At 69.7% G+C, this 55,920-nt stretch carries 51 protein-coding genes and 1 pseudogene (2 of these 52 only partly in view); 19 read left to right on the top strand and 33 right to left on the bottom strand.

The annotated features are described in order from the left end of the window. On the bottom strand, positions 1-36 hold the start of the coding sequence (locus ACWFR3_RS00800; protein WP_453732333.1) for a hypothetical protein. 417 nt of this gene lie to the left of the window's left edge; 36 of the gene's 453 nt are visible here — the first part of the coding sequence; the start codon lies at positions 34-36; its stop codon lies beyond the left edge, outside the window. A gap of 60 nt (positions 37-96) precedes the next feature. Further along, the gene (locus ACWFR3_RS00795) at positions 97-585 is read right to left on the bottom strand and encodes a MarR family winged helix-turn-helix transcriptional regulator (protein ID WP_453732332.1); all 489 of its coding nucleotides are present in this window, start codon (positions 583-585) and stop codon (positions 97-99) included. 30 nt (positions 586-615) lie between these two features. Here ACWFR3_RS00795 and ACWFR3_RS00790 point away from each other — a divergent pair, with 30 nt between their 5' ends. The 3 genes from ACWFR3_RS00790 (at position 616) to ACWFR3_RS00780 (ending at position 3,601) form a co-directional block, all read left to right on the top strand. After that, positions 616-1,836, top strand: coding sequence for a GNAT family N-acetyltransferase (locus ACWFR3_RS00790; RefSeq protein ID WP_453732331.1), 1,221 nt, complete (start codon positions 616-618; stop codon positions 1,834-1,836). Between the two features lie 344 nt (positions 1,837-2,180). Next, on the top strand, positions 2,181-2,963 hold the full coding sequence (locus ACWFR3_RS00785; protein WP_453732330.1) for an ANTAR domain-containing response regulator: 783 nt from the start codon (positions 2,181-2,183) through the stop codon (positions 2,961-2,963). A gap of 62 nt (positions 2,964-3,025) precedes the next feature. Beyond that, positions 3,026-3,601, top strand: a complete 576-nt coding sequence (locus tag ACWFR3_RS00780) for a hypothetical protein (RefSeq protein WP_453732329.1) — start codon at positions 3,026-3,028, stop codon at positions 3,599-3,601. Between the two features lie 576 nt (positions 3,602-4,177). On the opposite strand, the gene ACWFR3_RS00775 is transcribed toward ACWFR3_RS00780, so the two are convergent. After that, entirely contained in the window at positions 4,178-5,398 is a 1,221-nt protein-coding gene (locus ACWFR3_RS00775; protein WP_453732328.1) for an alpha/beta hydrolase family protein, read from the bottom strand. 419 nt (positions 5,399-5,817) lie between these two features. Between ACWFR3_RS00775 and ACWFR3_RS00770 the strand changes: the two genes are divergently transcribed. After that, positions 5,818-7,824, top strand: a complete 2,007-nt coding sequence (locus tag ACWFR3_RS00770; protein ID WP_453732327.1) for a GxGYxYP domain-containing protein — start codon at positions 5,818-5,820, stop codon at positions 7,822-7,824. A 95-nt stretch (positions 7,825-7,919) separates the two neighbouring features. Here ACWFR3_RS00770 and ACWFR3_RS00765 read toward each other — a convergent pair whose 3' ends face one another. The 3 genes from ACWFR3_RS00765 to ACWFR3_RS00755 form a co-directional block, all read right to left on the bottom strand. Next, complete coding sequence (locus ACWFR3_RS00765; RefSeq protein ID WP_453732326.1) at positions 7,920-8,873, bottom strand: threonine/serine dehydratase; 954 nt, start codon at positions 8,871-8,873, stop codon at positions 7,920-7,922. Positions 8,874-9,117: 244 nt separating this feature from the next. After that, positions 9,118-9,327 carry a DUF6243 family protein gene (locus ACWFR3_RS00760; protein ID WP_453732325.1) on the bottom strand — a complete coding sequence of 70 codons (210 nt, stop codon included), beginning with the start codon at positions 9,325-9,327 and terminating at the stop codon, positions 9,118-9,120. A 306-nt stretch (positions 9,328-9,633) separates the two neighbouring features. Continuing rightward, positions 9,634-10,059, bottom strand: a complete 426-nt coding sequence (locus ACWFR3_RS00755) for a Rid family hydrolase (RefSeq protein WP_453732324.1) — start codon at positions 10,057-10,059, stop codon at positions 9,634-9,636. Between the two features lie 149 nt (positions 10,060-10,208). Here ACWFR3_RS00755 and ACWFR3_RS00750 point away from each other — a divergent pair, with 149 nt between their 5' ends. Further along, positions 10,209-10,697: a MarR family winged helix-turn-helix transcriptional regulator gene (locus ACWFR3_RS00750; RefSeq protein WP_453732323.1), complete on the top strand. Its 489-nt coding sequence runs from the start codon at positions 10,209-10,211 to the stop codon at positions 10,695-10,697. A 63-nt stretch (positions 10,698-10,760) separates the two neighbouring features. Here ACWFR3_RS00750 and ACWFR3_RS00745 read toward each other — a convergent pair whose 3' ends face one another. After that, positions 10,761-11,342, bottom strand: coding sequence for a dihydrofolate reductase family protein (locus ACWFR3_RS00745; RefSeq protein WP_453732322.1), 582 nt, complete (start codon positions 11,340-11,342; stop codon positions 10,761-10,763). A 141-nt stretch (positions 11,343-11,483) separates the two neighbouring features. Here ACWFR3_RS00745 and ACWFR3_RS00740 point away from each other — a divergent pair, with 141 nt between their 5' ends. Beyond that, on the top strand, positions 11,484-12,527 hold the full coding sequence (locus ACWFR3_RS00740; RefSeq protein ID WP_453732321.1) for a hypothetical protein: 1,044 nt from the start codon (positions 11,484-11,486) through the stop codon (positions 12,525-12,527). Here ACWFR3_RS00740 and ACWFR3_RS00735 read toward each other — a convergent pair. Then, the gene (locus ACWFR3_RS00735) at positions 12,502-13,680 is read right to left on the bottom strand and encodes a cytochrome P450 family protein (protein ID WP_453732320.1); all 1,179 of its coding nucleotides are present in this window, start codon (positions 13,678-13,680) and stop codon (positions 12,502-12,504) included. The two genes, ACWFR3_RS00740 and ACWFR3_RS00735, sit on opposite strands and share 26 nt — an antisense overlap. A gap of 319 nt (positions 13,681-13,999) precedes the next feature. On the opposite strand from ACWFR3_RS00735, the pseudogene ACWFR3_RS00730 reads away from it, so the two are divergent. Continuing rightward, positions 14,000-15,112, top strand: a pseudogene (locus ACWFR3_RS00730) (pectate lyase family protein); the annotation flags it as partial. A 156-nt stretch (positions 15,113-15,268) separates the two neighbouring features. Here ACWFR3_RS00730 and snpA read toward each other — a convergent pair. The 10 genes from snpA to ACWFR3_RS00680 all read right to left on the bottom strand — a co-directional run bounded on the left by snpA (position 15,269) and on the right by ACWFR3_RS00680 (position 26,892). Next, positions 15,269-15,949 carry a snapalysin gene (gene snpA / locus ACWFR3_RS00725; RefSeq protein WP_453732319.1) on the bottom strand — a complete coding sequence of 227 codons (681 nt, stop codon included), beginning with the start codon at positions 15,947-15,949 and terminating at the stop codon, positions 15,269-15,271. A gap of 243 nt (positions 15,950-16,192) precedes the next feature. Next, positions 16,193-16,849 (bottom strand): hypothetical protein, encoded by a 657-nt coding sequence (locus ACWFR3_RS00720; protein ID WP_453732318.1) that lies wholly within the window; start codon positions 16,847-16,849, stop codon positions 16,193-16,195. Positions 16,850-17,109: 260 nt separating this feature from the next. After that, positions 17,110-18,159: a hypothetical protein gene (locus ACWFR3_RS00715; RefSeq protein ID WP_453732317.1), complete on the bottom strand. Its 1,050-nt coding sequence runs from the start codon at positions 18,157-18,159 to the stop codon at positions 17,110-17,112. A 318-nt stretch (positions 18,160-18,477) separates the two neighbouring features. Next, complete coding sequence (locus ACWFR3_RS00710; RefSeq protein ID WP_453732316.1) at positions 18,478-20,508, bottom strand: hypothetical protein; 2,031 nt, start codon at positions 20,506-20,508, stop codon at positions 18,478-18,480. 40 nt (positions 20,509-20,548) lie between these two features. Beyond that, positions 20,549-21,790, bottom strand: a complete 1,242-nt coding sequence (locus ACWFR3_RS00705) for an ATP-grasp domain-containing protein (RefSeq protein WP_453732315.1) — start codon at positions 21,788-21,790, stop codon at positions 20,549-20,551. Positions 21,791-21,964: 174 nt separating this feature from the next. Continuing rightward, positions 21,965-23,344 (bottom strand): GH1 family beta-glucosidase, encoded by a 1,380-nt coding sequence (locus ACWFR3_RS00700; protein ID WP_453732314.1) that lies wholly within the window; start codon positions 23,342-23,344, stop codon positions 21,965-21,967. Positions 23,345-23,352: 8 nt separating this feature from the next. Further along, on the bottom strand, positions 23,353-24,210 hold the full coding sequence (locus ACWFR3_RS00695; protein WP_453732313.1) for a carbohydrate ABC transporter permease: 858 nt from the start codon (positions 24,208-24,210) through the stop codon (positions 23,353-23,355). A 5-nt stretch (positions 24,211-24,215) separates the two neighbouring features. Then, a complete protein-coding gene (locus tag ACWFR3_RS00690; RefSeq protein ID WP_453732312.1) occupies positions 24,216-25,175 on the bottom strand; it encodes a carbohydrate ABC transporter permease in 960 nt (319 codons plus the stop codon). A gap of 10 nt (positions 25,176-25,185) precedes the next feature. Next, on the bottom strand, positions 25,186-26,454 hold the full coding sequence (locus tag ACWFR3_RS00685) for an ABC transporter substrate-binding protein (RefSeq protein WP_453732311.1): 1,269 nt from the start codon (positions 26,452-26,454) through the stop codon (positions 25,186-25,188). Between the two features lie 126 nt (positions 26,455-26,580). After that, on the bottom strand, positions 26,581-26,892 hold the full coding sequence (locus tag ACWFR3_RS00680) for a hypothetical protein (protein WP_453732310.1): 312 nt from the start codon (positions 26,890-26,892) through the stop codon (positions 26,581-26,583). A 374-nt stretch (positions 26,893-27,266) separates the two neighbouring features. Here ACWFR3_RS00680 and yicI point away from each other — a divergent pair, with 374 nt between their 5' ends. Then, on the top strand, positions 27,267-29,504 hold the full coding sequence (yicI, locus tag ACWFR3_RS00675) for an alpha-xylosidase (RefSeq protein WP_453732523.1): 2,238 nt from the start codon (positions 27,267-27,269) through the stop codon (positions 29,502-29,504). A 105-nt stretch (positions 29,505-29,609) separates the two neighbouring features. Here the strand turns inward: yicI and ACWFR3_RS00670 are convergent, their stop codons facing one another. Continuing rightward, positions 29,610-30,305, bottom strand: coding sequence for an alpha/beta hydrolase (locus ACWFR3_RS00670; protein WP_453732309.1), 696 nt, complete (start codon positions 30,303-30,305; stop codon positions 29,610-29,612). A 295-nt stretch (positions 30,306-30,600) separates the two neighbouring features. Beyond that, on the bottom strand, positions 30,601-31,179 hold the full coding sequence (locus ACWFR3_RS00665; RefSeq protein WP_453732308.1) for a TetR/AcrR family transcriptional regulator: 579 nt from the start codon (positions 31,177-31,179) through the stop codon (positions 30,601-30,603). A 165-nt stretch (positions 31,180-31,344) separates the two neighbouring features. Here ACWFR3_RS00665 and ACWFR3_RS00660 point away from each other — a divergent pair, with 165 nt between their 5' ends. Continuing rightward, positions 31,345-32,085, top strand: coding sequence for an SDR family oxidoreductase (locus ACWFR3_RS00660; protein WP_453732307.1), 741 nt, complete (start codon positions 31,345-31,347; stop codon positions 32,083-32,085). 190 nt (positions 32,086-32,275) lie between these two features. On the opposite strand, the gene ACWFR3_RS00655 is transcribed toward ACWFR3_RS00660, so the two are convergent. After that, positions 32,276-33,553 (bottom strand): lipase family protein, encoded by a 1,278-nt coding sequence (locus tag ACWFR3_RS00655; protein ID WP_453732306.1) that lies wholly within the window; start codon positions 33,551-33,553, stop codon positions 32,276-32,278. Positions 33,554-33,766: 213 nt separating this feature from the next. After that, positions 33,767-34,213: a nitroreductase family deazaflavin-dependent oxidoreductase gene (locus ACWFR3_RS00650; protein ID WP_453732305.1), complete on the bottom strand. Its 447-nt coding sequence runs from the start codon at positions 34,211-34,213 to the stop codon at positions 33,767-33,769. A 294-nt stretch (positions 34,214-34,507) separates the two neighbouring features. On the opposite strand from ACWFR3_RS00650, the gene abc-f reads away from it, so the two are divergent. Together abc-f and ACWFR3_RS00640 are read left to right on the top strand one after the other, a co-directional pair. After that, positions 34,508-36,160, top strand: coding sequence for a ribosomal protection-like ABC-F family protein (abc-f, locus tag ACWFR3_RS00645; RefSeq protein WP_453732304.1), 1,653 nt, complete (start codon positions 34,508-34,510; stop codon positions 36,158-36,160). A 60-nt stretch (positions 36,161-36,220) separates the two neighbouring features. Next, positions 36,221-37,174 carry an aminoglycoside phosphotransferase family protein gene (locus tag ACWFR3_RS00640; RefSeq protein ID WP_453732303.1) on the top strand — a complete coding sequence of 318 codons (954 nt, stop codon included), beginning with the start codon at positions 36,221-36,223 and terminating at the stop codon, positions 37,172-37,174. Between the two features lie 68 nt (positions 37,175-37,242). Here ACWFR3_RS00640 and ACWFR3_RS00635 read toward each other — a convergent pair whose 3' ends face one another. Next, on the bottom strand, positions 37,243-37,656 hold the full coding sequence (locus ACWFR3_RS00635; protein ID WP_453732302.1) for a VOC family protein: 414 nt from the start codon (positions 37,654-37,656) through the stop codon (positions 37,243-37,245). Positions 37,657-37,782: 126 nt separating this feature from the next. Here ACWFR3_RS00635 and ACWFR3_RS00630 point away from each other — a divergent pair, with 126 nt between their 5' ends. The 3 genes from ACWFR3_RS00630 to ACWFR3_RS00620 all read left to right on the top strand — a co-directional run bounded on the left by ACWFR3_RS00630 (position 37,783) and on the right by ACWFR3_RS00620 (position 39,621). Beyond that, a complete protein-coding gene (locus ACWFR3_RS00630; protein ID WP_453732301.1) occupies positions 37,783-38,667 on the top strand; it encodes a sigma-70 family RNA polymerase sigma factor in 885 nt (294 codons plus the stop codon). Further along, the gene (locus tag ACWFR3_RS00625) at positions 38,664-39,104 is read left to right on the top strand and encodes a VOC family protein (RefSeq protein WP_453732300.1); all 441 of its coding nucleotides are present in this window, start codon (positions 38,664-38,666) and stop codon (positions 39,102-39,104) included. The genes ACWFR3_RS00630 and ACWFR3_RS00625 overlap by 4 nt, the downstream gene beginning before the upstream one ends. A 157-nt stretch (positions 39,105-39,261) precedes the next feature. Then, positions 39,262-39,621 (top strand): DUF6479 family protein, encoded by a 360-nt coding sequence (locus tag ACWFR3_RS00620; protein ID WP_453732299.1) that lies wholly within the window; start codon positions 39,262-39,264, stop codon positions 39,619-39,621. A gap of 106 nt (positions 39,622-39,727) precedes the next feature. On the opposite strand, the gene ACWFR3_RS00615 is transcribed toward ACWFR3_RS00620, so the two are convergent. After that, positions 39,728-40,102 (bottom strand): VOC family protein, encoded by a 375-nt coding sequence (locus ACWFR3_RS00615; protein WP_453732298.1) that lies wholly within the window; start codon positions 40,100-40,102, stop codon positions 39,728-39,730. 263 nt (positions 40,103-40,365) lie between these two features. On the opposite strand from ACWFR3_RS00615, the gene ACWFR3_RS00610 reads away from it, so the two are divergent. The 3 genes from ACWFR3_RS00610 (at position 40,366) to ACWFR3_RS00600 (ending at position 42,587) form a co-directional block, all read left to right on the top strand. Further along, positions 40,366-41,391, top strand: coding sequence for a DNA topoisomerase IB (locus tag ACWFR3_RS00610; RefSeq protein WP_453732297.1), 1,026 nt, complete (start codon positions 40,366-40,368; stop codon positions 41,389-41,391). A 106-nt stretch (positions 41,392-41,497) separates the two neighbouring features. After that, positions 41,498-41,692, top strand: a complete 195-nt coding sequence (locus ACWFR3_RS00605) for a hypothetical protein (RefSeq protein WP_453732296.1) — start codon at positions 41,498-41,500, stop codon at positions 41,690-41,692. Positions 41,693-41,801: 109 nt separating this feature from the next. Further along, positions 41,802-42,587 carry a bestrophin-like domain gene (locus ACWFR3_RS00600; RefSeq protein ID WP_453732295.1) on the top strand — a complete coding sequence of 262 codons (786 nt, stop codon included), beginning with the start codon at positions 41,802-41,804 and terminating at the stop codon, positions 42,585-42,587. A gap of 37 nt (positions 42,588-42,624) precedes the next feature. On the opposite strand, the gene ACWFR3_RS00595 is transcribed toward ACWFR3_RS00600, so the two are convergent. Genes ACWFR3_RS00595 through ACWFR3_RS00580 form a run of 4 tightly spaced genes read right to left on the bottom strand, consistent with a single transcriptional unit; the run spans position 42,625 to position 47,008 of the window. After that, positions 42,625-43,788, bottom strand: coding sequence for an acyl-CoA dehydrogenase family protein (locus ACWFR3_RS00595; protein ID WP_453732294.1), 1,164 nt, complete (start codon positions 43,786-43,788; stop codon positions 42,625-42,627). A 51-nt stretch (positions 43,789-43,839) separates the two neighbouring features. Then, the gene (locus ACWFR3_RS00590; protein WP_453732293.1) at positions 43,840-44,892 is read right to left on the bottom strand and encodes an alcohol dehydrogenase catalytic domain-containing protein; all 1,053 of its coding nucleotides are present in this window, start codon (positions 44,890-44,892) and stop codon (positions 43,840-43,842) included. After that, the gene (locus ACWFR3_RS00585; protein WP_453732292.1) at positions 44,889-45,368 is read right to left on the bottom strand and encodes a DUF4334 domain-containing protein; all 480 of its coding nucleotides are present in this window, start codon (positions 45,366-45,368) and stop codon (positions 44,889-44,891) included. Before ACWFR3_RS00585 ends, ACWFR3_RS00590 begins: the two co-directional genes overlap by 4 nt. After that, positions 45,365-47,008 carry a succinic semialdehyde dehydrogenase gene (locus ACWFR3_RS00580; RefSeq protein WP_453732291.1) on the bottom strand — a complete coding sequence of 548 codons (1,644 nt, stop codon included), beginning with the start codon at positions 47,006-47,008 and terminating at the stop codon, positions 45,365-45,367. Before ACWFR3_RS00580 ends, ACWFR3_RS00585 begins: the two co-directional genes overlap by 4 nt. A 262-nt stretch (positions 47,009-47,270) precedes the next feature. On the opposite strand from ACWFR3_RS00580, the gene ACWFR3_RS00575 reads away from it, so the two are divergent. Continuing rightward, the gene (locus ACWFR3_RS00575; RefSeq protein WP_453732290.1) at positions 47,271-48,479 is read left to right on the top strand and encodes an oxygenase MpaB family protein; all 1,209 of its coding nucleotides are present in this window, start codon (positions 47,271-47,273) and stop codon (positions 48,477-48,479) included. A gap of 131 nt (positions 48,480-48,610) precedes the next feature. Here the strand turns inward: ACWFR3_RS00575 and ACWFR3_RS00570 are convergent, their stop codons facing one another. Further along, a complete protein-coding gene (locus ACWFR3_RS00570) occupies positions 48,611-49,777 on the bottom strand; it encodes a TetR/AcrR family transcriptional regulator (protein ID WP_453732289.1) in 1,167 nt (388 codons plus the stop codon). Between the two features lie 235 nt (positions 49,778-50,012). Here ACWFR3_RS00570 and ACWFR3_RS00565 point away from each other — a divergent pair, with 235 nt between their 5' ends. Continuing rightward, positions 50,013-51,605, top strand: coding sequence for a long-chain-fatty-acid--CoA ligase (locus ACWFR3_RS00565; RefSeq protein ID WP_453732288.1), 1,593 nt, complete (start codon positions 50,013-50,015; stop codon positions 51,603-51,605). A 39-nt stretch (positions 51,606-51,644) separates the two neighbouring features. Here the strand turns inward: ACWFR3_RS00565 and ACWFR3_RS00560 are convergent, their stop codons facing one another. The 4 genes from ACWFR3_RS00560 to ACWFR3_RS00545 form a co-directional block, all read right to left on the bottom strand. Beyond that, the gene (locus ACWFR3_RS00560) at positions 51,645-52,133 is read right to left on the bottom strand and encodes a hypothetical protein (RefSeq protein WP_453732287.1); all 489 of its coding nucleotides are present in this window, start codon (positions 52,131-52,133) and stop codon (positions 51,645-51,647) included. Positions 52,134-52,371: 238 nt separating this feature from the next. Then, complete coding sequence (locus ACWFR3_RS00555) at positions 52,372-52,863, bottom strand: hypothetical protein (RefSeq protein ID WP_453732286.1); 492 nt, start codon at positions 52,861-52,863, stop codon at positions 52,372-52,374. A gap of 280 nt (positions 52,864-53,143) precedes the next feature. Beyond that, positions 53,144-54,862: an adenine deaminase C-terminal domain-containing protein gene (locus tag ACWFR3_RS00550; RefSeq protein ID WP_453732285.1), complete on the bottom strand. Its 1,719-nt coding sequence runs from the start codon at positions 54,860-54,862 to the stop codon at positions 53,144-53,146. A gap of 89 nt (positions 54,863-54,951) precedes the next feature. Further along, positions 54,952-55,920, bottom strand: the 3' portion of a protein-coding gene (locus tag ACWFR3_RS00545; protein WP_453732284.1) for an NCS2 family permease. It continues 396 nt past the right edge of the window; the window shows 969 of its 1,365 coding nt (coding positions 397-1,365); its start codon lies off the right edge, out of view — the gene reads right to left on this strand; it ends in the stop codon at positions 54,952-54,954.

The following is a 55,920-nucleotide window of genomic DNA, read 5'->3' as shown; positions in this document are numbered from 1 at the left end:
CCGCTCCGTGAGTCTGCGCCGCAGTTCGCTAGTCATCATTGGCCTGCTGGTCATAGAGGTGGTGGTCCGGGTCGACTCGACACGGCCCGCGCCGGATCAAGTTGACGGCCTGCCGGTGGGCGGCGGATCGTCGGCCAGCTTCCGGGCGATGTCCTCAAGGGCCGTCAGATCCGCGGGGGTCAGGCGGTCGGCGAAGTGCCGGCGGACCGAGGTGACGTGGGCGGGGGCCGCCTCGGTGAGCGTTTCCAGTCCCTGCTGGGTGAGCAGGAGCAGACAGCCCCGGCCGTCGGTGGGGTCAGGCGCACGCCGGATGAGGCCACGCGCTTCCATCCGGGTGGCGTGGCGTGACAGGCGACTGCGTGACCAGCCCATCTTGGCGGCCTGCTCGTGGAGCGTGCTGGTGCGCGCGGGACGTTCCGACAGCGTGCTGAGCACCTCGTAGTCGGGCTCGGACAGACCGGCCGCGGCCAAGTCGCGTGCCGTGCCGGACTGTACGGCGATCACCATGCGGCGGAAGGCCCGCCAGGCGCGCTCCTGTTGGGGGTCGAGCCAGGCCGGAGTGCTGCCCGACCATTTCGTTGACATGTAACCAAAATAGCAGCTACGTTCGTTTCCATGTCAATGAAATTGTCGTTACCGCTGACCCGGGTCATGGTCCTCGTGTGCAGCACCCGCCCCGGCGCTCTCGGCCCCGCCATCGGGGCATGGCTCACCCGGGCGCTCACGGCCCGGGCGGCGCAGTTGCATGCCGAACTCGTGACCGTCCGCCTGAGTGACCTCGCACTGCCGTTCCTCGACGAGGAGGAACCCCCCTCCACCGGCACCTACCGGCACGAGCACACCCGGCAGTGGAGCGCGATAGCGGGTGCGGCGGACGGCTTCATCGTCGTCACCCCGGAGTACAACCACGCCATGCCGGCGACCCTGAAGAATGCCCTGGACTACCTCGGCGGCGAATGGGCCTGGAAGCCGGTCGGATTCGTCAGCTACGGAAACACATCGGCCGGCACCCGGGCCGTCCAGCACGCCAAACAAGCAGCGACGGCCCTGCGCCTGGTACCGCTGGGCGCCACTGTCGCGATGCGCATCAGCGACACCACGGAGCGCGGCGAGGTGATCCCGGATCCCGCGCGTGACGCGGCAGCGGTCGGCGTACTGGACGAACTCATCCGGGTCACCCACGCGTTGCGGCCACTGCGCGAGGCAGCCCGCACCGGATCGCTGCCCGGCCCTCTGCCCGGCTCCTACGCAAGGCGGCTGCTCCCGCAGGAGGCCGCGCAGGTCACCGTGCTGCAACGCTGCTGCTGGATGGACGAGGCACTCGCCAACAACACCCTGCGGGTTCCGGCCCTGCACGAATCACCCGACCAGGTACGTGCCTGGCTGGCGCAGTGGCACACCACCGGCCTGTGGCGGGACGGCCGGCTCCTGGCACTGATACGCGCGCGCCGCACCGGCACCGACTGGCACATAGGCCGCCTGGGCGTGGCACCTGACCTGCGCGGCCAGGGCCTGGCCCGCTGGCTCCTGCACAGCGCCGAGCACGCCGCCCCGCCGCAGTGCCGTCGCAACGTGCTGTCCACCGGCTCCCGCAGCCACCGCAACATCGCCTTCTACGAAAGCGCGGGGTACCGCCCGATCGAGTCCGCCCCGGGCGACGACGTCATCACCCTGGCCAAGAGCACCACGCAGCGCCGGCGCACCACCACCCCGGACCAAGGCGACGCAGGGACAGACGGCCCCGCGGTCGGGCGTGATGACTTTCAAGCCGTGCACGGCGCGGCGCCTGCCGGGCCGACTGGCTCGGCCAACACCCCGCGAGGGGACCGGCCGTGAGTGCACACGACGACGGGCACACGCCGCGGCCGGCCGATGCTCTGGCCCGCCACGGCCGCTCCGACGGTCGGCTCGACCAGCAAGTCTGCTCGTCAAGGGATCTGCGGACCGGCGAGATCGTTCTTCGCCGCCGCAGGCACTGTGCCGATCGTCCACGCGGGTCTGCGGCGACGCAGGACAGCCCGGGGCTGTGGAAGCCCCGTCGTCCTCCGCGGTGAGAAGAGCAGAAGCGGTACCCGTCGGCCGGCTCAAGAGTAGGCTTTAAGACACGGAACGTGGCTGCCTCCCTGTGTCGGACCGCAGTGCGCGGCACTCGACCCGCTTCGGCACACCGGGGGATGGGGATGAGCAGGGAAGCGAACATCGCCCGCACTTTCGTGGAGCTCGCCGACACCCTGGCGGACGACTTCGACGTCATCAACTACGTGCAGCAACTGCACCGCCGCTGCTGCGAGATCCTCGACGTCACGGACGCAGCCGTCCTGTTGGCCACACCGGAATCACCGGCCTCCCCGGAAGCCCGCCTGTACGACCCGACAGCGGCAGCCCGCGGCACCCGGGACATCGATCGCGCCAGAGGCGCAGCCATCGACATGGCCATGCGCGAAGGCCCCGCCGTCGACGCCTACCGCACCGCCGCCGTCACCTCCGGGCACCTCAGCAGCGCTCCTGCCGCCTGGCACCACGTCACCTTCCGGGCCGGCGCCACCGGCTACACCTACGCCGCCGCCGCGCCCCTGCGGCTCCGTGAGGAGACCCTCGGCAGCCTGCTGCTTCTGTACAAAGGACACGACCCGCCGCCGGTCGCCGACCTCGCTCTGGCGCAGGCGTTCGCCGACGCGGCCGCCATCGGCCTGCTCCACGCCCGCGCCCTGCGGCAGGCCGACGCCCTCAACGAACAGCTCCGCAGCGCCCTGCACAACCGCATCCTCATCGAACAGGCCAAAGGCTTCCTCGCCGCCCACCGCGGCATCTCCCCCGCCGAGGCCTTCGAGACCCTGCGCCGCCTCGCGCGCCACCACCGCGTACGGCTGGTCACGGTCGCCCAAGAAGTCATCGCCATACGAGATCTTCCCCAAACACCGGCCTCCGCCCGCAACATGGGCCGGGACACACCGGCCACGTAAGCCCCTATGCGCTCAAGGGCCGCTCACACGGCCTGCCGTTCGGCACCTGATGAGGAGGCAGCATGCTCAACTCCGCCGACACCTGGGGAGTCGCCGACTCCTTCGAGCAATGCGAGCGGCTTCGCCGCATCACCAGGGAGACGATCGACAGGGCCCGCCGGATACGGTCCGAGGCGACGGAGATGCGACTGCAGGCAGAACAGACCCGCGCCGACCGACAGCAGTGGCTCTCCGCACGCCGACGCGAGGACATCGCGAGCCGCCCCGTCTCGCCCCTCACACTCCCGCACGCCAGGACAGCTCCTGCCGTGCAGCTCACCGCCCTGGCCGCCTTCGTGCACGCCCGCCTCGACGAGGAAGCGGCCTCCGCGGATCTGTACCACAAGGCCGGCTGCCCGGCGGCCAATCCACCCGGCGCCCGCGGCCCGGCACCCTGCGCGTGCGGAATCCCGCACCGCCTGCACCAAAAGATCGCTGACCGCCGGAGCATCGCCCGTTTCGCTGAGACCGCGATCCGCACGGCCGACCACACCGCTCCCAACTGGCCCCGCAACGAGATAGACGCTCTTCAAGACCTGCAGTTACTCGCGATGGCCTACGAACTGCACTGGCTGTGGCAGGAGGAATGGCGCCCATAACGTGCGCAGTGCGTGCGGGTCGCCGGTCGAATGCCGACGCCGCCGTGGTGGGCCAACAGGCCCCGGTGTTCGCGACGTTGAGGGTGAGGGGCAGGGCGAGTAGTAGGAGGCATCAGGGGACAGCAGGGCGGGTTCGTACTCCTCCGAGCGGCGTGGGTCACTTTCCGACAGCGGTACTCAGCCGGCTCGGCGCACGGCCGTCCGTACGATCTTCACGATCCGGTCGGCTCGGCTGGTCCGCCCGGAACCACTTCGCGTAGTGGGGCTCTTCGACCGCCCGGGCCCGCACCGTCATGCCGCCGCGAGACGTGAAGTCCGTCCCCGCGTAGCCCGGCTCCACCTTGACTATCTCCGTCAAAGGGATCTCTGCCACCCGGCCGAGGTTTCTCACGATCACCTTGTCGTCCGTCAATTGGAGCGACGTGGCGAAGCCGTACAACAGCCCGACTGACCGCGGATCCCGTACGCGTCCAACAAGCCGCCTCACGACTCCTCTTGGGATCGCGGCGCGCCCCGGCCGTCCTGCTCTCCCTCACGAGCCTGCCGGAGGGGCCGCGCTGCTGCGGTCCCGGGTCCTCAGGGCAGGAATGTCACGGCCGGGAAGGCCGGGGACGGCCCGTCGAGCAGGTGCCCGCGACGGTGGCGCAGGTGGTGGTCGAAGAACGCCAGCGGGTAGGCCTGCTGGATCTTCACCGCCTGCTGGGGATCGAGAGTGCCGATCACGTCCTCGAGCTGCTGCCGGCTCCATCCGTACAGCTTCGCCACCTGGGGGAACAGCGCCTCGTTGTCGCCGTAGGAGACATGGGCGGCGCCCCGGGCCTGAATGTCCAGCCGCCAGCCCTTCAGGTGCGACCAGAAGGCAGCGGCCGCGGGATCCGTGGCGCGGGTGAACTCGGCGGACATCATCATGAAGGGCCGGTCCAGATCGCCGGCCAGCGGCGGGTTCATCTGCATCGGGCCATCCAGGCTCAGCCCGGCCCGGATACGCTCGTCCGCGAGCATGGCGCAGGCGGTGGCCGTGCCTCCCTTGGACCAGCCGAACGCACCCATGCGCCGCGGGTCGAGGGAGCCCAACAGCCCGGCGGGCAAATCACGTTGATCGACGTCGGGGTTGGACTCGGCGGCGAGCTTCTCGACGCAGTCCAAGACGAAGCGCAGGTCAGCGGCGAAGTCACCGGGCATGGTCGGCGCCGTCGGGTCATCGCTCGGGACGGCGGTCCGGCCGTCGGGGAACTGGGTGTAGGTGTCGTATTGGTGAGCCACCGTCACCACCGCATACCCGTGGCTGGCGAGCTCCTGGACCATGACGGTGTGATCGCCCTGATGGCTGTGGGCGCCGTGCGAGAACACGACGACGGGCAGCTGCCGGCCCGTACGCCACACCGGAGCGCCCACATGGCCGGCCGTCAGCGGCCCCCGGGAGGCCAGATCGCCGAACCCGGCGTCGGCAAGGAAGGCCTGCAGTGCACCGTCCGGCATCCAGGGCGCCACCGGATACCGCCGAACGCCCCGGGCGGGATACCAGAGGGTGGCCATCAGCTCGCGGAAGTGCCCGGGGCCCGCGATGCCGTCCGGACGCGACCGGTCAACGAGATGCAGTTGGACCGTGCCCACCGGGTGTGGCCCTCTCGGCACGGGCAGCACCAGCCGCTTCGCGGACGGCTCGGCTGCCACCGGGCCGGCCCATGCGGGGTCGGCAACTCCGGCCAGTGGCACACTGGCCCCGGCGGCCAGTGCGGCTCCCATCATGCTGCGGCGCGTCATGCCTCTCCGGCTGGTGAACCGTGTGGTGGTCATGGGCCCTCCCCTGGTGACGGATCGTCAAGCGTGCTCCGCGGCCAGCCCGCGGGCACAGAGACGACGCTGCCAGATACCCCTCCCCCGCAGCATCGGCCCACCGATCACCTACACGCCGATCGCATCGGCCCACGGATTTACGCCCCGGGGCTAATACGATCGGGCAGCGTCGGCCGGCTGCGAGACCACCCTGACCGCCCCCGGGCCCGGAGTCGCGGCCGCGGTCCCTTGGCGCACTTCGCTCTCTTTGCGCGCGCTCCTCCCCCGCTCCCCCGGTACGGTCCGCCCGCCCGCCCGCCGCACCCTCAGGCGCAGAATTGTCCGTCCGCCCCATGGACAACTCCCCATCACACCGCCTAACTTCACCGATTGACAACGATGTCAGACGTTCCGGTGGCTTTGAGGAGCAGTGATCGTCGATGGTGTCACGAAGAATCCTCCTGCAAGCAGGCGGCGCGGCCCTCGCGGCCGGAGGGCTGGGCCTGACGTCGCAGCAGCAGGCCGGGGCCGTCGAGTCCGGTGCCGCGACCCGACTCCTGCCGTCCTTCGGCCGCCCCGTCCGCCTCGACGTCGCCGACGTCAGCACACTGGACGGCCACGACCAACTGCTGTTGACGACCCTCCAGGGCGTCGTCAACCGGCAGGAGCCACGCCTCTACTTCAACTTCGACAAGAGCGAGGTGGACCTGCGGTGGCTCCCCGCCACCGGCGCAGCCGTCACCCGCCACGACGACGCGCTCGACCTGGTCCGCCGCTACCGCAAGCAGGTGCGCGGCGCCGTCCTTGTCGACCCGGACGTGCCCGACTCGGTCAACATCGCCACCACGCTCGCCGGCCTCAACAACGCCGTCGCCGCCACCGCCGAGCAGGCGCGCACGCACGGCCTGAAGACCGTCATGGATCTGCGCGGCCGCTTCGACGCCGACGATGTGCTCGCCACCTACCGCTGGCAACTCGGCAACCTCTTCCCGCAGTGCAGCCACGCCCTGCTCGCCGGCCTGCCGCCCACCCGGACCGTGGCCGCCGACGACGTGACGTGGCGTCAGGTGGCGCGCGAGGCCGAGCGGATCCGCGATGAGTCCAACTGTCAGGTGCGCACCTTCGACCTGAGCCCGGAACTGGGCGGCGGCAACGACGTCTACGTACGTTTCCAGGACTCGTTCGCAGACGACGGGTGGGGCGCGTCCGTCGCCTCCGTCCTGGTGAAGGCGGACGGCAAGGAAGTCGCCTCCTTCACTCCCGGCACGGACGCCGAGAAGCCATACCTCTTCGACGGCCTCAACTCCTCCCTCAACGACCGGTCCAACCGGTTCAGCGACGGCGGCGGCTACTTCATCTACCGCCTCACCGCGCCCGCCGGAACACAGCACCTGGTGATCGAGGTCGACCTGTGGAACCAATATCTGGTCACCGCCACCAGCACCGCACCCACCCGCGTCGAGCCCTTTCCCTACTTCCGGGACTACGTGGTGGCGAGCAAAGCCATGGTGCTGTGGCTGCCGCCGTCCGGTGACACCGGCAAACTCCTCGACGAGACATTCGCCCGGCTTGAACCCACCACCCCCTACACCGGCTGGTTCTCCAACGACGTCGCAGGCGAGTGGGGCGGCGTGGACCGTGCCTCACAGCACGGGATCGAGGTCGTCCCCGCTGACTTCTACATGAACGGCACCGTCCACGCGGGCGTCCCCGCGAAGGTCTCCGGCAAGGTCCGACGCCCTCCCAAGGCCAAGCTGCAAAGCCGCGTTTACCTCACGCTCACCGTGGGCGAAGGTGACAACGTGCAGTACTGCCAGCGTCGTATGCGCGACATCTGGGACGACCCCAAGCGCGGCAGCGTCCCCGTGAACTGGACGGTCAGCCCGCTGCTCGCCGACATCGGCCCCGCTCTGCTCGCCTACTACCAGAAGACCGCCACCGCCAACGATCTGCTCATCTGCGGCCCTTCGGGGGCGGGTTACACCTACCCCGGATCCTGGCCCGACAAGGACCTGGACGCCTACACGGAACTCTCCGGCCGGTTCCTGCGCCGCACCGGCATGGACCTGGCCTACGCCTACAACCCCCGCAACGCCGCGAACGACGGCTGGCTCCCCTTCGACGAGCGCGTCGCGGGCTCGTACCGGAAGAACACGCCGCTGCGCGGGATCATCCAGTCCTGGGAGACAGGCGATCTACAGATCAGGCCGGCCGGGCTTCCCGTGATCGGCAACTTCTACCCGCAGGGCAAGGGCAAGGAGTTTCGCGACGGACTGCTGCGCCACATCGAAGGCAGGGACGAGTCGAAGCCCATGTTCATCGCCGCGGCGATCAACGCCTGGAGCTGGACGCCGAGCGACATCGCGGAGCTGGCCGGACTGCTTGATGCGCCCTTCGAAGTGGTCCGCGGTGATGTGTTCTTCGACTTGATGGACATGAGCGCGTGAAAGAACGCCCATGGTCACGAGCGCGATCGGTGCCCGCCCCCACGGGGCGGCTCAGCCCACGCCCGTGAATGGACGTATGGATGGACCTGCCTGACTCAGAGGATCGCTTCCGTGTACGCGGTCACGTCCTGAACCGATGCGTTGCCGCCGCAGATCACCAGGCCTAGCCGGGTTGCCTCGCCGGTCTTGGCCAGGACGCGGCGGGCGGCCGGCAGGAGGCAGCCCGCCGCGGGCTCGGCCCATACGCGGGCGTGCTCGGCCAGCTCGAGCACGCCTGTGTAGGCCTCCGCCTCGGGCACGACCAGTACCTCGTCGACCAGGTCACGCACCATGGTGTAGGTCAGCGGGGACACCGTGGGCGCACTGAGCGTGCTGATGCGCGAATCCACCTCCACCTGGACCGGCCCTCCGTGGGCCAGTGCCCGGGACATCGCATCGGCGCCGGTGGTCTCCACGCCCCACACGCGCACGTCCGGCCGGCGCGCCCGCAGCGCCGCCGCCACACCGGCGATCAGACCACCGCCGCCGATGGAAACCAGGACGTCCGTCAATTCGCCTGCGTCGGCGGCGAGTTCTAGTCCCACGGTGCCCTGCCCCGCGATGACCACCGGGTCGGCAAAGGGATGCAGCAGCGTGAGCCCCTCCGTCTCCAGCCCGTCCATCGTCGCGAAGGCCTCGGCCATGGTGGCGGTCAGCCGCACGTCGGCTCCGGCGGCCCGGGCAGCCCGCACCGAGCGTTCCGGTGCGCTGCGCGGCATCACCACGGTCGCACGCACCCCCAGCGCGGCCGACATCTCCGCCACGGCGACGCCATGGTTGCCGCCGGACACCGCGACCACGCCGGCCGCGCGCTGCTCATCGGTCATCGCCAGCAGCTTGGCGACGGCTCCTCGCGCCTTGAACGAGCCGGTGCGCTGCAGCAGTTCGAGCTTGACCGTGACCGGTACCCCCAGCAATGCGCTCAGCCCCGGGCTGGGCAGCGTGGGCGTGCGCACCACATGCCCGGCAATCCGCGCCGCCGCGCTCTCCACGTCCTCAACACCGACCATGGCGCCCCTCCAGGATGTTCCGCGTTCCCTGTCCGCCTGCACCCTACGTGGCTGAGTCCGGAGGCAGGCAGCAGTTTGGATCACCGCCGCCAGGCACAACACAGCGGACCGCCCGGCTCCGGCTTCCAGGCTGTCGCGGCCGTCAGCTCGATGGAGCCCACTACGGAGTACAACAGCAGGGCCCGGACCGCGCGTCGCGGTCCGGGCCCTGCCTCGTGCGGTGCCGCCCTGCGGCGGCGGTGCGTCAGCTCTGTGCGGTCTCGTCGTTCGTCTGCTCAGCGTTTCCCGCTGCACCCGTCTTCTCGCGCATCTTGCGCACCAGCTCCGCCTTCTGGTCGGCGGCGCCCTGGCGGTCGAGGTTGCGGTGGGGGCCGTTGTTCTGCCGTTCGGCGCGGGACAGCCTCTTGCGCTTTCCGCCGCCCATGCCCACGGGGTTGTTGATGTTCTTGCTCACGGGTTCTCCCGGAATGATGTGAAGTGATCTACGGATTCATCGGCGGGTGGACGGGCGCGGCGACATCGGAAGGACGCCAGCAGGGGCCCGTCACGCTCTCACTCGTAAATCAGCGTCTGGAAGAACATGTCCAGGACATTACCCGCTTCCGCCGGCCTCGCGCACCACGTTTTCGCCGACCCTGCGCCGAGCGGGCCGGGAGCAAGCGCCCCGGGCCAGCTGTTATCCGGTATCCGGCGGGCAGCGGGCGGCGGGCCGTCCGGTTTGATGGTTGGCGGCGACGGTTCGGTCACTGGAGGCGGCGGTTCAGCTTCCGGAGCCGACGATGGCGGTGACGCGTATCTCCACGCGCATGGCGGCCAGGCCGAGGACCGTGACGCCGGTCTCGGTCCAGATCGGCGCGCGGCCGTCGAGGCGACGGCGGAACTGCTCGGCCATGACCTGGTTGTGGTCGTCGCCGATGACGTCATCTCCCGGTTCGACCTTGTGGTACGAGTTGACGTGGATGACGTCCTTCCACGTGGCGCCGACCGTGGCGAGCGTGCGCTCGACGTTGTCGAAAGCCTGGATGATCTCGTCTTCCAGCGAGTCGGGGATGACCAGGTCGTCGTCCACCCCGGCCTGGCCGGAGATCTCGACCCGGTCGTCGACGCGGACCGCCCCGCTGTAGCCGAGGGCCTTGTGCAGCTTCTCGCCGAAGCCCGGAGTGACGCCGAAGGTGACGGTGCTCATGATGTTCCCTCTTCCAGTCCACAGGGGCATATTTCCTCGCGTATGACTTCACGCTTGAAGTAATAGTAGCAAGCATTGGCTTCAAGCGTAAAGTGACTGCGTGCTCCGCCGACGGAGCACACAGATCCACGAGCAGCATGGGAGGAACCATGAGCGACACGGGCGGACACCAAGACGACGAGGACCTGCGATGGCTCGACGAGCAGGAGAAGGCGGCGTGGACAGGGCTGATCTCCCTTGTCCTGCTGCTCCCCGCCAAGCTGGAGTCGCCGCTGCGGCAGGAACACGGCCTGACCCTGTTCGAGTACCTCGTGCTCAGCCACCTCTCCGAGGCCCCGCAGCGCAAGCTGCGGATGGGAGAGCTCGCCTTCCTCGCCAGCGGGTCGCTTTCCCGCCTGTCCAACGTCATCAAACGCTGCGAACAGCGCGACTGGGTCGTACGCACACCTGACCCGGACGACGGCCGGTACACCCTCGCCGAACTCACCGACGCCGGCTTCGCCATCGTGCACCTGGCAGCGCCCACACACCTGCGCTCCGTACGCCGCATCGTCCTCGACTCGCTCAACACGACCGACCAGAAAGCTCTCGCCCGCGTCGCACACAAACTCCGCATCGTCCCCGACGACTTCGGCTGACAGCCACCCCCACCCCACGACCCGGGGCAAGTGAAGACCTTCGCGCCGCAGACACGCAGCCGGTCAGCGGATCACGCTGAACCGCAGGTGGGTGGCGTTCGGTGTCTCGATCACCTTCGTGCGCTCCAGCCGGTACTGTCCGCCCGGCTGCTCGAAGAGCCGGGTGCCGCTGCCGAGCAGGACCGGGGCCAGATGGATCTGGATCTCGTCCAGCAGCCCGGCCGCGAGGCACTGCTGAGCCGCGCTCGCGCCGTGCACGGCGACCACCTTGCCGCCCGCCGCCTCCTTCGCCCGGGCCACCGCACCGTGGATGCCGTCGGTGACGAAGGTGAAGACCGAGGGGGCCCGTACCGTCTGCGGAGCGGGTGCCTTGTGGGTGAGGACGAAGCACGGCGCCGACCCGGCGGGCCCGCCGTCGCCCCAGCCGCCGTCGCCCGCCGCCAGGTCGTAGGACACCCGGCCCATCAGGATCGCCCCCAGCCCTGCGCGCATCTCCTCCAGCAGCTCGATGTCGCGCGGGTCCGGCTGGTGCAGCCACCGGTGCAACGGCATTCCGCCGTCGCCCAGTTGCTGCTCGCCGGAGACGTTCGGACCGGTGACGAACCCGTCCAATGACATCGAGATGCCCGCAATGACCCTGCTCATGACCTCGTCCCTCCGTCGGGTGCCTTCCTGAGGTGACGTCGGAGCCGCGGGGCAGTTCTCGACAGCTCGCACAGCGCTCCGGCGTGATCATCCGGTGGCGGTAGGCTTCCCCGGTTCCCGAACCGATCGAAAGGGCGTGGCATGACGGCGGAGCCGAGCATCCGGTTGAACCCGCTTCTCCGGGCCGAGATCAACTTGCCCTGCCCCGCCGAGGGCGACGCGTACCGGCAGTTGGCCCGTGACTGGTTCACCCGGGCCGTGGACCTCCTCTCCGGAGCGCTCGGTGACGGCTTCGACTACGGCCTGGACCTCACCGCACAGGCCCTGGCCAACGACGGCGTCGGCCCCTGCGGGGCACCCGGAACGCTCTGGGCCTCCTTCGTCTACTGGGAGACCACCCGCGGACGCCAGCAGCTGGTCGAGACCTACTTCTGCCCCGCCAACTGGCAGGACTTCCTCCAACAGCTCGGGTACCGGCCCCGCGAGGCGCAACTGCGGCTGGCACTGCTCGACACCGAGGGCCAGCCCGGCGAGCCCTGGCTCGAGGTCTCCCTCACCCGTGACGACGACACGCCGGATGTGGTGTCCTTGATCGCCGTGCGAACGGCGGAGGAGTTCGAGGACCCGGCGACGACAGACGAGGCACAGCAGCGCTGGGAGTCCTTCCTGCGCGACCGGGTTGAACACCACCGCAGCGTTCTCTACGCCTCCGTCGCCGACGACGGCGACTACATCACGGGCCGCACGGCCCTCGAAGACGGTCTGGGCCTGCTCCTGGAGGACACCCTGCCCGAGCTGGAAACGACACTGCGCGGGTACGGGTGGCTGACCGTCTGCTCCCCCGGCGTCGTCACGGCCCTCGGCGGCGTTGCCGCCCTGCAGGCCGGCGGAGCCTTCGCGGAGGTGACCCCGCTTCCCGGCGGCGGTGCCTGGCTCAAGGCGACAAGCCGCATCCACGCCTACACCGACGCCCGTGTGCGGGACGTCTTCGACGCACTCGCGCCGGTCCTGCCCCCGGGCAAGCCGGTGCCCACGCTCGTGTCCGAGACACGCCGGCTGGTGTACGAGGACCCCGTACAGACCGGCAGTACCGGCCGTGCGGCGAACGGACCCAACGCGCGCGAGGACGCTAGGTGCGGGTGCGCTGCGCCCCCGGCTGCTACGCCAGGACGGGCAGTGACGTGAGGCCGCGCACCAGACGAGTACGGCGCCAGATCAGTTGCCCGGCCGGGACGGCAAGCCGGATCTGGGGGTATCGGGTGAGCACCGCTCGCAGGGCGATCTCCAGCTCGGCCCGGGCGAGGGGAGCGCCGACGCAGCGGTGGATGCCGTGGCCGAAGCTGAGGTGTGCGGCAGCGTCGCGGTCCAGGTCGAGCAGGTCCGGCGCCGAGAAGCGCGCCGGGTCCCGGTTGGCTGCCCCAAGAGCGACGGTTACGGGGGCCCCGGCGGGGATGTCAGTGTCACCCAGCGCGATGGCTTGCGTGGTGTAGCGGAAGGTCGCCGTGCTGACCGGGGAGTCGAAGCGGAGCAGTTCGTTGAGCGCGGCGGACACGTCGTCCGGATTCTCCCGCAGGCGCGCCAGTTCGGCCGGGTGCTGGAGCAGCGCCAGGGTGGCGTTGCCCAGGGCGTTGGTCGTGGTCTCGTGTCCGGCCACGAGCAGCAGCACGGCCAGGGACACCAGTTCTTCCTCACTCAGGTGGTCGTCCCCGTCGCGGGCCGAAATGAGCCTGTCGAGAAGAGTGCTGCCGGGACTCCGGCGTTTGGCGGTGATTAGGTCCGTCATGTAGTCGCCCATCGCATGCGAGGCTGCGTCGATGACGTCCGGCTCTCCCGCCGCGAACAGCGCCGCGGACCAGCGCTGGACATCACTCCGGTCCGCGTGCGGAACTCCGAGCAGTTCGCAGATCACGATGACCGGCAGCGGTACCGCCAGGCCGGCCACCAGGTCGAACCGCTCGCCGGCGGGCCACTGCTGCAACAGGTCGTCGGTGACGTGGGCGATGAAGGGGCGCAGTTGGTTCACGGCCCCGGTCGTGAAGGCCTTGGTCACCAGCTTGCGTAGCCGGGTGTGCTGGGGCGGGTCGCTGGCCAGCATGTTCTGCGCGATGGCCGGGTGCAAGCGGCGCCGTGAGTCCTTGCCGGCGAAGAAGGCGGCCGTGTTTTTGGACAGGCGCACGTCGCCGAGGGCTTCTCGGGCTTCCGCGTAGCCGGTGACCAGGTAACCGGGGTGCCCGCCGGAGGCGGCGGGTACGGGCCGCACCGGGCAGGTGGGTGGCGTGGCCGCCCGGGCCGGATGGCGGTTCTCAAGGAAGCGGGGATCCTGAGACGGGTCAGTCATGCTCTCAGGCTCCAACGGGTCGAGGCCGGCGGGCCGCCGTCGGCGACAGACCCGGCACATGGGGATGGCGTCACCGCAGTGTAGAGCCGTGCGCCACTCAGGGCATTCAGGGCGTTCAGCCACCCACAGCAGCCGTGACCGCACTTTCGGCAAGAAGGCATACAGGTCACTGTGCGGCGGCTGCGTGGGCGTCTCACCACCCGAGGCGCAACGGCGAAGACCACGTCGATCAGGCGGCAACCCCCGGAGCCACCGCGGCGACTACGGCACGCGGGACAACGACACCCGGCATTCACCGCCGAACAACAGGGAGCCGACCATGAGCCGAGCACGCACACGAAAACTGCAGGTCACGCTGGCCGCGCTGGCCGTCACGGCCGCCAGTGGCGCGGTGCTGACGCTGCCACAGGCGTCGGCGCAGCCCACGGCCGCGGCCGCCGGTGCCACCGGCTACGCGACGCAGAACGGCGGGACCACCGGCGGCGCGGGCGGCCAGACGGTACGGGCCACGACGGGCACCGCGATCCACACGGCCCTGTGCAGCCGGGCCGCCGACGACACCCCGATCACCATCGAGGTGGAGGGGACGATCAACCACGCCAATACCGCGAAGGTGTCGGGCGACAGCTGCAACACCGCCGCCGGCGTGATCGAGCTCAAGCAGATCAGCAACGTCACGCTCATCGGCGTGGGCAGCGGCGCCGTCTTCGACCAACTGGGCATCCACATACGCGATTCCAGCAACATCGTCATCCGGAACGTGACCGTCAAGAACGTCAAGAAGTCCGGCTCCCCCACCTCCAACGGCGGCGACGCCATCGGCATGGAGAGCGACGTGCGCAACGTCTGGGTCGACCACACGACCCTGGAGGCGTCGGGCGGGGAGTCGGAGGGCTACGACGGCCTCTTCGACATGAAGAACAACACGCAGTACGTGACGCTGTCCTACAGCATCCTGCGCAATTCCGGACGCGGCGGCCTCGTCGGGTCCAGCGAGAGCGACGTCTCCAACAGCTACATCACCTACGACCACAACAAGTACGAGAACATCGACTCCCGCACGCCCCTGCTGCGCGGCGGCACGGCCCACATCTACAACAACTACTACACCGGCCTGAACGAGTCCGGCATCAACTCCCGCGCCGGAGCCAAGGCCAGGGTCGACAACAACTACTTCAAGAACTCCAAGGACGTCCTGGGCACCTTCTACACCGACGCGGCCGGCTACTGGCAGGTCAGCGGCAACACCTTCGACCAGGTGACCTGGTCGGCCGCCGACGACGAGTACAACCCGGCCGGCCCCAACCCGACGTCCAACACCACGGTGAGCATCCCCTACGCCCACTCCCTCGACAAGGCCGCCTGCGTGCCTGCCATCGTGGGCAGAACGGCGGGGGCGGGCACGGGTCTCAAGGTGTCGGACGGCACCTGCTAGACGCGGCAGCCGGAGCCGCAGCCATTGCTGCTCACCCGTGCACTCTCCTCCTGCGCAGGTACCCACGCAGGAGGAGAGTGCGCCGCACGCGACCGGGGTGGCAGGCAAGCTGGTCGCGGTAGGCGACCGTCCGCCCGTCGGCGGCGTGCGGGGTCAGCGGACCTTCGTCAGCTCACCCTTGTCCTGAAGGGTGGCGATGCCACTGGCCCAGAGGCTGTTGACCCGCTGGCGCTCCTGCGTGTTCGGGTAGGCGTTGGTGCAGGACGTGCCGGGGCCGCCGCCGGACATCAGCTCGCTGCACGGGCCCGAGTAGTGGTCGGGCAGTCCGAGCACGTGACCCGTCTCGTGGGCCGTCACCCGGGTGGAGTTGTACTGCTGGTTCTGCCGGTAGTCCAGGAAGATGTAGCCGTGGCCGCGCCCGTCGGTGGAGGCGTACGAGCCGCGCGAGTCGTTGCCCTCGCGGTACTCGAAGTCAGCCGTCGAGCTGGTCTCCTGGAGCTTGACGTTGCTGACGGAGGAGTTCCATATCTGCGTGCTCTGCGCTATCTGGCTGCGGAAGCTGGGCGCCCGGGTCGTGCGGTACCGGACGGTGACGGCCTGGATGCCCGGCTGCGCCGCCTGCTTCTTCAGCGCCGACTTCATGACGGCGTCGAAGAACGCCCGGTTGGCGGCCTCGTTCTCGGCGGAGCCCGCGTACGCCGCCGTGGCGTTCGTGGAGGCGGACTTGACCGCGTCGGGCGCGGGCGCCGCGAACGCCGAGGGAGCCGCGGCGAGCGAGCCGACCAGAGCGGCAGCGCCGAGGATGGAGAGGAGGCTGGTGCGGGATCTGTTCACGGGGGTGTGTCCCTTCCCGATGTCCTGTGGCCTGGATGGCCGGGAACTCCCGGGCACGGGGGTGCCCGGGATCCCGGGACCGGAGCCAGCGGGTGCGCGGCCTTCGGTCGGGATGAGTATCGGGAAGTCGGGGCTCGTTCGTACCGATGCCATTCGGCGATAACAGCAGAGCATCAACTGGTTTGCGCCATGCGCGACTTGCCGCATTCCAAAACCGGCGCCGCCCCGATGAGAGGCGGATCTCTAGTCGACTGGTAGATCCAGGAACTTCGCCGGAGCCAGGTCGAGGAACTTCGACATCGCGCCGCGCAGACGGGCCGTCTCCGGGCTACCGGGCTCGGACACCACGCTGCGGAACGTCAGTTCCAGGACCCGCTCCCCGTCGCGCACCAGGAGAGTGGCGATCTGGGCCTGCTGCCCGGGCGGGCCGGCGAGCATCGTGCGCATCAGTGCCTCGTCGCCGAACCTCCGCTCCACGTCGAGCGGCTTGCTCGGATCGCCGGCCGGATCCACCACCTCCACGGGGAAATCCTGATCGCCGACGCTGACCGTCCACGCCGTGCACTGGGCGTAAACCGCTCGCATGTCGGCCATCCAGGCCGCGGCAGCCCCCGCGGCCCGTTCCGAGATCCCCTCGTCGACCACGATCGAGGAGTCGGCGGTCGTGAACGAGGTCCTGATCTCCCTCGGGGGCTTGTCGGTGAACGTGCGGTTCAGCAGCTCGGTGCTTTCCGGGGTCGGGCCGGTCATCGGCGGCGGGTCCTCGTCGGACGAGGGCGAGGCCAACTCGGTGAAATCGTCCAGGCCCGCTCGGGCCAGATCCGCGGCCCCTGTCAGCAATCGCTCAAGATCCCCCGCCCCGGCGGTCGAGGCCGATGAAGAATCCCCAGAAGTGCCCATAACTCTCCCCCTTGTTGATTCCTGGATGGTGCGTGGTGAACGTGAACGCACCCAGTCCCGTACGCGGTCCGCGGCGCCGCAGGAGGAGGCCGCATACAACCTCGCTCTTGCCGCCACCGGTGCATGCCCCCGGACCGAGTGGCCGCGACAAGATCAAGTATCTCGTCCCAGAGGCGACAGGAACAGGCCAACAACGAAATTGGCCACCCTACGGAGCCGGGGTGAAAAGCCCCCTCCGTGGCCCGGCGCCGTGGCATCCGCTACGGAATCTTGCCGGCGTCGGCCTTTGCGAGGCGGTCGGCAAACATGGCGGACAGGCGCAGGATGCGCGTGCTGCGCTGCTCGGTCGGATCGTCCATCTGGTGCGCGATGCCGATGAAGGCGCCTTGCCGGAAGATCAGGGAGCGGTTGATGTGCAGCTCCGTCGGGTTGCTCTTGGTGTCGGTACCGTCCTGGTCGATTCCCTGGCTCTCGTCGCCCCTTTGCTCCAGCTCTATCTTCTTGACCCGGGGGTCGGCCTCGCCGATGTCCTGCACGATGTCGACGTACGCCTGGTGGGCGGCGGCAGCGTCGCGGAACGTCATGACGAGGAACTCGGCTCGGTTCTCGCCTTCGTTCTCCCCCCGGGCGAACTGCACCGCACCGACCGCAGTGGCCTTCTGGCAGGTCGGTGCTGCCCGGCAGAGAGTAAGGCGGGTTGCTGACGTATCGACCTTCGGTGTCCCGACCCAGGGATACTCGCGGACGTCCATGCTGTCGCGATCCGGAAGGATCTGGCGGACCGTCTCGGTCGTGGGCGGCAGAGCAGCCGCCCGGTTGCCGGAGCTGGTCTTGCCGGGCTCTGGCGACGCGTTGCGCGGTGAGTCGTCCGTGGTGCCGAACAACCGCACACCCCCGTAGACGGCGAGCACGAGCAGCAGCACTGCCAGGACGAGGCCCGCAACGAGGGAAGCGCGCCCGGCACCAGTGTTGTTGATGGTCAGCGGGCCGAGTGCGATCTGGCTGCGCGTAACTTTGCTGCCGGTCATGACCACGCTGCCGGTATGTTGGTGTGAGGGCGGGTGCAGGAGCACCGCGAGCCGTCCGGCGAACTCGGCATCGCTCCTGATCTCTTCGGCAAGGGCCGCTTGCACACGGCTGCAGGCCTCGGGATCGTCCGGGGCGGTATTCAGCTCGTCCAGGGCGGCCCGCCCGCGTGCGGAGTGGCTGAGTCTGCCTCGTACGAGATCCGACACCGCCGTATTGGCGGCGCCTGACACCGCGGCGGACAGAGCCTGCGCAGCCGTCGCCGCCAGGTCTGGTGCGTCCATGCCGGTCCCCCGTCATCCCAGTCCCGTCATTATCGTCATGTTCGCGACAGTGAGGGCGGTTTCGGGAGATGGAGTGTTGCTGCCGTTGTGGAGTGCGCCTTGCCCTGGGGGACACGGACGGCTGACCGGCATCGAGTCGCCCGATGCGCCGCTGTCCCGGCGAACGGAGCGGTCAGCCGGTGACGGTGAAAGACACGGCGGTGCCGGACCGCGATCGGCCTGCTTCGGGCACGTGTCCGGTTTCCAGCCACGTCGACACCATGATTGCCGGTCATGGTGTCGACGTGCCACCGCCCGCCCTTCACGGACTTGTCAGGCTTACAGGCTCGCGGGTCCTTCGAGGGCTTGCAGCGTTCCCCCGGGCAGCCGGTCGTTGCCCCAGCTGCGCTCGATGTAGCCGATGATCCCCGCGATGTCTTCGGCGGGCACCCGCTCCGGTTCGCCGTGTTCGAGCGGGTCGGCGTGGAAGATGTACAGCCGTGAGGCGAACTGGTCGAAGGGCAGGGATGCCTCGCCGAACCGCTCGCCGTTGCCCGCGGTGGAGACGACGACGCCGTCGCCCCAGTCCTGGCCGCTGTCGTTGTTCGGGTTGAAGAAGTACACCCGCATGACGTCCTGGGGGTCCGGTGCGGCCCGCAGGATCGTGATCGCGTGCCAGCCGACGTAACGGGCTGCGCTGTCGGTGACGGCAACGCCGGCCGGCTGCGGATGGATCAGCGGCTGCCCGCCGTTGTAGGTGGGGTGGTAGCTGGCGTGGAACTGCCGCAGGAAGTCGTCGAGGTCGATCAGGTTTCCGGTGGCGACGTCGACATTGATGTGGAAGCCGCGGCAGGCCCACCAGCCGTGGAACTCGGGGTTGATCCACCGGTGCGGGTCTCCGGGCCGCTCGGCGCAGCGCCGGCCCATCTCGCCGTAGATGCGGTCCAGGTGGGGCACCAGGAGCAGGGATACGGGGTCCAGGTCCATCGGCAGCGTGCTGGCCACTCCGCTCGCGCTGTCCTTGGAGGAGATGGGCTGTCCCTCGAAGTGCATGAGGATCTCGTCGTCGCGGGCCGCCCAGACCACCATCTGCAACAGGTAGTCCGGGTCGTTGTAGGACCACATCGACAGGGCGCGGGCCGACTGGCAGGTGGGGTTGTCGCCCTGCCCGACGCCCAGCGGCTGGCCCAGCATCGACAGCACGCCCGCCACCAGCCTCGCCTGCGGCCCGGGTTCCTCGCCGAACACGGTCGTCAACCGCTCGCGCGCGGCCGGGGAGAGCTCGAGGGCCAGCTGGCGCCACAGCGCGGGGACCACCGGCGGCTCGTAGAGGATGCCCCGGTCCAGCAGCAGCGCAAGCCCGTAGACGCTCTGCGCGGTCTGCGAATGGACGGCCACCTCGATCAGCCGGTGCACCAGTTCGCTGAAGCGCAGCAGACAGTTGCGTCCGGTGTCGGACAGACCCAGCGCCTCCCCCAGGAGGTAGTCGCCATCGCGCATCAGGAACCGGAGCAGTTCCGCGTGGTAGGGCGAGACCAAACCGGTGTCGTGCATCGCCCGGGCGAACCCGGTGGCCTCGTACTGCAGGCCGCCGGTGTCCATCGCCTCGAGCCGGGAGCGGAACACCTCGAGGCCCGGGTCGTCCCGGCACGCCTCGGTGGTCCCGAACAGGCTGGTGATCAGCCGGTCGATGCCAAGCCCGGACGCCACGCCCAGCGCGACGTCCGGATCGCTGCGGTAGACCGCGATCCGGGTGATCAGGGCCTGCACCGTCTCGACCTGGATGGGACGCTGGCGCAGGATCCGCCAGATCTCGTCGACCAGGTTGTCCAGGACGCTGTCGTAGCCGATCTCGTCGGCGAGATGGCGGAACAGGTCCCGGATGAGCTGTGCGGTGCGGCCCTGCTGGGTGCGCTCCGCCTCGCTGGGCGCGGAGAACAGCAGCTGCAGGTTGGTCGCCAGGACCTGGGAGAGGAACTGGCGGGCGTCCTCGGCGGGCAGCGTGGGGTGCGCGAAGTCGCCGCGGGCGACCGCGAGCATCCGCAGCTCGCTGGTCGCCTCCATGACGACGGTGTCGGCGTTTCCGCTGTGCAGGCTCGGGCCGACCAGCGCGGGGACAAGGATCTCCGGAGTCGCCCAGTCCGTGCCCTGGAAGATCCCGGCTTCCTCCAGGGCCTGCGCCCTGGCCTGGATCGCCGCGGCCCCGCCCGGCTGCATCAGCACCCGCCGCAAGGCTTCCAGGACCCGCCGCAGCTTCGTGTGCTTGCCGAAGTCGCGGGTTTCGGCCATGGCCTGGGTGGCGTCGTCCAGTGAGGTCAGACGCTTGTTCAGCGTCGTGTCCTCACCGTTGACGTCGACGGTCGGTTTCAATGGGTTTCCCTCGGGTTGGCCTCCTGCGTCCACGGAATCGTCAGACGTAGAAGTCGAGCTCTTCCTGCTTCTTCAACAGGTCGCGCATACGGTAGGGGTCTTCACCGAAGAAGTAGACCAGGCCCCAGTGGGTGCCGAACGCGGTCCTCTTGGTGACGGTCTCCTCGAGCGGCGTGGAGAGGTCGTGCGACTTGTAGTAGTCGTCGTCCTCGGTCTCCTGCGGGATCTCCAGTTCGCTGACCACGCGGCGGCGCGGGTAAACACCGAAGCAGCCGGCGGTCCCGGACGCGTCGACGACCTCGCGCGGGAAGAAGGCGTCGATCTCCTCCTCGGTCGTCTTCGGGTCGAACGCCAGCACCAGCCCCTGGTAGGCGTTGAACCCATAAGCCCGCTCCAGCAGCTCGAAGACCTTGAAGCCCGGCGGCCGGTAGGCGACTTCGCCGAAGTACATCTCGCCGTCACTGGTGACGAAATACTCCGGGTGCACGAAGCCGAACTCGATGTCGAACGTCTTGATGAGCTTCTCGATCTGCGCCGTGATCTGCGGGCGGTACCGCTCCAGTTCCGGGGTGGCCGGCACGAACACCGAATAGCCCAGCGTGACGTATTCGGAGATGTTGAGGAACTTGATCTTCCCGTTGTGGATCCACGCCTCGACCGCGAACTCCCAGCCGTCGAGGTGGGATTCCATCAGGACCGGGAACTCATCGTCCGGAATCGTGTCGACCTCGTCGGGGGTGCGGATGACGCGGTGCCCCAGGCATCCTGCCTTGTCGAACGCCTTGAGGTGGATCGGGTCGTTCGGGTCGCCGTCCAGCTTGAGCAGCGTCTGATTGACGCGCTTGAGGAAGCGGGTCACATCGTCCCGGTCGTGGGCCTCCTCGAAGATGCCCACCCGGATGCCGCCGAGCTGCGCACGGCGCTTCATCAGTGCCTTGTCCCGCAGCAGCATGGCCTGACCGTACAGCCGGGGATTGTCCAGCAGGACGGAGTTGATCGCCCCCGCCCATTCGACCGTCTCCTCGTACAGCGGGATCGCGACGTCCACACCCTCGTTCTGCAGCGTTTCGGCGATCTCCATGGAGCGGTCGTTGAGCCGTTCGAAATCCCATGGCACAAAGGGGATATCGTGCTCGACGCAGTACTCCTCGGCCCACTCCGGGGCCACGACGACGTATCGCCGGTCGAACCGGTCTAGGGCTTCCACCGCATTGAGACTCCATCCAAGTAGCGCTACATAGCCCTTGTCCGGGTTCTTGGTGGCCGGTTCGCCTTGTGTCATAGGCCGTATCTCCTTCAGCGTGTGCGCTCACGGCCGGCGTGGCCGGCACGGCCGTGCACGGCAATCTGCCGCGCAGACCGCACCTGCCCGAGGGCGGGCACATCATGCCCGCGCATACGCCGCCCATTTCCGCGCGCAAACGGCAGAGGGCATATGCGCGCGGTGCCGGTCCCGTCAGTCCCGGTGCGCCGCGATCAACTGGCGGTACCAGTGGTAGCTGTCCTTGGGGATGCGCTGCTGGGTGTCGTAGTCGACGCGGACGATCCCGAACCGCTTGGCATAGCCAAGCGCCCACTCGAAATTGTCCAGCAGCGACCACACGTAGTAGCCGCGTACGTCGACGCCCGCGTCCAAGGCGGAGCGCAGGGCCGTCAGGTGGCTGTGCAGGTAGGCCACCCGGTCCGAATCATGGACGGCGCCGTCCTGGTCCACCACGTCGTGTTCGGCCGAGCCGTTCTCGGTGATGTAAATCGGCGGCAGGGCCGGACCGTAGGTGTCCTTCAGCGCGGTCAGCAGGTCGGTGAAGGACTCGGGTACCACGGGCCAGTTCATGGCCGTGCGCCGCGCGTCGGGGTAGGGCATCTCCTGGTAGCGGTTGTCCGTGGCGACGCGCTGGGCGGGGTCGGGCTCGCGGTAGGGGGCGTCGGCGACCACGATGGGCCGGTAGTAGTTGATGCCCAGGAAGTCCAGCGGCTGGGCGATCAGCTTGAGGTCCTCCTCGCGGCGGAAGTCCTCTCCGGTGATCAGTTCGCCCCAGGTGTCCTGCTCGGTCGCCGGGTAGCGGCCGGCGAGGATCGGCTCGGTCCACACCAGGTTGTGCTGGGTATCGGCGCGCAGGGCGGCCGCGCGGTCGGCGGGCGCGTCGCTGGCGGGCACGTTGCGGTCGAGGTTGAGGGTGATGCCGGCCTCGCGGACGCCGGCCGCGCGCAGCGCTTGCATCGCCAGGCCGTGGCCGACGAGCAGGTGGTGCTCGGCGGCCAGGGCGCCGGTGCCCTCCTGCGCGCCGGGGGCGTGGCGGCCCACGGAGTAGCCCAGAAACGCGCTGCACCAGGGCTCGTTGAGGGTGATCCAGCGCGGGACGCGGTCGGCGAGGTGCTCGGCGACGAGCTGTGTGTACTCGCCGAAGCGCTCGGCGGTCGCCCGCGCACGCCAGCCGCCCTGGTCTTCCAGGGCCTGTGGCAGGTCCCAAAGGTAGAGGGTGGCGGCCGGTTCGATGCCGGCTGCCAGGAGTTCGTCGACCAGCCGCGAGTAGAAGTCCAGGCCCTTGGCGTTGGCGGGCCCGGAGCCGGTGGGCTGGATGCGCGGCCAGGCGATGGAGAAGCGGTAGGAGTCCACGCCCAACTCGTGCAGCAGGGCCACGTCTTGTGGGTAGCGGTGGTAGTGGTCGCAGGCCACGTCGCCGGTGTCGCCGCCGTCGATGCGGCCCGGGGTGTGGCAGTAGGTGTCCCAGATGGAGGGGCCGCGGCCGTCCTCGCGGGCGGCGCCCTCGATCTGGTAGGAGGCGGTGGCCGCGCCGAAGACGAAGCCGGCAGGGAAGTGGGGCAGGTTGTGCATGGATGGCCTTACTTGACGGATCCGCCGGTGATGCCGGCGGCGATGTACTTCTGGGCGAGGACGAGCAGCACCGCTGCCGGGATCGCGGACAGGACGGATGCGGCCATGACCGAGCCCCAGTCGCCGACGTGTGCGCCGATGTACTGGTAGATGCCCAGGGTGACCGGCTTGACGTCGTCGGTGGTGTTGAGCGTGAGGGCGAACATGAAGTCGCTCCACGCATAGAGGAAGGAGAACAGGCCCGCGGTGATCAGGGAGTTGCGGCTCATGGGGAGCACGACCTGCACGAAGGTGCGCAGGCGGCCCGCGCCGTCGACTTCGGCGGCCTCGATGACCTCCCGGGGGATGGAGATCATGAAGGAGCGCATCAGGACGATGGCGAAGGGGATGCCGAGCGAGGCGTCGGCGAGCATGAGGCCGAAGTAGGAGTTGACCAGGCCGAGATCGACGTAGGCGCTGTAGAGGGCGTTGGCGATGACGATGCCCGGCACCATCTGGGTGATGAGCGTGCCGAAGACGATGGTGCGGGTGCCGCGTACCCGGAACTGGGCGAGCCCGTAGGCGGCGGGGGCGGCGATCGCGAGGCAGATGGCGACGGCGCCGAAGGCCACGGCGAGCGAGGTCAGCAGGTGGCCGCCCTGCTCGCGGATCGCGGAGGTGAACCCGGACAGGTCCACGTCGTGCGGGACGGGTGCGACCTCCAGGAGGCCGGAGGCGGGCTGCAGGGCCGTGTTGAGCATCCAGTAGAGCGGAAAGAGCATCACGCCCAGGATCAGGACGCCCGCAGCGGTGGCACCCCAGCGGCGCGTGGCCCCGGTGGCCGGTTTCCGGGCGGCGGGCGGTGGGGTGACGGTGGTGGTCGCCATGGCGGTTACTTCCCCTCGGAGCGGTTGGCGCGCAGGTAGAACACCGCGAAGACGGCGGAGATCAGGATCAGGACGTTGCCGACGACGGCGCCCGCGCCGAAGTCAAGCTGCACGAAGGAGTTCTGGTATGTGAGGGTGCCCAGGGTCTGGGTGGCGTCGGCGGGGCCGCCGTCGGTCAGGGCGAGGATCAGGTCGAGGATCTTGACCGTCGACATGAAGCCGAGGACCAGCACGACGGTGATGACCGGCTTGAGCAGGGGCAGGGTGATGGAGCGGAAGGTGCGCCAGGCGGAGGCGCCGTCCAGGGACGCGGCCTCGTACAGCTCCCGGGGCACCTCCTGCAGGCCTCCGTAGAGGATGACCAGGTTGAAGGGGATGCCGATCCAGATGTTGACCAGGATGACGGAGAACAGGGCCATGCCGGGGCTGGTCAGCCAGGGGGTGGCGCCGCTCGCGCCGAGGGTGTCGAGGAAGGAGTTGAGGACGCCGGTGTCCTGGTCCAGGATGCGCCGCCATACGACGCCGGAGACGACCATCGGGACGAGCCAGGGCAGCAGGATCAGGGAGCGCAGCACGCCGTTGAGCGGGAACTTCTTGGTGAAGAAGACGGCGAGCGCCAGGCCGATGCCGAACTGGCCGATCAGGGAGCCGATCGTGAAGACGACCGTGTGCCACAGCGCCTTGCCGAACAGGTCGTCCTGGAAGACCTTGCTCCAGTTCTCGGTGCCGTTGAAGGGGGCCTTGCCGTCGAAGAAGGTGGAGGGCGAGTAGTCCTGGAAGCTCATCAGGACGTTGCGCACGAGCGGGTAGCCGAAGAAGAGCAGCATGAACAGGACCGCGGGCGCGATGAAGCCCCACTGGGAGAGCGTGCGGCGGCGCCGGGCGCGTGCCGGGTCGGGCCTCTTGGCGTCGGGGGCCGTCTCATCGGCGGCGGGCGCGGTCGCGGCAGCTGTGGTGGTCGACATGTTCGTCACGTCACTTCCCGCTCGTGGCGCGCTGCTGGGCGCGCTGGAGCGCGGCCTCGCTGGACTGTCCGGTGAGGGCGGACTGGAAGGCGCTCTGCAGGGCGAGCGAGACGGACGACCAGCGCGCGCCGACCTTGGCTGCCGTGCGCGAGCGGGCGGTGGCCACCTGGTCGGCCAGGGCGTCGAGTTCGGGTACTTCCTTGCGCCAGAGGGCGGCGGCCTTCTCGTTGGCCGGGACCATCCAGCTGTTGCGCGCGTAGGTGATCTGTTCCTTCTCGCCGGCCATACAGTCGATGATCTTCGCGGCGGTCTTCTCGCGCGCACTGTCGCCGGTCTTGGGCACGGTCAGCACGGCGCCGCCGAGCGGGCCCACGGAGTCGTCCCCCGCCTCGGGCACGGGGATCCGGGCGATGCCCCAGTCCAGGTTCTTCTTGGTGTTGAGCGTCTCGACCTGCCACGGACCGTTGATCATCATGGCGGCGTTGCCGGCCATGAACTGGTCGTTGACGTCGGCCTGGGTCCAGTTGACGGTCGACTTGGACAGTGAGCCGTCCTTGATGAGGCCCTTCCAGTAGTCGAGGGCCTGGGCGACCTGCGGGCTGGCCAGGTGCGCCTCGTCACCGCCGTTGGACCACATGAACGGCGTGAACTGGAAGACGCCGTCCTCCGCGCCGCCCGCGCTCAGGGCGATGCCGTACTGCTTGCCCCGGGTGAGCTTCTGGGCGGTCTTGCGCATCTCGTCCCAGGTGGTCGGCACCTTGAGGCCCGCCTTCTTCAGGGTGTCCTTGTTGTAGAACAGGGCGAGGGTGTTCACGGTGCGCGCGGCCCCGTAGTAGGTGCCCTGGTAGGAGCCGAAGTCGACGATGCCGCGCGGGATGTCGCGGGTGGACAGGCCCAGCGTGCGCAGGTCGATCAGGCCGCCGGCCTCGGCGAACGTCGGCATTTCGGAGGCGTCGAACTGGATGACGTCCGGCAGTGACTTCGAGGAGGCCATGCGCAGTGACTTCGTCATGACCTGCGCGGCCGGCACGCTCTGCTGCTCGATGGTGATGCCAAGGCGCTTGCTGCAGCGCTGCAGGGTGGCGGCGTCCCAGCCGTGATAGGAGTCGTCGGTCGACGAGTTGAGGACGGTGTAGACGTCGTCGTCGCGTTGCTGGCCGCAGCCGGCAAGCGTCGCGGTGGCCACGAGCGCGGAGACGACGGTGAGCGGGACCGTCGCCCGCCGGCCGGCGCGGCGGCGCCTGGCAGGCGCGCGCTGCGGTATGTGTGCTGCTGTCACGGTGGTTGCCCTTGCCTTCGAGGGGTGGCCGGCCCGGTGGGACGCCCGTGTCCCGCCGGGGGTGTTGGCAGATTCCGGTACGGCTCCGGCCGGGGCCGTACGGGCTCGATCGCGGGGTGCGGAAGTTCAGCGCGCGCCGAGCGGGTGCTCCGGGGCGAGTCGGTCGGGGCGGGAGTCGCGCAGCACTTGGCGTACGTCACCGGCGCCCGCGCGCAGGTCCTTCCAGTCGTGCAACGTCTTTCCGTAGCAATCGAGTTCGCGTCCGACACTCCGGCTGACGGAGTCGGCGGGACCCGGCGCGTGACGGGTGGCCACGCCGCAGGCGTCGTGGTCCCGCCAACCGGCGGTAAACGGGCCGGACATGAGGGTGCCGTCGTGGGCAGGGGTGGAGCAGTCGGACATGGCGCGGCCCTTTGCTGCGGGTTTGTTTTCTGCCATGACTAATACGGCAACAAGCGCTTCGACGCTAGACCCGGATCCAACTTCACGCCCTGCAGAAGCGTTGCTACATGGCGCAATCGATCGTCGAAGCGCTTCCGCGATTCCACCGCTGAAGGACTCTTGCCGTTTCGTTTTCCGTACGATCAAATGGCACAGGCACCTACTTCACGTTCAAGATCGCAAGCCAGTTGAGGCGCTCCACGCCACCGACCGGCCTCGCCCTGCGCAGGCGAGTTCGCCGCGGTGTGCACCACGACCACACCCAGCCCGTCCCCCGCGACCCGGGGGCCGGGGGCCTGGCACCGGCCGCCCCTGCCGGCGACGGCTCCTCCGACCCGAACTGCCGCCCCCGCAACACCCCGAGGAAGATGATGAAGTTCACCGACGGCTTCTGGCTCATGCGCGACGGGGTCAAGGCCTCGTACGCGACCGAGGTCCGCAGTGTCCGAGCCGACGCCGACCGCTTCACCGCCCACGCCGCGGTCAAGCACGTCGAGCGCCGCGGCGACACCCTCAACTCCCCCCTGCTGACCGTCGACTGCCACTCCCCCGCCGAGGGCGTCATCGGCGTGCGCACCACCCACCTGGCGGGCAAGCGCCGCCCCGGCCCGGACTTCGCCCTGCCGGGCGCCGACGCCGGGGTCGGCCAGGTGCGCCGCGACGGCGACGTGATCGAGCTGACCAGCGGCCCCCTCACCGCCCGCCTGGACCGGGCCGCGCCCTGGGCGCTGTCGTTCCAGGACGCCGACGGCCGGGAGATAACCTCGGCGGGCCGCAAGGGCACGGCCTTCTTCACCACCGGCGACGGCGGCCATCACATGGCCGGGCGCCTCACGCTCGACGTCGGCGAGCAGGTCTACGGTCTGGGCGAACGCTTCACGCCGTTCGTCAAGAACGGCCAGGTCGTGGACATGTGGCAGGCCGACGGCGGCACCAGCAGCGAACAGGCCTACAAGAACGTCCCCTTCAGCCTGCACCTCTCCCCCGCCGGCGCCTACGGCGTGTTCGTCAACCACCCCGGCAAGGTGAGTTACGAGATCGGTTCGGAGTCGGTCGGCCAGATGCAGTTCAGCGTCCAGGACCAGACGCTGGAGTACTTCATCGTCGCGGGCCCGACGCCCAAAGACGTCCTGCGCCGCTACACCGCACTCACCGGCCGCCCCGCGCTGCCGCCGGCGTGGTCCTTCGGGCTGTGGCTCACGACCTCTTTCACCACGCAGTACGACGAGCAGACGGTGACGTCCTTCGTCGATGGCATGGCCCGGCGCGACATCCCGCTGAGCGTCTTCCACTTCGACTGCTTCTGGATGCGCGAGTACCAGTGGTCGGACTTCCAGTGGGATCCCGATGTCTTCCCGGACCCCGAGGGCATGCTGGCCCGGCTCAAGGCACGCGGACTGAAGATCTCCGCGTGGATCAACCCGTACATCGCGCAGCAGTCCGCCCTGTTCGACGAAGCCGCTACCGCGGGATACCTGGTCCAGCAGGCGAACGGCGACATCTGGCAGTGGGACCTGTGGCAGGCGGGCATGGCGCTCGTCGACTTCACCAACCCCGAGGCCTGCGCCTGGTTCCAGGCGAAGCTGAAGGTGCTGCTCGACCAGGGCGTCGACTGCTTCAAGACCGACTTCGGCGAGCGCATCCCCACCGACGTGCTCTGGCACGACGGCTCGGACCCCGAGCGCATGCACAACTACTACACGCACCTGTACAACCGCACCGTCTTCGAGCTCCTGGAAAAGGAACGCGGCACGGGCGAGGCCATCGTGTTCGCCCGGTCGGCGACGGCGGGCGGCCAGCAGTACCCGGTGCACTGGGGCGGCGACTGCTTCTCCTCGTTCGGCGCGATGGCCGAGTCGCTGCGCGGCGGCCTGTCCCTGTCGCTGTCGGGCTTCGGCTTCTGGAGCCATGACATCGGCGGCTTCGAGGGCACCCCCGACCCGGCGGTTTTCAAGCGCTGGCTCGCCTTCGGCCTGCTCTCCTCCCACAGCCGCCTGCACGGCTCCAGCTCCTACCGCGTGCCCTGGGAGTTCGGGGACGAAGCCGTCGCCGTGACACGGCAGTTCACCCGGCTCAAGCACCGCCTCATGCCCTACCTGTACGGCGCCGCGGCCGAAGCCCACCACAGCGGCGTGCCGCTGATGCGGCCCATGCTCCTGGAGTTCCCCGAGGACCCCACCGCCCGCACCCTGGACCGGCAGTACATGCTCGGCCCCGACCTGCTCGTGGCCCCGGTCTTCTCGGCCGACGGCGACGTCGAGTACTACCTGCCCGAAGGCACCTGGACCCACCTGCTGACCGGCGAACACGTCCAGGGCCCGGCCTGGCGCCGCGAACAGCACGGCTTCGACAGCCTTCCCCTGTACGTCCGCCCCGGGGCGGTCCTCCCGCTCGGCTCCGACACCCAACGCCCCGACGGCAACTGGCTCGACGACCTCACCCTGCTCGTCACCCCCGACGCCCAGCAGGTGACGGTCACCATCCCCGACCACGCCGGCCGCCCGGCCGCCGCGTATCAGGTGACGCGCGAGACGCCGGACGCGACGGCGACCGTGATCCCGCCGGATGGGCGCAGCGTGCCGCGCACGGTGGGGTCGGCCGGTCTGTGACGTCCGCGGCCCTGTGTGATGCCCTCGTCACCGGCGGGGCATCACAGGGCGCGCGGGCTCCGGTGGCGCCAGTGGAGAGCGCCCGGGGCGCCTATCGGATGCGGATCAGGTTGTAGTGGCGAGGGCCACGAGCTGGCGGGCTGTGCCGACCGGATCGACGATCTGATGCAGGTGCGCTCCGGGCAGATGTGTCACACGCCAGCCGCGTGCGCGCGCCTCGGCTGCGAGCTCGTCATAGGGCGGGCTGAACAGCAGGTAGGAGCAGGGATGGTCGTCCCAGTTATCGGGGGCGGGGATGTGTTGCTCGTAGTAAGACAGCGGCAGAGTGGGCTGTTCCTCGATGACTGTCTGCCGCACTACGGGATCGGAGAACATGGGGGCGACGTCGGCCTGGTCCCACCAGTCAGTCCAGCGAGGCAGTCTGCCGTTCACGGCCATCGGGCGGAGGAATTCCAGCAGTTCGGCCGGGGCCACCGGGGTCGGCCCGGGCCGGGCCGGTAGGGCGGCATCGACGAAGATTGAGCTGCTCACTGAATGGTCCAGTCTCGAGCGGATCGTCGGCAGGAACAGACCTGCGTTGCTGTGGGCGACCAACGTGACAGGTTGGCCGACCGGGACCTGCCGGAGGTCCTCGCGGACGGTATCGGCGATGCGTGGCCAATATGGCGGAGCGCCGGCGCCTATCTGCAGGAGCGAGGGCACTCGGACTTGGTAGCCCGCTGCTGTGAGGTGTTCGGCCACGGGGTGCCAGGTCGAGGGGCCCACGGATGGACTGTGTACGAGCACGAAGATCGGCTGCATGGCGGGAGCCTGTCGTCCACGCAGGCGCAGGCGCGACCTGCTCGGCTGAGAGCAGAACGTTCGTTGATAGCGATGGCGGTCGCTGGCGCCGTGAAGTGGACCGCGAGCTTGTCGTATCCGGCCGCCGCGGCCCTGCAGCACCTGAGGCGATTGATGCCGCACACCGACGCCGGCCGCTCGCAATAGTCGATCGTGCCGGTCTTCGGCGGGCACTCCGCACGACTCGGGATTCTTCGGGCCCCGCATGCCCTGCCGACATGGACTTGGTCGGCCTGGTGCGCGGCCGACCTGATCATCAGCCCTGCCGCACAAGGGAGTCGGCAAGGCTGATCGCCTCGCGTTCGCCCAGTGGGGCGTGTCCGAGCAGGAAGCGGTACCAGAAGACTCCGTAGACCTGGTCCACCATCAGGTCGAGGTCGCTGTCCGCCGACAGGTCGCCGCGCTCCTGCCCGCGGGCAAGCACCTCGCGCAGGGCTGTGCGGCGGGCCTGTGTGAACTCGCGCATCAGGTCGGCGAGGCGGGGGTCGCGGGCGGCCTCCTGCACCACCGTGCGCAGGGCGGGGCCGACCGGTGGCGCCTGTGCCGCCTCGAACGTCGAGGCGACCACGGCCCGCAGGTCCTCGCGCAGCGAGCCGGAGTCCGGCACCGATACGGCCCGCTGCGCGCGGTCGGTCAGGGCGTCGAGCAGCACCGCCCCCTTCGAGGGCCACCACCGGTAGAGGGTCTGTTTGCCGACCCCTGCCTCGCGCGCGATGGCATCCACGCCGACGGGCGCGCCGTCCGCGTCCGCGATCAACCGCAGGGCCGCCTCAAGGACGGCGCGGCGCGCTTCCTCGTTGCGGCGGCGCCCCGTGTGGGCCCGTTCGGCGCTCATCGCCGTCACCTTCTCTCCGTGTGTTCCCGGACGTCTTCCCCGGGGGTTTTCCGAACCCCTTGACGAGACTACCGGTCTCGGCAACACTCATCTTACCGAGACCGACAGTCTCGACAAGAGTGGAGGGCCGGAAGGGCTCTCGGCAGACACAAGGACAGGGTCACCATGGCTTTAGCAACAGCTTCCAGCACCGCCCACGCCGTCGTCATGGGCGGCAGTTCGGGCATCGGCGAGGCCACCGCCGCGCTCTTCGCCCACAGCGGCAACGAGGTCACGATCACCGGTCGTGACGCGGCGAAACTCGACGAGGCGGCCGCCCGGATCGGCGGCAAGACCTCCACATACCGCATGGACGCCACCGACCAGGCCGACATCGACGCCTTCTTCGCCGCCACCGCCCCCATCGACCATCTGGTCATCGCGGTCAGTGGAGCGGCGGGCAGCGGCCCGTTCGCCGAGCTGGACCTGGCCGAGCTCGCGCACGGCTTCGATGCCAAGTTCTGGCCGCAACTGCGCATCCTGCAGGCCGCCTTGGGCCACCTGACCGAGACTGCCTCGGTCACCCTCATCACGGCCGCCTCCGCCCGCGCCGCCTTCCCCGGCACCGCCGGCCTGGCCGCCATCAACGGAGCCCTGGAGTCGATGATCCCACCGCTCGCCGTCGAACTGGCCCCGCGCCGGATCAACGCCGTCTCCCCCGGCGTCATCGACACCCCCTGGTGGAACCGGGTCCCGGCCGAGCAGCGCGAGGAACTGTTCGCAGGGCTCGCCGCGACGACCCCGGTGGGCCGCGTCGGCACCCCCGAGGAGGTGGCGCAGGCCATCAACTCCCTTGCTACCAACGGCTTTCTCACCGGCGTGGTGCTGGACTGCACCGGCGGGGCGAACCTGGCGACAGGCCGCTGAGCGGCACGCACCCGGCCGGCCTCCCGGCCCGCACGCCGAACGTGGTGAGCGGACGGACGCCGGCGGATTCCGTCAGCGCCGCGGTTGCGGCGGGGAGGCGCCGCTGCCCATCCGCCAGGCGGGTGGGCAGCGGCGCCTCCCCGCCGCCGGACGGGGACGGGGACGGGGAGGCGATCAGGAGCCGTACGGCTCAGGTACCGCAGTTGCCGGATGCCGGTTCGCCGGCGAAGCGTCGACCGAGCCACTCAAGTGCCGGGCCGTTGCCCTGGATGGCCGTCCCTACGTGGGACTGCCCGGCGAAGGACGTCCACTGCACGGCGTTGCCCTTCGCGCACCAGTCGGCCCGCAGCTTCTGGCCGACGGCGTAGGGGATCGTCTCATCCGCATCCCCGTGGTAGACGAACGTGGGCGCCGACGGGCGCTGGGTGCCGATCAGTTGCTTGCCGATGGCCTGCTGCCAGTCCGGCCGATCCAGCGGGTTGGACGTCGTGACGTCCTCGATCGTCTTGCCGCGTCCGGCCTCCAGGGCCGTACCGACACACTCGGTCCGCACGACGCGGGCGAGCTTGCGGCCTTCGGCAGTGAGGTACTTGTTGAGGGCCAGGCGCGGGTTCGCGGCGTTCTGGCCGACGGCCGACATCAGCAGGTATCCGGCGCTGTCGCCGCCCTCCAGCGAGTCGGCGACCTTGGTGAGATCGGCGGGCACGCCGCCGCTGGCCGTTCCCTTGACCCTCAACTCGGGAGCGTAGGTCGCCGCCATTTCGGCGGCCTTCGCGCTGGCACCGCCGCCCTGCGAGTAGCCCATGATGCCGACGGGCGCCTTCGCGCTGACGCCGTACTTCGCCGCCCCGGAGTGCCGCTGGGCGGCACGGGCCGCGTCGAGCACGGCACTGCCCTGCGCCTTGGCGACCATGTAGGTGTGGTCGCCGGGGGTACCCAGGCCCTCGTAGTCGGTGACGACGACGGCGTAGCCCCGTACCAGCGCGGCATTGACGAGCGGGGCCTCGGCCGTCGTGCCGCCGGGGAATCCGGCGGACGGCGCGCACTTGTCGCCGAGACCGACCGTGCCGACGGCGTACGTGATCAGGGGGCGCGGGGTGGTCTTGCCGTCGTCGGGGACGATCACGGTGCCGGAGACCGTGTTGGGCCGTCCGCTTGCGGAGGTCGACCGGTAGGTGATCTTCCAGGCTTTGGTGGGGGTGGGCACGCCCGGCGTGTACTGGAACGAAGACGCCTTCGAGCTGAGGATCCGGCCGGGGGTCTTCTTCTTTCCCGGGTGCTTGCGGGAGTGCTGGCCGGCTTGGCCGTGGTGCTCGCCCTTGCCGTGCATCGCGGTGCCGGGGGCCTTCCCGGCGGCCTGCGCCGCCAAGGGGGCCGAGCGGGTGGCGTCCGGGGCGCTCTCGCCCTGCGCTGCGGCGGACCCGGGCAGCCCGAGCACCGCCACCGCGAGCACGGTACCCGCGGCCATTGATCGTCTGCGTGAGGCTGGCATCATGCAGCTCTCCCAACTCTCCTGTGGGCTAGGGGGGTTGGGAAGCACCGTACTGACCCGTCAGTAATACAGCCATAGGCGTGCAGCGGCCCGAGCGGCGGCAGGAGGCCGACCGACGAGCGGTCGCCCCCTTCGGCGGCTGCGACTACCCGCTGCATCGCTCCCTCTGCTCTGCCTCCGCGGGCACGCCTACCCGTGCGCCGGCTCCAGCACCAAGACGGGGATCACCCGGTCGGTCTTCTCCTGGTATTCGGCGTACGGCGGATACGCCGCCACCGCGCGCTGCCACCACTCGGCCTTCTCGTCCCCGGTGATCTCACGCGCTGTCATGTCCTGGCGCACGGGCCCGTCCTGGAGCTCCACGTGCGGGTCGGCCCTGAGGTTGAAGTACCAGACCGGGTGATGCGGGAAGCCGCCCTTCGAGGCCACGGCCGCGTACCGCCCCTCGTGCTCGACGCGCATCAACGGGATCTTGCGGATCTTGCCGCTCTTCGCGCCGCGCGTCGTGAGGATGACGACGGGCAGGCCCGTGTCCCAGAGCGTCAGTCCCTGGGTGCCGCCCGAACTCTCGTACAGCTCGACCTGATCGCGCACCCACTGCGCCGGACTCGGCTCGTACTCGCCCTCAAGCGGCATGGCATCCACCCCATCGTCGCGTCATGGGGTGTGCTGTCCACCGGACGCTCGGGTGAAACGCACAGCCGGCCCGCTTCCCCTGCCGCACCGTCCCGGACGAGCGGGCGCCACCGTCCCGGACGAGCGGGCGCCGCGGATCACGGATTTCGTGCCGCACACGAAACCAAGTGGAGCGAGACGGTTCGTCTTGTTATGGTGGGGGCATGGCTTTCCTTTTCTTCGTCTGAGTCCGGGCACGGCCCCTGCCGCCGTTTCTGCTGCCCGTAGACCCTTCGCATGCCCGGGGAAAGTCTTATGCGCGATCGCGCTCACACCACCATGCCCACCACCGCCCCCGCCGTGGCGCAGCTGTCGGTCAAGTCCGTCACCAAGTCCTATGGCGCCCGCACCATCCTCGACCAGGTCTCCTTCACTGTCCGGCCGGGCGAGAAGGCCGCCGTCATCGGCGAGAACGGCTCGGGCAAGTCCACCGTCCTGCGGCTGCTCGCCGGGGCCGAGACGCCGGACGCCGGTGAGGTCACCGTCCGCTTTCCCGGCGGAACGGGCTACCTCGCCCAGACCCTCGACCTGGGTGCGGACCGCACCGTGCAGGACGCCGTCGACCGTGCCCTGAGCGAACTGCGCGCCATGGAGCGAAGGCTCCGTGCCGCCGAGGAGTCCCTCGCCGACGCGTCGGACGAGGACCTTGCCGCGTACGGCGAGCTGCTGATCGCCTACGAGGAACGCGGCGGATACGAGGCGGACGCCCGGGTGGATGCCGCCATGCACGGGCTCGGGCTGGCCCGGATCACCCGCGAGCGCCTGCTCGGCTCACTGTCCGGCGGCGAGCAGTCGCGCCTCGCGCTCGCCTGCGTCCTGGCCGCCGCTCCCGAACTGCTGCTCCTGGACGAGCCGACGAACCACCTCGACGCGGCGGCCGTGCGCTGGCTGGAGGAACACCTGCGCGCACACCGCGGCACCGTCGTCGCGGTCACCCACGACCGCGGCTTCCTGGAGCGCATCGCCACCACGATCCTCGAGGTCGACCGGGATGAGTGCACCGTGCGCCGCTACGGCGACGGCTGGGCCGGCTACCGCGCCGCCAAGGCCGCCGCCCGGCGCGGTGCGGAGCAGCGGTACGCGGAGTGGGTCGAGGAGGTGGCGAGCGCAGAGGAGCTGCTTGAGGCCGCCGGCCGGAGGCTGGCCACCACCGGCCGCGACCCGAAACAGGGCTTCGGCAAGCACCGCCGCTCCAGCGAGGCCAAGCTCGGCGGGCAGGTGCGCTCGGTGCGCGAACGCCTGGCTTGGCTGCGGCGCAACCCGGTGGCCGAGCCGCCGCTGCCGCTCCGGTTCACCACGGCGCTGGTGCCGGCAGCCGGCGACCCGCTCCAGGGCGCACTCGCCGAGCTCGACAACGTGCAGGTCGGGCAGCGGCTGCGCCTGGACGGACTCCTGACGATCAAGCCCGGAGGGCGCCTCCTGGTCACGGGCGAGAACGGCGCGGGCAAGACGACGCTGCTGCGCGTCCTGGCGGGCGACCTGCAGCCGGATGCGGGCACGGCGCGCCGCCCCGCCCGAATCGGCTACCTCGCTCAGGAACTGCCCGCGCAGGCCACGCGGCTGACGCTGCTGGCCGCGTTCGCCGCCGGGCGGCCCGGATTGCCGGAGGAGTACGCCCAACAACTCCTGTCCCTGGGCCTGTTCCGTGAGCAGGACCTGCACGTCCCGGTCGCCGCGCTGTCGGTGGGACAGCAGCGGCGGCTGCAGATCGCGACGCTGGTGACCCGGCCCGCGGACCTCCTCGTCCTCGACGAGCCCACCAACCACCTCGCACTCGACCTGGTCGAGGACCTGCAGGCGGCGCTCGCGGCGTACCCGGGTGCGGTGGTCGCGGTCTCGCACGATCGCGACTTCCGTGCGCGCTTCGAAGCCGAGCAGTTGGAGCTGCACGCAGGCCGCAGGCAATGACTCAGTCTCCGGCCCGCCCTGCCTTGCCTGACATCCATCCACGGAAACAAGGAGCGCTCCATGACCACCTTCCTGACATCACAGCAGCGCGCCGACCGGACCCGCGCCGCCGTGGAGGCAGCCGTCACGGCCGGGCGCGAGCTCGGCCTGACCGTCACCGAGCCCAGGGTGCTGCACGACGTCTTCTCGGTCGTCGTCCACCTGGCCCCCTCGCCGGTCGTGGCCCGGATCCCCACCGTGCTGCCCCGCCCGAACGATCTGGCCGCCCTCGCGCGCCGCCAGCAGGACGAGCTGGATGTCGCGGGGTGGCTGGCCGACCAGAACATCCCCGTGATCGCACCCAGCCCGCTCGTGGCGCGCGAACCCGTGCAGCGCGACGGGTTCTCGATGACGTTCTGGCCGTTCGTCGAGGAAGCCCGGGACAAGGAACCCGACTACGTCGCCAACTCCGAGAGCGTCGCCGACCTGCACGCGGCGCTGCGCGCCTACCCGGGACGCCGCCTGGAGTTCCTGTCCGCGGCCGACCCGCAGTTCATGACGGACAGCCTCGCCCTGCTCGACGGGCGTCCCGACCTGATCGGAGCGGCCGAGCTCGACCGGGCGCGCCGCGAATGGCAGTTCCTCGAACCCTTCGTCCGCTCGCGCAGCGCCTTCGAGGCCAGGTTCCCCGGCATCGACCTCCAGCCCCTCCACGGCGACTCCCCGCCCGCGAACATCTTCCCCGCGGTGGACGGCGACCTCTTCGCCGACTTCGAACTGGTCACCCTGGGGCCCGTCGAGTGGGACCTGGCCGCGCTGGGGCCCGAGCACGCAGCGGCCTACAACCGCGGCGCGCGCCGCAACGGCACCAGGCCGCTGGACGAGGAGGTCCTCGTCTTCGTCGACGCCCTGGGCATGCTGCGGGTCATCGCCACCCTCGCCCTGGTTCCGCAGCTTCCCGAACTGATGGAGTACCTCGCGCCCGCGGTCGACCACTGGCGGAAGACGCCCTTCGCTTCCGGACTGAGCGGCTGAGACCGCCCGGGACGCCGGGGCGCGAGGCCCCGGCGCCCTCGGCGGCGGTGAGTCAAAGAGATCCGCGATTACTCCGCGTAGGGCTGGTCGGTCCCCTGGTCGCTGTAGCCCAGACTCCAGATGTAGCCGTCCGGGTCGGCGAAGGTGCCGCCGTAGCCGCCCCAGGGCAGAGCACCGGCCGGGGAGAGGATTTCGGCGCCGGCCTTCATGGCCTCCGCCATGATGTCGTCGACCCGCTCCTGGCTGCGGACGACGTAGGTCAGCACCAGGCCGCTGAAGCCGCTGCCCTCAGCGCTCGTGCCCACCTGCTCGGCCAGGCCCTCGCGGCGGTAGAAGCCGACGGGCGAGGCTCCGTCGGGCTCGAAGAACACCGAGATGCCGTAGTCGTTCTTGATCCTCCAGCCGAGGCCCTCGGTGTAGAACTCTTTGGCCCGGTCCAGGTCCCGGACGCCGAGGAGGATGGAACTGACGTGCGCTTTCATGCACTGTCTCCCTGTGTGGCAGGTGTATGTGAGCCAGCGGCCCGCGCCGGGGCCGGCACGGGTGTCACATCTGCGTGGAGTCGCCGGTCATAAGCAGTGACAGGACCGGACGGAGGAATGTGACAGATGGTCGAACAGGACTGGCTGAGTGCACGGTTCGCCGAACACAAGGGCCGCCTGCACGCGGTGGCCTACCGGATGCTCGGCTCCCCCAGCGACGCCGAGGACGCGGTGCAGGAGGCATGGCTGCGGGTCGGCCGCGCGGACACCGGCCAGGTGGAGAATCCGGCCGGGTGGCTGACCACCATCGTCGCGCGGGTCTGTTTGAACATGCTCGAGGCACGCAAGGCCCGCCGTGAGGACCCGGCCGGGGCGCTGCCGCCCGAGCCGGCGGCGCCGCATGTGCCCGCCCAGCCCGGCGGCCGGCCCGGCGGCCAGGCCGGTCCCGAGGAACAAACGCTGCTGGCCGACTCGGTCGGTATCGCGCTGATGGTGGTCCTTGACACGCTGACCCCTGCCGAACGGCTTGCGTTTGTCCTGCACGACATTTTCGCCGTGTCGTTCGCCGAGATCGGCACCATCATCGACCGTTCCCCGGCAGCCGCCCGGCAACTCGCCAGCCGGGCCCGGCAGCGGATCCGGGGTGCGGCCGATGCCTCCGATGCCGCGCGGTCCCAGAAGCGGGAAATCGTGGAGGCCTTTCTCGCCGCGGCCCGCAGCGCAGACTTCACCGCCCTGCTCGAACTGCTCGATCCGGACGCCGTGGCGATACAGATGCGCGGCTCCCACGAGGTGGCGGCCTTCTTCGCGGGACGGGCTCAGGCGGCCCGGCTCGCCCTGGTCGGGGGCGAACCGGCGGCCGTCTGGTCGCAACGCGGTCTGCCCAAGGCCCTGTTCACCTTCACCGTCCACGACGGGAAAATCACCCGCATCGCCATCGACACCGACCCGGGCCGCCTGGACGCGCTGGATGTCGTCTATCTTTCCGCCGCAGACAGGGAGCCGCGGTGACCGGCACGGATCTCACCCTGGCGTCCTGTGCTCTGGCCGTCCACGACCTCGACGTGGCGCTGGCCTTCTACCGTGACGCGCTCGGCTTCGAGGTTCGCGATGAGGTGGGCTCTCCGGGCAGGCGGCGGGTCGGTGTCCGCTCGCCGGCGCGGCCGGTGGTGCAGATCATCCTCGAAGCGCCCGCCGAGGACCCGCGCACCTCGCCGGCCGACCGGCAGGCGATCGCGGGCCTGATGGCCCGGAGCCTGCTGAGCCGTCTCGTCTTCGTGACCACCGATTGCGACGCGGCCTTCGAGCGGTTGGAGGCCGCGGGCGCTGAAGTGATGCAAGAACCGATCACCCGGTCCGACGTCGTGCGCGACTGCGTCTTCCTCGACCCGTCCGGCAACATGCTCCGCTTCACCCAACCGCTTCGTCCGGCTACTCCGGGGAGGTAATGCGCTCTCACGCCTCTGTCCCTGCGACCAGAGTGCGGGCGGAGGAATTGCACTCGTCCGGGAAGCGGAAAAGCAGGCTTTCATGCGGTCGTTTATCAGAAGGCTGCCGTCATGGAGTCGGCTGGTACGAGTCGGGGTGGCCGGGTAGAACTCTGATATGGAATCCATGCAGTGGGAAATGGCCGCATCATCCGGCACGGCCTTGCTCATGTGGATCGTCGGCCTGGTCGTGGTCGGGGTTCTTCTGGCCGCCTTTATGTGGGGGCGCCGAGTTCGGTCGCGCGAACCCGCGCCGCCGCGGCCGGAAGAGCAGCCGAAATTGCCCGAGGACGGCCCTGTGGGGGAAGTCCAGGAATTTCGGGAGCCGAACGAAGTGCCCCGCGACGGCGGTCGGCTGACGCCGACTGAGCTGGACGGCAATTACGGCACCCCGAGCACGCACCGCAGCCCGTCGCAGGACCCGGAAGACCACAAGAAGCCGGGCGGGGGCAGTTTCGGCAGCGGCGGTCTCGGCTGACCGGCATGCCTCCTCGACGGGTGGCGGCACAGGCCCCAGGGAACAGCACTGCGGGCGGCGCCTCCGCGCCGCCCGAAGTGGTCCTGCCAAGCTGCGCCCGGTCGGCTCAGTGCATGCAGAGGCAGAACGGGTGGCCGGCCGGGTCCGCGTAGACCCGCCAGTTGGCTTCCGGGTGGAGCTGGTCGGTCCGCTCCAGCACGGTGGCGCCGAGGCTGAGGGCCCGCTTCTCCTCCCCCTCGATGTCGTCGACGTCGAAGTCCAGGTGGAGTTGCTGCGGATACTGCTGGTCGGGCCACTGAGGCGGGCGGTAGCCCTCCACCCGCTGGCAGGCCAGCGGCGTGCCCTCGAACCCGTGCACCTCGATCCAGCCGGGATCCTCCGGGTCCTCGACCACCCGGCCGCCGAGCAGTTCGGCGTAGAACGCCGCGAGCCGTACCGGATCGGCGCAGTCCAGCGCGACCGCCTGCAGCTTACGAATCACTTCCGACACTCTTCTCTCTTGATCCGCTTGTGACACCCCGTAAAAGAGGTTCTTTACCCCTATCCCCCGCAGGCATACACGGCGCTGCCACGGTGTGCGCCGAGGAGTCACAGACAGCCGATCGCACGCCGGTCAGGTCTTGGGGGCCGGGGGCCTGCACTGCCTCTCCGACAGCGCCCGCCCAAGCGCGAATTGCTGCGGCGTACTGCGCCGAACGCTTGATCCCGGGGTCTGCCGCTGCTCTTTTGGGGCATTCCTCATCCATGGGTCAGAAGCAGCGGCTGCGGACGAGTAATGTCGACGGGCCCGGAATCAGTCGCGTCCGTTCGGGACGAGGATTTCGCTTTACCGATGCCTCAGGTCGCTCCGTCACGGACCCTGCGGAGAAGGAACGCCTGCGGACACTCGCCATCCCGCCGGCCTGGCAGGACGTCTGGATCTGTCCCTGGCCCAACGGACACCTGCAGGCCGTCGGCACCGACAAGGCGGGACGGCGCCAATACCTGTATCACCCGCACTTCCGCGAGCGGCAGGAGACGGCCAAGCACGGACATGTCCTGGAGGTCGCCGCCGCTCTGCCCAAGGTGCGCGCGCACGTGACGGAAGACCTCGGCCGCCGGGGCCTCAGCCGCGAACGCGTCCTGGCCTGCGCCGTCCGCATGCTCGACCTCGGCTTCTTCCGCGTCGGCAACGAGGCCTACCGGCGGGACAACGGCACCTACGGGCTGACCACGCTCCTGAAGAAGCATGCGTTCTGTCGGCGCGGCGAGGTCTGCCTCACCTATCCGGCGAAGCACTCCAAGACACAGACCCGTGCGCTGGTCGATCCCCCCGCCTGCGAGGTTCTGCGTGCCCTGCTGCGTCGGGGCGGCACGGATCCGCGACTGTTCGCCTACTGGCAGAGCAGAAGCTGGCACGAACTGCACGCCGCCGAGCTCAACGACTACCTGCGTGACCGGGCCGGCACGGACATCACCGCGAAGGACTTCCGTGTCTGGCACGCCACCGTCTTGGCGGCGGTCGCCCTCGCGGTGTCCACACTGGTCGCCGACGAATCGAAGTCCGCACGCACACGCGCCGTTACGCGGGCAACCCTCGAGGTCAGCACATACCTCGGCAACACGCCCGCGGTGTGCCGGGCCTCGTACATCAATCCTCGCGTCATCGAACTCTTCGGCGAGGGCCGCACGATCGCCGGGGATCTGGACCGGCTGGGCGACGGCGCCGCGTTCGGCCATCCAGCGACCCAAGGCCCCATCGAGGAGGCCGTCCTGCGGCTGTTGGAGTGAGGGCGCCCGAGCGGAAGGCCGAGATCCCGGCGGATGAGGTGCGCCTGGCTCCGTGTGGGCGGACAGCCCGGTCGCGGGGTGCGCGGTGCTGTCGTAGAAAGGGGCTATGAGCGAGGAGAAGACGACATGGCACCCAGGAGAGATCGTGCCTGCCAGCGGGATCTACGAATGTGACTGCGGCGGGGAGCACCACTGGAGCACGGACGTGAAGACCCACCGCTTCCCGCCGCTGCCTGCGGGCTGCTCGGGTGAGTACTGGGGGATGCAGAAGCGGGCCCATCCCGAGGACGGTCTCGTCTGACCCGGCACCGTAGGCCCGGGCGGGCCTGCGACAACGGACGCTCGCCGCTCGCGGGTGGACTGGCTGCGGCCGGGGAGTAACCCGGACGAGGGCGGGCCGTTATGGGGCCGTGGGTATCTGGCTGCTCAACAACTTCAGCACTCTCGCGCTTGCCGCACTGCTCGGTGGCGGCGCCGTACTGGCGGCCGTGGCCGGCCTGCTGGTGCTGCGGCGCAGATTTCCGCACCACGCCAACGGTGCCAACAACGAGATGATCGGCGTGGTACTCGGCATGTACGCCGCGATCTACGGGATCATCCTGGCCTTTGTCGTGGTGGCCGAGTGGGAGGGCCTCAACGAGGCGGAGACCAACGTCGCGCTCGAGGCCAGCCAGACCGCCGAAGTGGTGCGTGACGCTCCCGCGTTCCCGCCCGGCCAGGAGCGGCGGGTGACCGACGCCGTCGGGGCGTATGTGCGGGTCGTCGTCGACGAGCAGTGGCCGCTGATGCGTGCCGGACGGCCCGACCCCAACGTCACCAACCCCGAAGTGGTCGCGCTGTACAAGGTGTTCCAGGACTACGAGCCGCGGACCGAGGCCGAGAAGACCTACTACCAGCAGACCGTCGCGACGCTGGGCGAGATCGCCGGCGCACGCCGAACGCGGCTCTCCGACGCAGAGCAGTCCCTGCCGTCGCTTCTCAACATCCTCGTCTACGGCGGCGCGCTCGTGATGCTCCCCCTGACCTTGCTCTACGGCATCAGGAGCCTGCGCGCGAATCTGATGTTCGTCATGTCGGTCGCCGCACTGATCGGCGTGAGTCTGCTGCTGTGCCTGACGCTGGACCATCCCTTCGCCGGCGACCTCGCCGTTTCGCCTGCTCCCTTCAAGGAGGGTGTGCTCGCTCAGTTCTGGTGAGGGCCGCCCCGACTGCCCGGACGCAGGCCCCGGAGCTCTACAGGCCCAGGTCCCGGCCCACGATCTCCTTCATGATCTCGGTGGTGCCGCCGTAGACGGTGGTGATGCGCGAGTCCAGGTAGTCGTGGGCGATGCGGTATTCGAGCATGTAGCCGTAGGCGCCGTGCAGTTGGAAGCAGCGGCCCACGATGTCGACGTAGCGTTCGGTGGCCCAGAACTTCGCCGATGCGGCATCCACCGCGCTCAGTTCGCCGCGGGAGTGGCGGGCGAGCAGGTCGTCGAGGTAGGCGCGGCCTACCCGGGCGGTGGTCACCATGTCGGCCAGTTCGAAGCGGGTGTTCTGGAAGGAGCCGATGGGCCGGCCGAACGCCTTGCGCTCCCTGACGTAGTCCAGGGTGCGTTCCAGTACGCCTTCGATGGATGCCACGGCGTTGGCGGCGATCGAGATCCGCTCCTGGGGCAGGTTGCGCATGAGCGCTTTGAAGCCGGTGCCTTCCTGGCCCAGCAGGTTGGCCGCCGGGACCCGCACGTCCTGGAAGAACAGTTCGCTGGTGTCCTGGGCGTGCAGGCCGACCTTGTCCAGGTTGCGTCCGCGGGCGAAGCCGGGACGGTCGGCCTCGATGACCAGCAGGCTGATCCCGCCGTGACGGTCGGGTCCGGTGCGTACGGCGGTGACGACCAGGTCGGCGTTCTGGCCGTTGGAGATGAAGACCTTGCTGCCGTTGACGATGTAGTCGTCGCCGTCGCGGACGGCGGTGGTGGCGATGCCGGCCAGGTCGCTGCCGGTGGCTGGTTCGGTCATCGCGACGGCGACGACGAGTTCTCCGGCGGCGATCCCCGGCAGCCAGCGGGTCTTCTGTCCGTCGTCGGTCAGGTCGGTGAAGTAGGGGACGACGATGTCGTTGGACAGCGTCAGCGAGGCGAGCCCGTCGGATGCGGGATGGCGGGAGAACTCTTCGCCGATGACCGCGTTGAAGCGGTAGTCGCTGACCCCGGCGCCGCCGTATGCCTCGGGGATGTTGAAGCCGAGGATTCCGGCGCGGGCGGCTTCGCGGAAGAGTTCGCGGTCGACCTTGCCTTCGGCCCGCCACTGCTCGGCGTGCGGTTCGGCGTGCTTGTCGGCGAAGGCGCGGGCCGTCTGGCGCAGGAGTTCGTGCTCGTCGTCGTACAGCGACCGCTCGGCGGAGATCACATCGGCCATCAGGACTCCTGTTCAACATCATGATCGGGGCGGGGAGGAGAGTGGGCGGGGTCAGGTGCCGGGCAGGAGGACCGGCTTGAGGGTCCGGCCGGCCTGCTGGTCGGCCACTGCCCGGTCGAAGTCGGCCAGAGTGTAGGTGCTCACCAGGCGGTCGAGGGGCAGCGTTCCGCTGCGGAAGCGCTGGATCAGTTGCGGGATGAGGATCGCGGGTTCGGCATCGCCCTCGACACAGCCGCGCACCTGCAGTCCGCGCAGCATCAACGTGCGCACGTCGAGGGCGACTTCGGCAGGCCCCAGGCCGACCAGCGCCAGGATGCCGTGCGGCTGGAGGAGGGTGAGTGCGCGGGCGATGGGCTCGGGGCGTCCGGTGGTGTCCAGTGCGTGGGTCAGCGTCGGTATCGGCTCGTCCAGGGAGGTCACGGTCGTGGCGCCGTACCGGGCGAGCAGGGCGCGGCGTGCCGCGACGGGCTCGGCCACGACGACTTCGACGCCTTCGGACAGGGCCGTCAGGGCGGCGACGGCGCCCACGCCGCCGGCGCCGATGACCAGCAGGCGATCGCCGTGCCGGGGGCGCAGGACGTTGAGCACCGCGCCCGCGCCGGTCAGGAATCCGCACCCCAGGGGTGCGGCGGCTTCCGGTGGTATGTCGCCGACCCGGATGCAGGAGCGGGCATCGGCCAGTGCGGCTGTGGCGAAGGACGACTGGCCGAAGAAGGCCCCGAAGACCGGCTCGCCGCCCACGCGCAGGGTCGGCGATCCGTCGAGCCGCCGTCCCGAACCGTTGAGGGCAGCCGCCCAGGCGCAGTACCCGGGCAGGCCGGCCCGGCACTGGGTGCATCCTCCGCACGAGGCGAAGGAGATGACGACCCGGTCCCCCAGGCTGAGCCCGTCGACGGCGGGCCCCAGGCGTTCGACGGTGCCGCAGCCTTCGTGGCCGAGGACGGCGGGCCGCTGACTGAGTCTCTTGCGGGTGAGCAGGTCGGTGTGGCACACCCCGACCGCTTCGATGCGGACGATCACTTCGTCGGGGCGGGGGTCGTCCAGCTCGGCGTCGACGAGTTCGCCGGCCGCGGAGCCGTGCGAGAGCAGCGCGGAGATTTTCACTCGCGCTCCAGGCCGAAGTAGAAGAGGTGGCCGCCGGCGGAGACCGTGCTGGCTTTGCCGTTCATCACGCCCAGCAGGGTGGTGTCGTCCACCCGCTTGAAGTGGTCGAACACCGCCATGCCGTCGTAGACCATCGTGGCGGTCACCTCGCCCCGGAACTCGATGTTCCAGAGGCTGGCCTCGCCTCGGCCCGCGGTGGTGTCGGAGTAGAGGCTGCCGTCCCGGGCCCGGCAGATGAGCGGTTTGGCGTCGTCCAGGGCGATGAACTGCTTGCCGTGCCAGTGGCTGCGGGTCAGTACCTGCTGGATGGGATGGCCGGTGGAGAAGGCGAATCCCTTCCAGGAGCCCAGGATTGAGGAGGCGTCGACGGCTGCGAGGTCGGCCCACAGGGCGTCGAGGTCGGCCGGGTCGACCGGACCCGCCGCACTCCGCAGGGTCTTCCACCGCTCGTATACGGCAGGCGTGTTGTCGGTCACCGCACACGCAGCCGGCGCAGCAGGGACAGTTGGCTGTTGGTGCGGCGGACGAAGCTTTCGACCGATTGTTTCGGTGAGGGGCCCAGTGGCATGAGGCGCTGCACGGCGATGGTCTGGCTTTCGGTGTATTTGCGGATGCCTTCGGCTCCGTGGCGGCGGCCCGGGCCGCTGTCGCCCATCCCGCCCATGCCGGCTTCGATGCTGCCGGCTGCTGCGGCGGCGCCGTCGTTGATGTTGACCGATCCGGCGCGGATGAGCGCGGCCATGCGGGCGGCCTCGCGGGTGTTCTTGGACCAGATGGAGGCCGACAGGCCGTAGGTTCCCTGGTTGGCCAGGCTCAGGGCCTCGTCGTCGGTGGCGTAGGGGTACAGGGCAAGGACCGGGCCGAAGGTTTCGCTTGCGCAGGCATCCATGTCGGCGCTGACGCCTTCGAGGATGGTGGGTTCGTAGAACAGGGGCCCGAGGTCGGGCCTGGCGCGCCCCCCGGTCAGTGCCGTGGCTCCCTTGGCCAGGGCGTCGTCGACGTGGGCGCGGACCGTGGCGAGCTGTGCCGGTGAGACGAGCGGCCCGAGGTCGGCCGCGTAGTCGTAGGACCGCCCGAGGCGCAGCGCCCGGGTGGCCAGGACGAGGTGTTCACGGAAGGTGTCGTAGACCTTTTCGTGCACGTAGACGCGTTCGATGTGGATGCACATCTGCCCGGTGTTGGTGAAGGCGGCCGTGACGGTGCCGGCCGCTGCGGCGGCGAGGTCGGCGTCTTCGCGCACGATCAGCGGGTTCTTGCCGCCGAGTTCGAGGGAGGTGCCCACCAGCCGTTGTGCGGCGCGCTGGGCGACGGTGCGTCCGGTGGTGGTGGAGCCGGTGAAGGAGACGAAGTCGGCGGCGTCGGTGACGGCGGTGCCCACGACCTGCCCGTCGCCGACGACGATCTGCCACAGGTCGGCGGGCAGGCCCGCTTCGTGCAGCAGGGCCCGTGTCCACAGCAGGGTCAGGGCGGTCTGGGAGTCCGCCTTGGAGACGACGGCGTTGCCGGCCAGGAGGGCCGGAAGTACGTCACCGACCCCCAGGTACAGGGGGTAGTTCCACGGGGAGATGATGCCGACCACGCCCTTGGGCACCCGCACCTCGTTGACCTTGGTCAGGCCGGGGACCATGCCGCGTACGCGACGCGGGGCCAGGTAGCGGGCGGCGCGGCGCGCGTAGTGCCGCGCGATGGCCGCGACTTGGGCCACCTCCTGCCAGGCGTGATAGCGGGCCTTGCCCGTCTCCCACTGGATGAGGTCGAGCACCTGGTCCTGCCGCTCCAGGAGCAGGTCGTGAAAGGCGAGCACAGTCTTGGCCCGGCGTGCCGGCGGGGTCTGCGCCCACGCGCGCTGGGCGGTGCGGGCTGCGTCGGCGGCGGATCGGACGTCGTGGGGGGTGCAGGCGGGGACGGGCGCGGTGGGGGTCAGGTCCCAGGGTGCGAGCGCGGTCACCGGGTCGGGTGCGGGTGGCTCTGGGCGGGTCAGGTCGCGGTGTACCCAGGTGCACCACTGCGCGAGCAGGTCGGCGGTGACCCAGGCAGGTCGTGAGCCGGGGGCCGCTGATGACGTCGGCGGCGGCGGGGGCGGCGGCGCGTGGGTCTGGTCCTGCTCCGTGTTCATGGGGCTCCTCGGGGTGCCGGACGGATGCGGGTGGGATGCGGCGGCGCTTGTGCCAGGTCACGCGCCAGGTCACGCCGTTGCCGCGTGGTGCAGGGGCGGCGGCAGCGGTTTCTGGACCGTGCAGAGGTCTTGCCGATGACCTAACGCATCATTATGTTAATCGAAAATCACAGCATGGAACAAGCACATGACCGGTCCGGAGCCTGCATCCCGGGCTCGTAATCACAACGACTTAGCGCACGCACGGAAGGCGGACAAGTAAATGGAAAATCTCACCAGAAGGCGCGCACTGTCGATCGGCGCCGTGCTGGGACTCGCGAGCGTGACGAGTGCGCCCGGTGCCTGGTCCTGGTCATCCGCAGGATCGATCGCCGGGACCGACTCGGTCACCGACCCGTTCGCGGTCTGGGACCCCGACGCGGACGACGTGGCGGCCCGGCTCCTGGCCGACGGCTCGATCCCGGCCGTCAACAAGGCCTGGGAAGCGTGGGTCGACAACAGCGACCCCCTGCCGTCGGGCATGCCGGGCTACCTGAGCGACTACCTCAAGCAGGTCAACCAGCTTCCCTCCTGGGCCGATCCCGCGCTACTGGCCGCGTCCGAGAAGCTCTACAAGCGCCTCAACAGCTACCTGTTCGTGTCCGAGAGCCTGGGCAGCGGGATCCTGAGCACCGTGATCCCGCGCGAAGCCAGGGCGGTCTACTGGTCCGCCGGCGGCGCCGACATGAAGGAACGCGCGGCCAAGACCTTCACCTTCGGCTACGACCTGCACAGCCCCACCGCCTGGCAGCCGTCGGGGCACTTCCTGGTCTCGGCCAACAAGACGCGCCTGGTGCACTCCACGGTCCGCAGCCTGCTGGTGACCTCCAAGCGCTTCATGGAGAGCGCGGACCAGCCCAAGCCGATCAGCAACGGCGACATCCTGGTCACCTTCCACTCCGTGGCCACCGTCGCGCAGAACAACCTCAAGAAGTGGGGCATCAAGCTGTCCGCCAAGGAGCAGGCAGCCGACCTGCACGCCTGGCAGGTGGCCCTGCATCTGCTCGGCGTGCAGCACCAGTTCATCCCCGCCACCTGGGCTGACGCGCAGGCGCAGGCCGACCAGATGCTGTGGCCCAAGGTCGCCCCCACGCCCGAGGGCATCAGCCTGGCCAAAACCCTGCTCGGATACGTCGAGGACCCCACGCTGGGCCTGACCACCGGGTTCGTGAACGAGTTCGTCCGCTATCTGATCGGCGACACGTATGCCGACTGGCTCGATCTGCCCCACGACCGGGTGTCGCGGCTCCTGATCAAGGCCGCCTGGCCGACGTATGTCCGCTTCCGCGAGGGGCTCTCCCCCGTCGTGCCCGACGGTCTCTACCTGTTCGACCAGGCCGTGCGCGGCATCGCCATGCTGTTCCTCAACAACGGCACCTCGCCGACCCAGACCCCCATCACCCTGCCCACCGCCAACCGGCCCGGCGCCTGAGCCGCACGCCGCCCCCTGCGCGTCATGCCCCGCGACCGGCCCGGCGGATCGCGGGGCTTGCTCCTCCCCCGGATGCGGGTGAAGCCAGGTGGAGAGCATCCGTCCCGTCGGCCCTGCGGCGCACAGTGCGGTCAGTCCACTCCCAGGGCGGCGACGACCAGGGCGGTGACGGCGCTGCGGTGTTCGGGGGTGTCCTGCCAGCGCAGGCGGCGACCGGCCTCGACCACGACGCCGAAGCCCGCGTGCACCAGCACGCGCGCCTGCCGCGGGTCCAACTCGGTTCGCACCGCGCGCAGTTGCTGTTCCCATACGGCGATGTGGTCGCGCTGCGCGCGGATCAGCGGCTGCTGCAGCTCGTCCGGAAGACCGATGACCTCGGCCTCGGCGACGCTGGTCAGCGCGGTGTGCTCGAAGCTGTAGGCCACATACGTTGCCGCCAGTGCGGCCACGGCGTCGTGCGGGTCGCTCACCCCGTCGAGGTTGCGGTCGACCGCCTGGGCCAGCAGTCCGGCGGCCGGCATGCAGGCCGCCGCCAGGATGTCCACCTTGTTGGGGTAGTGGCGGTAGATGGCGGAGGGGACCAGGCCCACCGCCTCGGCGATCCGCCCGTTGGTGACCTTGGCGAACCCGTCGCGGGCGAACAGCGGGATGGCGGCGGCGAGGATCTCCGCGCGCCGGGTGCGCGGCACCGGCTGGGCGGGCAGCTGAATCAGGCGCGCCCCGCCGCCCGCCGCGCCCGGGTCGGTCGCGGCCGTGCGCAGGGCGGCGGCCAGCAGCACCTCCTCGGCCCGGCGCTGGGCGATGGAGACGTGATGGGTCGTGATGGACCCGATGGCGCCCAGGGATGCCGCAGCGCTCAACTCCGCCCGGGGCGAGGGATGATCGCGCTGTACGGTCTCGCTGACCCGGGCGACGACGCGGGCGAACTTGCCCCGCAGGACCCGGCGGTCCTCGTGCTCGAGGTAGCGGGCCTCCCAGCGGTAGAGGCCGCCCGAGGCGCGGTGGCTGACCGCGACCCGGTTCACGGCGCCCAGCACCTCGGCGAGGCCGGCGTCGGGCGGCACGTCGTCGAGCACGGCGACGAGCCGGTCGACCATGACGTTGGCGCACTCGGCGAACAGGGCGTACTTGTTGGGGAAATGCCGGTACAGGGCCGCCGCGCTGATGTTCACCGCGGCGGCGATCTCCTCCATGGACGCCGCGTGATAGCCGCGCTCGCTGAAGACCTTGCCGGCCGCCTCGACGATGAGCTGCCGGCGGTTGCGCGGTCGCACGGCGGCGATCGGACCGGCGTTCACCGGCGGGCACACAAACGGGAAGACAGGGCCATGAGCGTCAGTGAACCACAAGACGATCCGCGGCCAGAAGCCGCTCGCCGCCTCCGCCGTCCGCCGTGGACGCCACCGGCATCCGCGGCGGACACCCCTGCACCACGATGTGATTTTCCATTAACAAAAAGCTTCTTGAACGGCCGTATCGCGGGCATAATGGCGGCCGACCCCTCCCCCGCCCATCCGGAACCAGAGGAGTGGCATGTCCGTTGATACGGCTCCCGCATGGTCTTTTCGCCACCACTGGATGGCCCATGCGGCCACCCACGCGCTGATGCGGCCCGACAAGCCCGCCCTGCGCCACCTCGGCGAGACCACGTCCTGGGCCCAGCTGTCGCGCCGCTCGCTTCAGCTGGCCGCCGCCCTGGCCGAGCGCGGGGTCGCCGCGGGTGATCGCGTGGCCCTGCTGACGCTGAACCATCCCTGGTTCGTGGAAAGCCTGTTCGCGGCGAACAGCCTGGGAGCCATGGCCGTGCCCCTCAGCTTCCGGCTGGCGCCCCTGGAACTCGACTACATCCTCACCGACTGCGCCCCCGCGGCGATCGTCGTCGACGCACGGCTGCTGCCGCTGCTGCGCACCGTCCCCCACGCCGCCTCGATCGGCACGGTCATCGTGATCGGCGATCCGAGCGACGTCGCAGCAGATGCGCCCGGCGCCCAAGAGGGCATCGCCTACGAGGAGTTCCTGGCGGCGCACGCGCCGATGGAACTGCCCGACATCAGCGAGGAGTCGACCGCGCTGATCATGTACACCTCGGGGACCACCGGCCGCCCGAAGGGCGTGCTGCTCTCCCACCGCAACCTGCAGATACAGGCGATCACCTGTATCCGGGCGATGGACATCTTCGACGACTCCGACGTCGGCTTCCTGACCGCCCCCTTCTTCCACATCGCCGGCCTGGGTTCGATCGTCGCGAACTTCCTGGTCGGCAGCACCGTGGTGATCCACCCGCTGGGGGCCTTCGACCCTGCCGCCGTCCTGGATGCCTACGAGCGCGAAGGCGCCACGATCGTCTTCAACGTGCCCCAGCAGTGGGAGATGATCTGCGCCCAGCCCGGCATCGACAAGCGCGACCTCAAGCTGCGCGTCATCAGCTGGGGCGCCGCGCCCGCCAGCGACGCGACCCTGCGCGCCATGGGCGAGAGCTTCCCCCGCGCTCTCAACGTGGCGGTCTTCGGCCAGACCGAGACCTCACCGATCACCTGCGTGCTGCGCGGCGCCGACGCCCTGCGCAAGCTCGGATCGGTGGGCCGGCCGATCCCGACCCTGCAGTACCGCATCGTCGACGCCGCCATGAACGACGTCCCGGCCGGCGAAGTCGGCGAGATCGTCTATCGCGGCCCGACCGTGACGCAGGGCTACTGGAACAAGCCGCAGGAGACCGCGGCTGCCTTCCACGGCGGGTGGTTCCACTCCGGAGATCTCGTCAGGCAGGACCCGGAGGGGTTCGTGTGGGTCGTCGACCGCGCGAAAGACATGATCATCAGCGGTGGCGAGAACATCTACTGCGCCGAGCTGGAGAACGTCATCGCCGAACACCCCGCGGTCCGTGAAGTCGCGGTGATCGGCAGGCCGGATGAGCGCTGGGGCCAGGTCCCGGTCGCCTATGTCACCCCGGCGCCGCAGGGCGAACTGTCACTGCCCGAGCTGACCGCCTTCCTCGACGGGAAGCTCGCCTCCTTCAAGATGCCCAAGGACCTGCGACTGGTTCCCGAACTGCCCCGCAACGCCGGGGGCAAGGTCATCAAGGGGCAGCTGCGCGAAGACGACGCGGGCGCACCAGGACGCACCTGAGCCGGAGCGGGCTCGCGCCGTGCCGGCCCGTACGTACGGTCAGGTGACGACTTCCACCGAAGCGGGTCGGGAGAACGGCATCATCTCCCACCCGAGCGGCCAGTCCGGATCCCGTTGCTCTGCGGACTCGACCGCAAGGCACCGGGGAACCCGCCACCTCCACCAGCCGGCGCCTTCCTGCGGGCGGTCAGGCCACGGGATCGTCGCGCGGCGAAAGCGAACGTCGATGCCGTCGAGTTCCGGTTGCCTGATCGCGCGAACACGTGGGGGCAGCAACGGCCAGACTCCGGCGAGCGTGTCCCGGCACCAGAGATCGTGCACGAGGTCCGGCCCGCACCACGAGTAGCCCTCCTCCACCTCGTCCGCCAACGCACTCCAGCCCTCGAACAGGGAATTGAGGGAGTGGGCCGGTGCGCCGCCACCGGTGCAGGTGCAGGTGCCGACGGCACGAGCGACGGCCGCCCTGACGGCGTCGTACTCTTCAACGCTCAGAACGATGTCGTCCGTGCGGCCGTCTGTCGGATCCATGCGGCGCTCCAGCGGTACTTGATGGGACGGCGCGGGTGAACTCACCTGCTGCCGGCAGCCATTGTCGCGCTCAGAGCACGCAAGGCGTCATCGTATTGGTGACGGCGGAAACGGAACGGGCCGAACGCCGTGTAGTCGCGTGTCATGCGGTGCGGCTGCTCGAAGATTGTCCCAGCGAAGCCGGTCCCTCCTCCCGAGCCAGTCCCTGCGTGCTTGGCCCTGGCCATGCGGGCGGCAGTTACATCTGCCCGATCTTCAATGCTCGTGCCTGCTCGCCGCCGTTCTCCGGGCGGATTCGCTCGGCCAGGCACCGTCGATGGGAAATGATGGTGTGGCTTCCCGGACCGTCGATGCTCCGCGAGTCCAGGACGAGGGCATCTCCACCCGGGCCCAACGTGATCCGTTCACCACAGAAGTCGCAGAGCGAGGCCAGCGATTCAAGGTCAGCAGGTCGGATGCTGAGCCGTACTGAGACCGGCGGATGCCAGCGGTGGATCTGCGCGATCACTGCATCCAACTGCGCACCGATCGGCGGGAAGAGCGCGAGTAGTTCGTCATAGCTGCTGGTGGTCTCGGAGAACTGCTGGATCATGTCGATAGAGGCCGACAGGCCGGCGTTCTCGTAGCCTGCGATCTCGACGAGCACGCCCCATGGGTGATGGCTGCGGACTGTGGCCCGCACCTTCTGGCCGGGCATAAGCGCCAGACTCTCTGTCTCGAACCTCTCCATGGACCGATTCCCCGTCCTCTCGTCCAGCAGGCAGCGCCCGGTACCTCGCGTGCAGGTGTGTCCTCGGCGTCAGAGCCGTCCGCCGAGCTCCGTACCTGCACGGCGTCATCGTATGGGTGACGGTCAAACGGGAACGGGCCGAATGGCGCGGAATGTCCTCACCCGCCAGAGATCTTGTGCGGGGCAGGCCTCAGCAGGAGGTGCGGGTGTGTGTCCCGCCGGCGCGGCCGCGCCCAACTGCGGCTGCGCCGACGGGTTGTGCGGCCGTCGCCTTCGCCGGTCAGTCCGTGATCGTCGCAGTTACCGGTTCGCGGCGTGCCACGTCCACCAGGGAGCGGTCGGTGATTTTGAGGGCGGGTGAGACGGCCAGGGTCAGGGTCGACACGCTCATGAACGGGTTGAGGTGGTGCCAGCCCCAGGTTTCCAGCGCCGTGCGCACCGCGGCGGCCTGGTCGGCGACGTCGTGGGCCGGGCGGGCGGAGAGCACGCCGCCTACGGGCAGCGGCATGCGTGCAGCCACCGTTTGGCCGTCGGCGCCTCGGACGACGGCCACGCCTCCCCCGTCGGCGACGACGGTCGCGGCGGCCGCGGCCATGGCGGCACGGGAGGTGCCGATGGTCAGGAGGTTGTGGCTGTCGTGGGCGTAGGTGGAGGCCACGGCGCCCTCGCCCAGCTCCCGGCCCGTCAGCGGGGCGAAGACCGCGCCGGGGCGTCCGTAGCGGTTGCGTACGCGCACCACTGTGGTGCGTCCCTCCCAGTGCACCTCGCCACCGGTGACCGGGAGTTCGACCTCGGTTGCTTCGGTGTAGGTGTCGCGCGGGTTGACGCTCATGGCCCGGAAGCGGTGGGTGCCGTCGGGCAGGTCCACGCGCCAGCGGAAGCCGTCCGCGTCCTGGGCTTCTACCTCCACGCGACTGTCCAGGGGCGGCAGAGCGAGGGGTTCCGGGGCGTCTGTGGCTTGGACGGGTGCGCCGTCGCGGCCCACGATGCGGCCGCCGGCCAGGACGAGTGCGGGGTCGAAGGAGGCGAGGTCGCCCCGCAGCAGGACCAGGTCGGCGCGCTTGCCCGGGGAGACGACGCCGCGGTCGTACAGGCGCAGGCGCTGGGCCGGGGTCCAGGTCAGGGCCTTGAGGACGGCGTGGGGCGGGAAGCCGGCGGCCACGGCTACGCGCGCGATGTGGTCGAGGTGGCCCTGCTTGACGATGTGGTCGGCGGCGAGGTCGTCGGTGACCAGGCACAGCGGCGGGAGTTGGGGCAGGGACAGCAATGCGGTGGCGACCTCGGGGGTGAGGCACTTTTCCTGGAGCATCATCGTCATGCCCAGGCGTGCCTTTTCCAGGACGACCTCGGTGCGGTTCTTGGTGTGGTCGGAGTCCACGCCGGTGGCCAGGTAGGCGCTCAGTTCCGCGCCGGTGAGGTTGGGGCAGTGGCCGTCGAGGATCTTCTCGTGTGCGCGGGCCACGGCGGTGATCTCGTGCATGCGGCGGTCGCCGGCGACGACGGCGCGGTAGTCCATGACCTCGCCCAGGGCGATGACGCCGGGCCACTGGAGCATGTCGGCGATGTCGTCGGCGGAGAGGGCGGCGCCTGCGTGCTCCAGGCCTTCCAGGGCGGGTACGCACGAGGGGACACCCCACAGCTGGGTCTGGGCGCTCTGGCGGCCCGCGTCGATCATCCAGCGCATGGCGTCGCGGCCGGCGACGTTGACGATCTCGTGCGGGTCGGCCAGGACGGTCGTGGTGCCGCGGGCCAGCGTCACGGCGGCGAATTCCTGGGGCGTCAGGAAGGCGCTCTCGATGTGCATGTGGGCGTCCACGAAGCCGGGGGCGATCAGCATCCCGGTGGCGTCGATCTCCTCGGCCGCGGTGGCGGGGGTGCCGGGCGGGAGCACCGCGGTGATCTGGTCTCCGCGTACCAGGACGTCCGCGGCGAACTCCTCACCGGTGAAGGTGGACATCACGCGCCCGCCGCTGATCCGGAGGTCGTGCTGCTCACTCATGGGCTCGTGCTCCTTGGAAGGGATGTTGTCGCGCGCGGGCGGGCGCGGCCCGCCCCGGCAGTCGGTGGTCGTCGCGGGCCGCGGGGCGGTCAGGGGACGAGGGTGTAGAAGTAGTAGCCCAGCGGGATCATGACGATCCACAGCGGCCAGGGCACCTCGCGGATCCGGCCGCTGACCGTCTTGACCAGGACGTGGGCCGCCAGGCCGGTGGCGATGCCGGTGCCGAAGTTGCCGAAGAACAGCGTGGTGGCGACGGTCAGAGCGGCCGGGATGGCGTTGGTGGGGTCCTTGAAGTCGACGTTCTTGAGCGCGCCGAGCATGTTCAGGCCGATGAACATCAGCACGGGTGCGGTGGCGGCGGAGGGGATCAGGGTGGCGAAGGGGGTGACGAGCAGCAGCAAAGCAAAGCCGCAGGCGGCCCAGACCGAGGACAGGCCGGTCTTGCCGCCCGCGTCGGCGGCGGCCGAGGACTCCAGGTAGGCGGTCATCGAGGGGGCGCCGACGGCCGATCCGCCCATGACGGAGACCGAGTCGACCAGGAAGGGGCGGCGGGAGCCGGGGATGTTGCCGTCCTTGTCCAGGAGGCCGGCGCGGCCGGAGACGGCCAGCAGGGTGCCGGTCATGGAGAAGAACTCGGAGACGAAGAACGCGAAAATGTAGGGGAAGTACTCGGGCTTGAGGGCGCCGAGGATGTCGATGTGGAAGAGCAGGGGGCCGGGTGAGTCGGGGGCCGCGAAGAGGCTGTCGGGGACCTCGGTGACGCCCAGCGGCACGCCGATGAGGGTGACGGCGGCGATGGTGATGAGGAAGGCGCCCGGCACCTTGCGGGCGGCCAGAGCGGTGAGCAGCAGCAGGCCGGCCAGAGCGAGGAGGGCTGGAGCCTTGGACAGGTCGCCGATGGCGAGCGCGGCCTTGTCGGCGTTGCCGACGACGAGGTCGGCGTCGCGGAATCCGATGAGGGCGATGTAGAGGCCCAGGCCGCCGCTGATGGCGTACTTGAGGTTGATCGGCATGAGCCGGGTGACCAGGTCGCGGATGCCGAAGAGGGTCAGCAGCAG

The sequence above is a fragment of the Streptomyces sp. NPDC055189 genome, assembly GCF_053606765.1.
This window is presented reverse-complemented; position numbering and strand designations above follow the sequence as displayed.

What these genes read in the sequence shown, in the direction of transcription:
- ACWFR3_RS00680 (WP_453732310.1), bottom strand. Translation starts at nt 26,892, where the DNA reads ATGGCAGAAAACAAACCCGCAGCAAAGGGCCGCGCCATGTCCGACTGC.
- ACWFR3_RS00695 (WP_453732313.1), bottom strand. Translation starts at nt 24,210, where the DNA reads ATGGCGACCACCACCGTCACCCCACCGCCCGCCGCCCGGAAACCGGCC.
- ACWFR3_RS00660 (WP_453732307.1), top strand. Translation starts at nt 31,345, where the DNA reads ATGGCTTTAGCAACAGCTTCCAGCACCGCCCACGCCGTCGTCATGGGC.
- ACWFR3_RS00720 (WP_453732318.1), bottom strand. Translation starts at nt 16,849, where the DNA reads ATGGGCACTTCTGGGGATTCTTCATCGGCCTCGACCGCCGGGGCGGGG.
- ACWFR3_RS00640 (WP_453732303.1), top strand. Translation starts at nt 36,221, where the DNA reads ATGACCACCTTCCTGACATCACAGCAGCGCGCCGACCGGACCCGCGCC.
- ACWFR3_RS00630 (WP_453732301.1), top strand. Translation starts at nt 37,783, where the DNA reads ATGGTCGAACAGGACTGGCTGAGTGCACGGTTCGCCGAACACAAGGGC.
- ACWFR3_RS00770 (WP_453732327.1), top strand. Translation starts at nt 5,818, where the DNA reads ATGGTGTCACGAAGAATCCTCCTGCAAGCAGGCGGCGCGGCCCTCGCG.
- ACWFR3_RS00575 (WP_453732290.1), top strand. Translation starts at nt 47,271, where the DNA reads ATGGAAAATCTCACCAGAAGGCGCGCACTGTCGATCGGCGCCGTGCTG.
- ACWFR3_RS00605 (WP_453732296.1), top strand. Translation starts at nt 41,498, where the DNA reads ATGAGCGAGGAGAAGACGACATGGCACCCAGGAGAGATCGTGCCTGCC.
- ACWFR3_RS00690 (WP_453732312.1), bottom strand. Translation starts at nt 25,175, where the DNA reads ATGTCGACCACCACAGCTGCCGCGACCGCGCCCGCCGCCGATGAGACG.
- yicI (WP_453732523.1), top strand. Translation starts at nt 27,267, where the DNA reads ATGAAGTTCACCGACGGCTTCTGGCTCATGCGCGACGGGGTCAAGGCC.
- ACWFR3_RS00620 (WP_453732299.1), top strand. Translation starts at nt 39,262, where the DNA reads ATGGAATCCATGCAGTGGGAAATGGCCGCATCATCCGGCACGGCCTTG.
- ACWFR3_RS00750 (WP_453732323.1), top strand. Translation starts at nt 10,209, where the DNA reads ATGAGCGACACGGGCGGACACCAAGACGACGAGGACCTGCGATGGCTC.
- ACWFR3_RS00650 (WP_453732305.1), bottom strand. Translation starts at nt 34,213, where the DNA reads ATGCCGCTTGAGGGCGAGTACGAGCCGAGTCCGGCGCAGTGGGTGCGC.
- ACWFR3_RS00655 (WP_453732306.1), bottom strand. Translation starts at nt 33,553, where the DNA reads ATGGCCGCGGGTACCGTGCTCGCGGTGGCGGTGCTCGGGCTGCCCGGG.
- ACWFR3_RS00665 (WP_453732308.1), bottom strand. Translation starts at nt 31,179, where the DNA reads ATGAGCGCCGAACGGGCCCACACGGGGCGCCGCCGCAACGAGGAAGCG.
- ACWFR3_RS00550 (WP_453732285.1), bottom strand. Translation starts at nt 54,862, where the DNA reads ATGAGTGAGCAGCACGACCTCCGGATCAGCGGCGGGCGCGTGATGTCC.
- ACWFR3_RS00555 (WP_453732286.1), bottom strand. Translation starts at nt 52,863, where the DNA reads ATGGAGAGGTTCGAGACAGAGAGTCTGGCGCTTATGCCCGGCCAGAAG.
- ACWFR3_RS00765 (WP_453732326.1), bottom strand. Translation starts at nt 8,873, where the DNA reads ATGGTCGGTGTTGAGGACGTGGAGAGCGCGGCGGCGCGGATTGCCGGG.
- ACWFR3_RS00740 (WP_453732321.1), top strand. Translation starts at nt 11,484, where the DNA reads ATGACGGCGGAGCCGAGCATCCGGTTGAACCCGCTTCTCCGGGCCGAG.
- ACWFR3_RS00580 (WP_453732291.1), bottom strand. Translation starts at nt 47,008, where the DNA reads ATGAACACGGAGCAGGACCAGACCCACGCGCCGCCGCCCCCGCCGCCG.
- ACWFR3_RS00595 (WP_453732294.1), bottom strand. Translation starts at nt 43,788, where the DNA reads ATGGCCGATGTGATCTCCGCCGAGCGGTCGCTGTACGACGACGAGCAC.
- abc-f (WP_453732304.1), top strand. Translation starts at nt 34,508, where the DNA reads ATGCGCGATCGCGCTCACACCACCATGCCCACCACCGCCCCCGCCGTG.
- ACWFR3_RS00565 (WP_453732288.1), top strand. Translation starts at nt 50,013, where the DNA reads ATGTCCGTTGATACGGCTCCCGCATGGTCTTTTCGCCACCACTGGATG.
- ACWFR3_RS00610 (WP_453732297.1), top strand. Translation starts at nt 40,366, where the DNA reads ATGGGTCAGAAGCAGCGGCTGCGGACGAGTAATGTCGACGGGCCCGGA.
- ACWFR3_RS00715 (WP_453732317.1), bottom strand. Translation starts at nt 18,159, where the DNA reads ATGGACGCACCAGACCTGGCGGCGACGGCTGCGCAGGCTCTGTCCGCC.
- ACWFR3_RS00635 (WP_453732302.1), bottom strand. Translation starts at nt 37,656, where the DNA reads ATGAAAGCGCACGTCAGTTCCATCCTCCTCGGCGTCCGGGACCTGGAC.
- ACWFR3_RS00795 (WP_453732332.1), bottom strand. Translation starts at nt 585, where the DNA reads ATGTCAACGAAATGGTCGGGCAGCACTCCGGCCTGGCTCGACCCCCAA.
- ACWFR3_RS00745 (WP_453732322.1), bottom strand. Translation starts at nt 11,342, where the DNA reads ATGAGCAGGGTCATTGCGGGCATCTCGATGTCATTGGACGGGTTCGTC.
- ACWFR3_RS00755 (WP_453732324.1), bottom strand. Translation starts at nt 10,059, where the DNA reads ATGAGCACCGTCACCTTCGGCGTCACTCCGGGCTTCGGCGAGAAGCTG.
- ACWFR3_RS00775 (WP_453732328.1), bottom strand. Translation starts at nt 5,398, where the DNA reads ATGACCACCACACGGTTCACCAGCCGGAGAGGCATGACGCGCCGCAGC.
- ACWFR3_RS00735 (WP_453732320.1), bottom strand. Translation starts at nt 13,680, where the DNA reads ATGACTGACCCGTCTCAGGATCCCCGCTTCCTTGAGAACCGCCATCCG.
- ACWFR3_RS00670 (WP_453732309.1), bottom strand. Translation starts at nt 30,305, where the DNA reads ATGCAGCCGATCTTCGTGCTCGTACACAGTCCATCCGTGGGCCCCTCG.
- ACWFR3_RS00790 (WP_453732331.1), top strand. Translation starts at nt 616, where the DNA reads ATGTCAATGAAATTGTCGTTACCGCTGACCCGGGTCATGGTCCTCGTG.
- ACWFR3_RS00780 (WP_453732329.1), top strand. Translation starts at nt 3,026, where the DNA reads ATGCTCAACTCCGCCGACACCTGGGGAGTCGCCGACTCCTTCGAGCAA.
- ACWFR3_RS00785 (WP_453732330.1), top strand. Translation starts at nt 2,181, where the DNA reads ATGAGCAGGGAAGCGAACATCGCCCGCACTTTCGTGGAGCTCGCCGAC.
- ACWFR3_RS00705 (WP_453732315.1), bottom strand. Translation starts at nt 21,790, where the DNA reads ATGACACAAGGCGAACCGGCCACCAAGAACCCGGACAAGGGCTATGTA.
- ACWFR3_RS00700 (WP_453732314.1), bottom strand. Translation starts at nt 23,344, where the DNA reads ATGCACAACCTGCCCCACTTCCCTGCCGGCTTCGTCTTCGGCGCGGCC.
- ACWFR3_RS00560 (WP_453732287.1), bottom strand. Translation starts at nt 52,133, where the DNA reads ATGGATCCGACAGACGGCCGCACGGACGACATCGTTCTGAGCGTTGAA.